The organism is Acinetobacter psychrotolerans (genome assembly GCF_048552595.1).
GTDB lineage: Bacteria > Pseudomonadota > Gammaproteobacteria > Pseudomonadales > Moraxellaceae > Acinetobacter.
The window spans coordinates 1-56,564 of record NZ_JBIMDK010000019.1; the positions used below are offsets into that span (position 1 = coordinate 1).

At 38.3% G+C, this 56,564-nt stretch carries 64 protein-coding genes and 1 pseudogene (1 of these 65 running past the window's edge); 25 read left to right on the plus strand and 40 right to left on the minus strand.

Features of this window, described 5'->3' with window-relative positions; all coding sequences use genetic code 11:
• Window positions 1-103 precede the first annotated feature (103 nt).
• The 21 genes and pseudogenes from ACG94X_RS14040 to ACG94X_RS14135 all read right to left on the minus strand — a co-directional run bounded on the left by ACG94X_RS14040 (window position 104) and on the right by ACG94X_RS14135 (window position 19,673).
• Window positions 104-568 (minus strand): lysozyme, encoded by a 465-nt coding sequence (locus ACG94X_RS14040; RefSeq protein ID WP_419384403.1) that lies wholly within the window; start codon window positions 566-568, stop codon window positions 104-106.
• A gap of 24 nt (window positions 569-592) precedes the next feature.
• Window positions 593-802: pseudogene (locus ACG94X_RS16975) on the minus strand (DUF7940 domain-containing protein); the annotation flags it as partial.
• Window positions 803-1,108: a phage holin family protein gene (locus ACG94X_RS14045; protein WP_419384331.1), complete on the minus strand. Its 306-nt coding sequence runs from the start codon at window positions 1,106-1,108 to the stop codon at window positions 803-805. It abuts the pseudogene before it with no gap.
• A gap of 20 nt (window positions 1,109-1,128) precedes the next feature.
• Complete coding sequence (locus tag ACG94X_RS14050; RefSeq protein ID WP_419384332.1) at window positions 1,129-2,037, minus strand: phage baseplate protein; 909 nt, start codon at window positions 2,035-2,037, stop codon at window positions 1,129-1,131.
• A 34-nt stretch (window positions 2,038-2,071) separates the two neighbouring features.
• The gene (locus ACG94X_RS14055) at window positions 2,072-4,156 is read right to left on the minus strand and encodes a hypothetical protein (RefSeq protein WP_419384333.1); all 2,085 of its coding nucleotides are present in this window, start codon (window positions 4,154-4,156) and stop codon (window positions 2,072-2,074) included.
• Between the two features lies 1 nt (window position 4,157).
• Window positions 4,158-4,859, minus strand: coding sequence for a hypothetical protein (locus ACG94X_RS14060; protein ID WP_419384334.1), 702 nt, complete (start codon window positions 4,857-4,859; stop codon window positions 4,158-4,160).
• A 77-nt stretch (window positions 4,860-4,936) separates the two neighbouring features.
• Complete coding sequence (locus ACG94X_RS14065) at window positions 4,937-5,185, minus strand: hypothetical protein (RefSeq protein WP_419384335.1); 249 nt, start codon at window positions 5,183-5,185, stop codon at window positions 4,937-4,939.
• Between the two features lie 44 nt (window positions 5,186-5,229).
• On the minus strand, window positions 5,230-6,606 hold the full coding sequence (locus tag ACG94X_RS14070; RefSeq protein ID WP_419384336.1) for a hypothetical protein: 1,377 nt from the start codon (window positions 6,604-6,606) through the stop codon (window positions 5,230-5,232).
• 2 nt (window positions 6,607-6,608) lie between these two features.
• The gene (locus tag ACG94X_RS14075; RefSeq protein WP_419384337.1) at window positions 6,609-7,607 is read right to left on the minus strand and encodes a hypothetical protein; all 999 of its coding nucleotides are present in this window, start codon (window positions 7,605-7,607) and stop codon (window positions 6,609-6,611) included.
• A gap of 16 nt (window positions 7,608-7,623) precedes the next feature.
• Complete coding sequence (locus ACG94X_RS14080) at window positions 7,624-8,526, minus strand: hypothetical protein (protein WP_419384338.1); 903 nt, start codon at window positions 8,524-8,526, stop codon at window positions 7,624-7,626.
• Window positions 8,523-9,155 (minus strand): hypothetical protein, encoded by a 633-nt coding sequence (locus ACG94X_RS14085; protein WP_419384339.1) that lies wholly within the window; start codon window positions 9,153-9,155, stop codon window positions 8,523-8,525. Before ACG94X_RS14085 ends, ACG94X_RS14080 begins: the two co-directional genes overlap by 4 nt.
• A complete protein-coding gene (locus ACG94X_RS14090; RefSeq protein WP_419384340.1) occupies window positions 9,152-9,352 on the minus strand; it encodes a hypothetical protein in 201 nt (66 codons plus the stop codon). The genes ACG94X_RS14085 and ACG94X_RS14090 overlap by 4 nt, the downstream gene beginning before the upstream one ends.
• Before the next feature lie 35 nt (window positions 9,353-9,387).
• Window positions 9,388-11,448 (minus strand): packaged DNA stabilization protein, encoded by a 2,061-nt coding sequence (locus tag ACG94X_RS14095; RefSeq protein WP_419384341.1) that lies wholly within the window; start codon window positions 11,446-11,448, stop codon window positions 9,388-9,390.
• Entirely contained in the window at window positions 11,441-12,073 is a 633-nt protein-coding gene (locus ACG94X_RS14100) for a hypothetical protein (protein WP_419384342.1), read from the minus strand. Before ACG94X_RS14100 ends, ACG94X_RS14095 begins: the two co-directional genes overlap by 8 nt.
• 41 nt (window positions 12,074-12,114) lie before the next feature.
• Window positions 12,115-12,939, minus strand: a complete 825-nt coding sequence (locus ACG94X_RS14105; RefSeq protein ID WP_419384343.1) for a DUF4882 family protein — start codon at window positions 12,937-12,939, stop codon at window positions 12,115-12,117.
• Window positions 12,940-13,085: 146 nt separating this feature from the next.
• The gene (locus ACG94X_RS14110; protein ID WP_419384344.1) at window positions 13,086-13,601 is read right to left on the minus strand and encodes a hypothetical protein; all 516 of its coding nucleotides are present in this window, start codon (window positions 13,599-13,601) and stop codon (window positions 13,086-13,088) included.
• Between the two features lie 63 nt (window positions 13,602-13,664).
• On the minus strand, window positions 13,665-14,900 hold the full coding sequence (locus ACG94X_RS14115) for a P22 phage major capsid protein family protein (RefSeq protein WP_419384345.1): 1,236 nt from the start codon (window positions 14,898-14,900) through the stop codon (window positions 13,665-13,667).
• Between the two features lie 12 nt (window positions 14,901-14,912).
• Window positions 14,913-15,719 carry a hypothetical protein gene (locus ACG94X_RS14120; protein ID WP_419384346.1) on the minus strand — a complete coding sequence of 269 codons (807 nt, stop codon included), beginning with the start codon at window positions 15,717-15,719 and terminating at the stop codon, window positions 14,913-14,915.
• A gap of 3 nt (window positions 15,720-15,722) precedes the next feature.
• Window positions 15,723-17,909 carry a portal protein gene (locus ACG94X_RS14125; RefSeq protein WP_419384347.1) on the minus strand — a complete coding sequence of 729 codons (2,187 nt, stop codon included), beginning with the start codon at window positions 17,907-17,909 and terminating at the stop codon, window positions 15,723-15,725.
• The gene (locus ACG94X_RS14130) at window positions 17,906-19,195 is read right to left on the minus strand and encodes a PBSX family phage terminase large subunit (protein WP_419384348.1); all 1,290 of its coding nucleotides are present in this window, start codon (window positions 19,193-19,195) and stop codon (window positions 17,906-17,908) included. Before ACG94X_RS14130 ends, ACG94X_RS14125 begins: the two co-directional genes overlap by 4 nt.
• Window positions 19,170-19,673, minus strand: a complete 504-nt coding sequence (locus tag ACG94X_RS14135; RefSeq protein ID WP_419384349.1) for a hypothetical protein — start codon at window positions 19,671-19,673, stop codon at window positions 19,170-19,172. Before ACG94X_RS14135 ends, ACG94X_RS14130 begins: the two co-directional genes overlap by 26 nt.
• Window positions 19,674-19,984: 311 nt before the next feature.
• Between ACG94X_RS14135 and ACG94X_RS14140 the strand changes: the two genes are divergently transcribed.
• The gene (locus tag ACG94X_RS14140; RefSeq protein WP_419384350.1) at window positions 19,985-20,143 is read left to right on the plus strand and encodes a hypothetical protein; all 159 of its coding nucleotides are present in this window, start codon (window positions 19,985-19,987) and stop codon (window positions 20,141-20,143) included.
• Window positions 20,144-20,331: 188 nt separating this feature from the next.
• Here the strand turns inward: ACG94X_RS14140 and ACG94X_RS14145 are convergent, their stop codons facing one another.
• Entirely contained in the window at window positions 20,332-20,550 is a 219-nt protein-coding gene (locus tag ACG94X_RS14145) for a hypothetical protein (RefSeq protein WP_419384351.1), read from the minus strand.
• A gap of 474 nt (window positions 20,551-21,024) precedes the next feature.
• On the opposite strand from ACG94X_RS14145, the gene xseA reads away from it, so the two are divergent.
• The 3 genes from xseA (at window position 21,025) to ACG94X_RS14160 (ending at window position 23,647) form a co-directional block, all read left to right on the plus strand.
• A complete protein-coding gene (gene xseA, locus ACG94X_RS14150; RefSeq protein ID WP_419384352.1) occupies window positions 21,025-22,287 on the plus strand; it encodes an exodeoxyribonuclease VII large subunit in 1,263 nt (420 codons plus the stop codon).
• Window positions 22,280-22,474 carry an exodeoxyribonuclease VII small subunit gene (gene xseB / locus ACG94X_RS14155; protein WP_009586282.1) on the plus strand — a complete coding sequence of 65 codons (195 nt, stop codon included), beginning with the start codon at window positions 22,280-22,282 and terminating at the stop codon, window positions 22,472-22,474. Before xseA ends, xseB begins: the two co-directional genes overlap by 8 nt.
• Before the next feature lie 84 nt (window positions 22,475-22,558).
• Window positions 22,559-23,647, plus strand: coding sequence for an MrcB family domain-containing protein (locus ACG94X_RS14160; protein WP_419384353.1), 1,089 nt, complete (start codon window positions 22,559-22,561; stop codon window positions 23,645-23,647).
• Window positions 23,648-23,823: 176 nt separating this feature from the next.
• Here the strand turns inward: ACG94X_RS14160 and ACG94X_RS14165 are convergent, their stop codons facing one another.
• The 6 genes from ACG94X_RS14165 to ACG94X_RS14190 all read right to left on the minus strand — a co-directional run bounded on the left by ACG94X_RS14165 (window position 23,824) and on the right by ACG94X_RS14190 (window position 27,090).
• Window positions 23,824-24,477: a hypothetical protein gene (locus ACG94X_RS14165; protein WP_419384354.1), complete on the minus strand. Its 654-nt coding sequence runs from the start codon at window positions 24,475-24,477 to the stop codon at window positions 23,824-23,826.
• A 113-nt stretch (window positions 24,478-24,590) separates the two neighbouring features.
• Window positions 24,591-25,091: a hypothetical protein gene (locus ACG94X_RS14170; RefSeq protein ID WP_419384355.1), complete on the minus strand. Its 501-nt coding sequence runs from the start codon at window positions 25,089-25,091 to the stop codon at window positions 24,591-24,593.
• 2 nt (window positions 25,092-25,093) lie between these two features.
• Window positions 25,094-25,501 (minus strand): putative endonuclease domain-containing protein, encoded by a 408-nt coding sequence (locus ACG94X_RS14175; protein WP_419384356.1) that lies wholly within the window; start codon window positions 25,499-25,501, stop codon window positions 25,094-25,096.
• Window positions 25,498-26,436 (minus strand): helix-turn-helix domain-containing protein, encoded by a 939-nt coding sequence (locus ACG94X_RS14180; RefSeq protein WP_419384357.1) that lies wholly within the window; start codon window positions 26,434-26,436, stop codon window positions 25,498-25,500. The genes ACG94X_RS14175 and ACG94X_RS14180 overlap by 4 nt, the downstream gene beginning before the upstream one ends.
• A gap of 146 nt (window positions 26,437-26,582) precedes the next feature.
• The gene (locus tag ACG94X_RS14185; protein ID WP_419384358.1) at window positions 26,583-26,858 is read right to left on the minus strand and encodes a hypothetical protein; all 276 of its coding nucleotides are present in this window, start codon (window positions 26,856-26,858) and stop codon (window positions 26,583-26,585) included.
• A 13-nt stretch (window positions 26,859-26,871) separates the two neighbouring features.
• Window positions 26,872-27,090, minus strand: a complete 219-nt coding sequence (locus ACG94X_RS14190) for a hypothetical protein (protein ID WP_419384359.1) — start codon at window positions 27,088-27,090, stop codon at window positions 26,872-26,874.
• A gap of 134 nt (window positions 27,091-27,224) precedes the next feature.
• On the opposite strand from ACG94X_RS14190, the gene ACG94X_RS14195 reads away from it, so the two are divergent.
• Genes ACG94X_RS14195 through ACG94X_RS14205 form a run of 3 tightly spaced genes read left to right on the plus strand, consistent with a single transcriptional unit; the run spans window position 27,225 to window position 28,598 of the window.
• Window positions 27,225-27,905 (plus strand): XRE family transcriptional regulator, encoded by a 681-nt coding sequence (locus ACG94X_RS14195; protein WP_419384360.1) that lies wholly within the window; start codon window positions 27,225-27,227, stop codon window positions 27,903-27,905.
• 15 nt (window positions 27,906-27,920) lie between these two features.
• Entirely contained in the window at window positions 27,921-28,223 is a 303-nt protein-coding gene (locus ACG94X_RS14200; protein ID WP_419384361.1) for a hypothetical protein, read from the plus strand.
• A gap of 57 nt (window positions 28,224-28,280) precedes the next feature.
• Window positions 28,281-28,598 (plus strand): hypothetical protein, encoded by a 318-nt coding sequence (locus tag ACG94X_RS14205; protein ID WP_419384362.1) that lies wholly within the window; start codon window positions 28,281-28,283, stop codon window positions 28,596-28,598.
• Here the strand turns inward: ACG94X_RS14205 and ACG94X_RS14210 are convergent.
• Entirely contained in the window at window positions 28,595-28,807 is a 213-nt protein-coding gene (locus ACG94X_RS14210; protein ID WP_419384363.1) for a hypothetical protein, read from the minus strand. The two genes, ACG94X_RS14205 and ACG94X_RS14210, sit on opposite strands and share 4 nt — an antisense overlap.
• 191 nt (window positions 28,808-28,998) lie before the next feature.
• On the opposite strand from ACG94X_RS14210, the gene ACG94X_RS14215 reads away from it, so the two are divergent.
• The 14 genes from ACG94X_RS14215 to ACG94X_RS14280 all read left to right on the plus strand — a co-directional run bounded on the left by ACG94X_RS14215 (window position 28,999) and on the right by ACG94X_RS14280 (window position 37,464).
• On the plus strand, window positions 28,999-29,382 hold the full coding sequence (locus ACG94X_RS14215) for a hypothetical protein (RefSeq protein WP_419384364.1): 384 nt from the start codon (window positions 28,999-29,001) through the stop codon (window positions 29,380-29,382).
• Between the two features lie 20 nt (window positions 29,383-29,402).
• Window positions 29,403-29,684: a hypothetical protein gene (locus ACG94X_RS14220; RefSeq protein ID WP_419384365.1), complete on the plus strand. Its 282-nt coding sequence runs from the start codon at window positions 29,403-29,405 to the stop codon at window positions 29,682-29,684.
• A gap of 17 nt (window positions 29,685-29,701) precedes the next feature.
• Window positions 29,702-30,622, plus strand: a complete 921-nt coding sequence (gene recT / locus ACG94X_RS14225; RefSeq protein WP_419384366.1) for a phage-derived integrase/recombinase RecT — start codon at window positions 29,702-29,704, stop codon at window positions 30,620-30,622.
• Window positions 30,619-31,272: a hypothetical protein gene (locus tag ACG94X_RS14230; protein WP_419384367.1), complete on the plus strand. Its 654-nt coding sequence runs from the start codon at window positions 30,619-30,621 to the stop codon at window positions 31,270-31,272. The genes recT and ACG94X_RS14230 overlap by 4 nt, the downstream gene beginning before the upstream one ends.
• Window positions 31,269-31,427, plus strand: a complete 159-nt coding sequence (locus tag ACG94X_RS14235) for a hypothetical protein (protein ID WP_419384368.1) — start codon at window positions 31,269-31,271, stop codon at window positions 31,425-31,427. Before ACG94X_RS14230 ends, ACG94X_RS14235 begins: the two co-directional genes overlap by 4 nt.
• Window positions 31,424-31,804, plus strand: coding sequence for a hypothetical protein (locus ACG94X_RS14240; protein WP_419384369.1), 381 nt, complete (start codon window positions 31,424-31,426; stop codon window positions 31,802-31,804). Before ACG94X_RS14235 ends, ACG94X_RS14240 begins: the two co-directional genes overlap by 4 nt.
• Entirely contained in the window at window positions 31,805-32,008 is a 204-nt protein-coding gene (locus ACG94X_RS14245) for a helix-turn-helix transcriptional regulator (RefSeq protein ID WP_419384370.1), read from the plus strand. It begins immediately after the preceding gene.
• Between the two features lie 110 nt (window positions 32,009-32,118).
• A complete protein-coding gene (locus ACG94X_RS14250) occupies window positions 32,119-32,703 on the plus strand; it encodes an anthranilate synthase component II (RefSeq protein WP_419384371.1) in 585 nt (194 codons plus the stop codon).
• A gap of 15 nt (window positions 32,704-32,718) precedes the next feature.
• Window positions 32,719-33,765, plus strand: coding sequence for an anthranilate phosphoribosyltransferase (trpD, locus tag ACG94X_RS14255; protein WP_419384372.1), 1,047 nt, complete (start codon window positions 32,719-32,721; stop codon window positions 33,763-33,765).
• Window positions 33,766-33,785: 20 nt separating this feature from the next.
• A complete protein-coding gene (trpC, locus tag ACG94X_RS14260) occupies window positions 33,786-34,592 on the plus strand; it encodes an indole-3-glycerol phosphate synthase TrpC (RefSeq protein WP_419384373.1) in 807 nt (268 codons plus the stop codon).
• Window positions 34,593-34,840: 248 nt separating this feature from the next.
• On the plus strand, window positions 34,841-35,539 hold the full coding sequence (locus ACG94X_RS14265; protein ID WP_419384374.1) for a Smr/MutS family protein: 699 nt from the start codon (window positions 34,841-34,843) through the stop codon (window positions 35,537-35,539).
• Window positions 35,540-35,666: 127 nt separating this feature from the next.
• Window positions 35,667-36,215, plus strand: a complete 549-nt coding sequence (gene folE, locus ACG94X_RS14270) for a GTP cyclohydrolase I FolE (RefSeq protein ID WP_419384404.1) — start codon at window positions 35,667-35,669, stop codon at window positions 36,213-36,215.
• Window positions 36,216-36,280: 65 nt separating this feature from the next.
• Window positions 36,281-36,640 carry a cupin domain-containing protein gene (locus tag ACG94X_RS14275; protein WP_419384375.1) on the plus strand — a complete coding sequence of 120 codons (360 nt, stop codon included), beginning with the start codon at window positions 36,281-36,283 and terminating at the stop codon, window positions 36,638-36,640.
• A 185-nt stretch (window positions 36,641-36,825) separates the two neighbouring features.
• Window positions 36,826-37,464 (plus strand): hypothetical protein, encoded by a 639-nt coding sequence (locus ACG94X_RS14280; protein ID WP_419384376.1) that lies wholly within the window; start codon window positions 36,826-36,828, stop codon window positions 37,462-37,464.
• 523 nt (window positions 37,465-37,987) lie between these two features.
• Here ACG94X_RS14280 and ACG94X_RS14285 read toward each other — a convergent pair.
• The 8 genes from ACG94X_RS14285 to hemE all read right to left on the minus strand — a co-directional run bounded on the left by ACG94X_RS14285 (window position 37,988) and on the right by hemE (window position 49,519).
• The gene (locus tag ACG94X_RS14285; RefSeq protein WP_419384377.1) at window positions 37,988-38,863 is read right to left on the minus strand and encodes a metal-dependent hydrolase; all 876 of its coding nucleotides are present in this window, start codon (window positions 38,861-38,863) and stop codon (window positions 37,988-37,990) included.
• A gap of 137 nt (window positions 38,864-39,000) precedes the next feature.
• A complete protein-coding gene (locus tag ACG94X_RS14290) occupies window positions 39,001-40,182 on the minus strand; it encodes a lipid-transfer protein (protein ID WP_419384378.1) in 1,182 nt (393 codons plus the stop codon).
• A 117-nt stretch (window positions 40,183-40,299) separates the two neighbouring features.
• The gene (locus ACG94X_RS14295) at window positions 40,300-43,326 is read right to left on the minus strand and encodes a peroxisomal multifunctional enzyme type 2 (RefSeq protein WP_419384379.1); all 3,027 of its coding nucleotides are present in this window, start codon (window positions 43,324-43,326) and stop codon (window positions 40,300-40,302) included.
• 121 nt (window positions 43,327-43,447) lie between these two features.
• Window positions 43,448-44,623, minus strand: a complete 1,176-nt coding sequence (locus ACG94X_RS14300; protein WP_419384380.1) for an acyl-CoA dehydrogenase family protein — start codon at window positions 44,621-44,623, stop codon at window positions 43,448-43,450.
• Between the two features lie 389 nt (window positions 44,624-45,012).
• Window positions 45,013-46,929 carry an Lnb N-terminal periplasmic domain-containing protein gene (locus tag ACG94X_RS14305; protein ID WP_419384381.1) on the minus strand — a complete coding sequence of 639 codons (1,917 nt, stop codon included), beginning with the start codon at window positions 46,927-46,929 and terminating at the stop codon, window positions 45,013-45,015.
• A gap of 92 nt (window positions 46,930-47,021) precedes the next feature.
• A complete protein-coding gene (locus ACG94X_RS14310; protein WP_419384382.1) occupies window positions 47,022-47,492 on the minus strand; it encodes a DUF3015 family protein in 471 nt (156 codons plus the stop codon).
• Between the two features lie 132 nt (window positions 47,493-47,624).
• Window positions 47,625-48,431, minus strand: a complete 807-nt coding sequence (locus ACG94X_RS14315) for a DUF817 family protein (RefSeq protein WP_419384383.1) — start codon at window positions 48,429-48,431, stop codon at window positions 47,625-47,627.
• Between the two features lie 14 nt (window positions 48,432-48,445).
• The gene (gene hemE / locus ACG94X_RS14320; RefSeq protein WP_419384384.1) at window positions 48,446-49,519 is read right to left on the minus strand and encodes a uroporphyrinogen decarboxylase; all 1,074 of its coding nucleotides are present in this window, start codon (window positions 49,517-49,519) and stop codon (window positions 48,446-48,448) included.
• A 275-nt stretch (window positions 49,520-49,794) separates the two neighbouring features.
• On the opposite strand from hemE, the gene ACG94X_RS14325 reads away from it, so the two are divergent.
• From ACG94X_RS14325 to ACG94X_RS14335, 3 genes are all read left to right on the plus strand, one after another.
• Window positions 49,795-51,021 (plus strand): L,D-transpeptidase family protein, encoded by a 1,227-nt coding sequence (locus ACG94X_RS14325; RefSeq protein WP_419384385.1) that lies wholly within the window; start codon window positions 49,795-49,797, stop codon window positions 51,019-51,021.
• A 128-nt stretch (window positions 51,022-51,149) separates the two neighbouring features.
• Window positions 51,150-51,980, plus strand: a complete 831-nt coding sequence (locus ACG94X_RS14330; RefSeq protein ID WP_419384386.1) for an SIR2 family NAD-dependent protein deacylase — start codon at window positions 51,150-51,152, stop codon at window positions 51,978-51,980.
• A 176-nt stretch (window positions 51,981-52,156) separates the two neighbouring features.
• Window positions 52,157-52,846 (plus strand): pirin family protein, encoded by a 690-nt coding sequence (locus ACG94X_RS14335; protein ID WP_419384387.1) that lies wholly within the window; start codon window positions 52,157-52,159, stop codon window positions 52,844-52,846.
• Window positions 52,847-52,906: 60 nt separating this feature from the next.
• On the opposite strand, the gene ACG94X_RS14340 is transcribed toward ACG94X_RS14335, so the two are convergent.
• Both ACG94X_RS14340 and ACG94X_RS14345 read right to left on the minus strand, forming a co-directional pair.
• Entirely contained in the window at window positions 52,907-53,659 is a 753-nt protein-coding gene (locus ACG94X_RS14340; protein ID WP_419384388.1) for a class II aldolase/adducin family protein, read from the minus strand.
• Window positions 53,660-53,881: 222 nt separating this feature from the next.
• On the minus strand, window positions 53,882-54,493 hold the full coding sequence (locus ACG94X_RS14345) for a LexA family protein (protein WP_419384389.1): 612 nt from the start codon (window positions 54,491-54,493) through the stop codon (window positions 53,882-53,884).
• A 291-nt stretch (window positions 54,494-54,784) separates the two neighbouring features.
• Between ACG94X_RS14345 and ACG94X_RS14350 the strand changes: the two genes are divergently transcribed.
• Window positions 54,785-55,018, plus strand: coding sequence for a hypothetical protein (locus ACG94X_RS14350; RefSeq protein ID WP_419384390.1), 234 nt, complete (start codon window positions 54,785-54,787; stop codon window positions 55,016-55,018).
• 408 nt (window positions 55,019-55,426) lie between these two features.
• Here ACG94X_RS14350 and ACG94X_RS14355 read toward each other — a convergent pair whose 3' ends face one another.
• Window positions 55,427-56,564, minus strand: partial view of a thiolase family protein gene (locus ACG94X_RS14355; protein ID WP_419384391.1) — the 3' portion only. Its footprint extends 41 nt past the window's final position; only the last 1,138 of its 1,179 coding nucleotides appear in the window; the start codon falls outside the window, past its right edge — the gene reads right to left on this strand; it ends in the stop codon at window positions 55,427-55,429.

A 56,564-nucleotide genomic window follows, 5' to 3' on the forward strand; every position in this document is an offset into this window, starting at 1 on the left:
TGAACAAAGAAAGTTAAATCCTGTGCTTGACTCTTGTGGTTAAAAACAGGACATTTTAAATGGTTTATCGCATAGACATTTTAATTGGTGAATAACAAGCCCCCTAAAGGGCTTTCTCAAACAACTTCCGTTCTTTAGCGCGACGATTCACTAAACCTTGCACAACCTTGCCTTTGACTTTATTCCATACATCAAATTGAGCAGCTGCACCTTTATAATCTTGAGCGTTCAATTTTTTAAGCAATGTTGAGTTAGCAAAGGCATTCACACCAATGTTGTAAGTCAAGGAAACGAGCGCATCATACTGGTTCTGATTAAGGGGTACTTTGACTTTATTCACAGCAGCTTCAAAGCTTTTTAGATCAGATGCCATATATGCTTTGGCTTGCTCAATGGTGCAAATATCGCCTTTTTTGACTTTGACACCGTTACGAATAATTGTGCCATAGCCAATGGTCCAAATATTTGCACTGTCGAGGTATGCTTCGAGTTCTAAGCCCTCATAACTACAGATCGCATCAATCCCTGCCTTACTTGTCACTTGTGGAAGTTTGGCAAAACTTTGAATGTGAAATTCAGGCTGTGCTTTGAGTCGAGCCAAAACCGTTGCAACACCAACAAAACAGCCGACAAACTCCTTCCAATTTTCAGGAATTAAATTCTTGGCATCTTGAGGAATCAAATTCCATACTGTTATAAAGTGCTCGGAGAATAAACTCAGGGCAAAAAAAATGGCGCTTAGAGCGCCAACTTGTACTGTTTTAAGTTTGTATGACTGTTTCCAGTTATCTATTAATTTCATTTAAATTTCACCTGCTTTGTTTTTAACGACTTTACGCAATTGCGCCTCAATAAACTGACTACCCAATGTTCCAAGAAATGCCCCTAGTCCAAGCACACCGAGCATGCTTAAATCTGAAATCCAAATTAAAACGGCTCCTGCGCCAAGTGTTGCGAATCCATTTAAAATGGAACGACCAACAACCACACGCCATGTGAGTTTCTCTGTGCTTACAAGTACCTTAGCCATGGCAATTACAACCCCCATGAAGATTAATTGAAGTGCTACTTTTTCATGCTCTTGCATGTAACCCCCTGTTTTTGGCATTAAAAAAACACCTTTCGGTGCTATGTGATTCTTTTCCATATCGCAAATACCATGCTCGGCTGCACGATATTGTGAGGCTCCCCACCCCCAGTGTTTTCTGACGGGTTTGATCCATTCGCAGCACTAGCCGTACCATTAATTACACCACTGCCAGTTGTATTAGTTGAATATCCAACAGCATGACTATGCGAAGGGATTTCGGGTACAGTTAGAGTATGTTGAAACTCCCCAAATGCACCGCCTAGAATTTTCGTCCAAGATGGATCAGAGGTTATATCTGATAATCCAACGATTGCTTTGCCTTTTGATATTAGCTCCCACACCCCATAACCGAGCCTAGCACTTGGATTCTCAGGGTTCAGCGTTATATAAATATCGCCTATTTTAATTCGTGTAATTGCTACTACTTCAATTAATTGTTGCTCAAAATCTTCCTTTAAAGCTGTTTTTGCAGCATCGACAGCAGCTTTGATTGCTTTGTCTCGCTCGGTTTCAACTTCGTTTTTAACTTGCTCTTGCAGATCAGTAGTATCATCAATAAGGTCATTAATCTGGTCGGTATGTTCATCACGTGCAGACTCTAAATCAGTCACACGTTGCTCAATGCTGTTTGAGCCGCTTGAGTTATTGTCAATCAGGTTTTGAGCAATAGATTCAGCATCGGCAATGCCGTCACCCTCTTCAATCAAATTTCCATCTGCATCAAATATCTGAAAGAAATAATCACCTGATATATAGATCGATGCGCTACCTGTGTCGTCTAGGATCACTGGATAGGTGTTGAAATTATCCATACTCTTGTCGGAGTAGGTATCTTTCTCTGTGGTTGTGCTACCTGCTTCGTACGCATAGACCTGACCACCAATCAATGGTTGTCCATTCTTGTCAAAAGCTCGAAATCGCACAGGTGTTAGTGGGTATGCTGTCATTTTTAACCTGCATTAAAAAACCGCCTTTCGGCGGTTATTGGTTGGATTTGGTTAGATTAGATCCTGTCGTCGTTGAGAGCTTTTGAGCCATCTTGAGAAGGTTTTCCAAACCCTTTGAGTTGGGTGGAAGGTCTTTAGCAGCAAGTAGGATTTTTCGTCCTGTTGCTGTGGTGAGTAATGTTTTTACTAATGTTGCTTGTCCTGCAATTTTCACAGCAACAGGTAAACTTGCTAAAGAAATAGCACCAAATGCAAGGCGGTTACCTGTAGGTGGATTTTCAGCATATTGTCCTGCTCTCTCCACATGACGCATCAACTTAACAAAGCCGTCCATTTCAGCCTTATCAGCACCCTTAAAGACACCTTGATAAGGTGCATGCATTTTTTCAAACTCCCCTGCAAATTTAGCAGGACTGAAAACACCAGTGCTTTCATTGGTAGCCTTATCTAAAGCCCTATTTGCCATCTCATAGCGCAGTGCTGCTTGCCCTTTAGGATCAAGATTCTTGTAAAAATTAGCGGCCTTATCACCCTTACCCATCTGAATAAATGTTTTGAATATTTCATCGGGTGTATTACTGCTCATGGAGTTAGCAAGCGCTTTATCTTGTCCCTCCTTAAGGCTTCTATAAAAAGCATTGGCATGTTTGAATTCACCAATCAGTTTTGGATTACCTGAATTTAATGCAAAATTAGCCATGTCGTCATCTATAGCTGAGCGTATTTGCGTTAATCCAGTGGTTGAGTCTCCTGCTTGACCCCATTTACGTGACAACTCACCAAGTCTAGATCGTGCTGTTTTAAGTTCTCTGTAATTTTGAGGATTATTAGCATGAGACCAGTTACTTCTAATGCTGTTTAATTCAGCGAGTAGTTCTTTGTTTGGAATGGTTTTGGAATCAGCAGCAATAACATCATCAATAGCTTTAAGCATTTGAGTGGCAGGCACTGGTGCATTGCCTGCTTGCTGTTCAACTCTGTTAAACATATTCGATGCTAGTTTGTGGCCACGCCAGTTCTTAATCTCTGCTGCCGCTTGCATAATTTTTCCTGAATCACCGTCTGTTTTATTTACGATCTCCAAAATTCGCTGAGCGTTCTTATCCCCATTGCTTGCCGCAGTTTGAATCTTACCTAGACTTTTATAATTCGCTTCTGACATTTTACCTTGAAGTTTTTCAACCACTTTATTGGCAGCCAACTTTGCTTCTTGTTGCTGCCCCTCTCGGAATGCCGCGGTGCCAAAAAAAGGAACTTGTTCATTTAAAACTTCAGCTTTTTGCAGAATTGGATTTCTACCGATGTCACCAACAGAGGAACGAACTCCATGCTTTTCACCTTCATCGACCAGTTCTTTTACACCTGTACGCATGTTGTTTTTAGCGGCATTTACTCCTCTAACAATAAGGTCACTCGCCTTTTTTCCAACAACACCGCCAACAGCACCCCCAACCGTTCCTGCAACGGTATTTTTAAGCCGGGTATCGCTATCTTTTGCAAAACCTGCGCCACCAATTAAGCCACCTGACAATGCACCACGACCTGCAAAACTAAGCGCACCGCCTCCACCTGTTAGCATTAAAGGTGCTGTTCCTGCAATCGCACCACCTAAACGCCAACCATCAAAGCCTTGATCATTCGCTTCACGACGAAGGTTATGCCATTCCTCAATCTCTTTACGTTGTTTTGTCATGCGATCATAGGATTTGGTATCTAAATTGGTTCCCAAAATTTTATTACTGGTTTGACCAATTTTATCAGCGGCTTTCGAAAATAATTGCTGTACTCCTGCCCCCACTTCAGATCCACCCAGTAAGGCGGATTGCCATGCTTCTGTTTTACCTTCATTTTTCGCATGCTTAAGCATTTCTTCTTTTTGGGATTCTTTCCAGTCGAAAGGTTTAAAGGTAGATTTTTGCGTTTGAAGGTTTAAACCAAATCTTGCTGCAATATCAATATCCGTTGCTCCACCTGATTTAGCTTCTTTAGAAAATGCCGAAAAATTAGGGAGCTTTTGGGAGCTTGCGATTTTTTGGTAGATTTCTTGGTCTGTTGCCCCACCTTGTTTAGCATCTTTAATAAAACCTTGTATTCTTTGCTTTTCGGTTAATTGAGCCATGCTATCCACCTTTTGGGAATAATTGAGTGACTTGCTCAGCACTTAAATATTGTGGTTGATTATTTTGCTTAGGAAACAATCTGGAAACATCGGTGCTATTGAGATATTGAGGTTGTGAAGTGGTTTGCTGTGCCGCTTTGGGAAATAACTTTGAAACTTGATCATTTGATAGATATCTGACTTCTTGGGGTTGCTGTACTTGAGATTGCCCTCCATTTCCAACCTGTCCACCCATCGCTTGATAAAATTTATCTCTATTTACATGACCTGATTTATAGACAGGATCGTCATATCGCCAACGTATATAGTTACGCCCTAAAGCAGCAGCACCCGTCTGATAGTCGACATTAGGATTGTTTAAAAAAGCTTGTGCTGTTTTGTTATAGGTTTTATTGGTTCTCATCTCATTAACAGAAAAACGAGCCATGGCATTGAGTGAGTCTTGAGTCGGTAGAATGCTATTTCCACGAATCAACCCCTGCGATTGTAGAATCCCTTGTAATGCTCGCCCTCTGTCACCTTGCCACGACAACATGCCAAGATTAGTCGCTTTATTTTTAGGGTCAGAGTGAACGCCAAAAATGTTCTTTGGATCAAATGAGCCCTCACGACCTACTTCAGCAGTGATGATTCGAGATTGATTAGATGACAAACCTGCATTCAAGTAGGCTTGATAAACTTGTCGTTGTAATGGGCTTGCCATACTTTTCTCCAGGCATAAAAAAACCCACCGAAGTGGGTGGGGTTTTAATTCACTATGATTATTGGATTAATTGTTAATCATTCATATCTATCCTGAAACATTTGTTCTTTCCAGACATCTTTAACATCTTGAGAGACGGGCGGTATATCCTCATGAAGCCTTTCAATCATACTTTGCGTTAAATGTAATTGCTCTTCGATATATTTCAATGACAAGCTCATTTCATCGTGCATCTTAAACTGCTTCTGCTCAATATCGCATAGCTTGCTCCATACCATCCAAAAAGCAAACCCCAATAATGCCAATAATCCTAGACCAAAAGTCATAAAAATCCCTCATTGTTATAAGGGATTTATAGCATAAAAATTAATCACATTCCATATTTTGAAGCAGCTGAAGTGACTGCTTTCTGACCCGTGTTTGCATATGGAATACCCTGTTGATTTGGTTTTGTTTCTTTGGGGATTCCTTGAATCTCGGCATATTTCTCATTGATGTCTCGAATTGCTTTGATTGCTTCCAGTCTTTGACTTACTGGAATTGGTTCACCTAACCTGCCTGCCATTTCTCGATAAAGTTGTACATCTTTATCCGATTGTGGGCCCTCCATTCTAGGCATCATCATCACCAAAGATCCTTGCAATGCTTTCAGAGCTGCCAAGTTATCCGCTCCATTAGGTGATCTACCAAAGAAACTGGCAGTAGTGTCCATCCGTTCACCAATACCAGAATGGGTAGAATTTGGAATTAAGCCTTCAGCTTGTTTTAAAAGTGATTCCATTTTATCAAGTCTTTCAGACTCTTTACGTATATCTGTAGGAGATTTGGTACCAACACCAATATGCTGCCCACTTTCGTTAATCATAGGCTCATACTTTCCTGTAGCTGGGTAAAATATATAATTTTTCCCATCAGTTCCTGCGGTAACTTGCCCTTTTTCATTTTCAAATCTTAACTTTTGCTCATTAAATGCCTGTGTCGCTTTAAACTGTTTATCTTCCTGCACTAATTTAGCTTCAGCAGTTGCGGCATTAGAATTAGCAACATACTTAGACGCATCGTTATTCATACCAGTAGTTTTAATACTGGTTTCGTTACTCGCAACTGTATTAGCATTGGGTTGCATATATTCAATCGGTTTTTCAGCACCAAGTAAGCCAAAGCTATTACGCATTTTTTCAAAGTCTGCAGTACCATTTGTCGTATCTGTTACATACCCACTCAACATGGTATTGGCACTGTTAATAATTTCAGGTGATAAACCATATTGCTGACCAAATGTTGCCACTTTAGTTAATGCATCTGACGGACTTGTTGAAGTAGCAATAATATTAGCAAGTGAGGTTTGACCTTTTTGCGTATTCTCAAGCCCTTTTCCAACACCTTCTTGTGATAATTTCCCTGTTTCCGCATCGGTCTTAGCAGTATCAGCTTTAAATTTAATCGCATCCTGCTGTGCCTTATATTTCGCAGCATTCTGCTGTTGAATTAAACCTGCCAAAGTGGTGACGGTATTGGCTTGATACGCTTGCTTTGGATCTGTTTGTGCAGAAAGCAACGCACCGCTTAAATCCATCTGACCATCCAAACCTGTATTTTGAGCAAGTAGACGTGAAAGTGTGCCTTGCTGCCCACGTTGTTTCACATTGTCATAGAGGTCTAAGGTATTTCTGGTTAATTGGTTAAAATCAATTTGTGGTGCTTGTGCAGCTAAGGCGACACGAGTATCTAAAGGAATTAATGACATAATTACCCCGCATAACTATTGGTTTTATACACTGGACTTGAAAAATCCTGTGCAGATAGATTTTTATTCTTACCCATGCCCGACATTAAACCTGAACCCATTGGCCCACCAAGTGCCATTGCACCTATGGACGTACCAAGACTGAGTAAACCACTTAACCCTTGACCACGTGCGTTAGCAGCACCGACTTGACCACTTGCATTGGCATTCGCAGCACCAAGTAAACCATTGGCTTGCGCTGTTGCGCTATTAATCCCTGCATTGCTCAAAGCTTCTGCCGATCCCAATACGCCACTTGCATTCGCTTGTGCTGAACCGAGTAAACCTTGTGAAATCAATTGGGAAAGCGAAGTCTGATTACCTGCAACATTCGACGCATTGTTATAGGTCATATTGCTCATATTATTGGCTGCGCTTTGCCCCATGCCTGCTGTGGTTGCTAAGCGATTAAAAGCATTGCTTTGATCATTGCTAAAACGGTTATAGGCATTGCCATATTCCTGACTTGCCAAATCACTGTTATAGCCATTCAGTGCTTTGAGTGTTGCACCTGAAAGTAATCCACCACTTGCCGCAGCACTAGATTGAATCCCATCCATACCTTGCTGTTTACGAAAAGCATAACCAGGATCAGCATTAAAATCGGATGCACCAAAACCACGAGTTAAAGAACCATCTCCCAAGCCTTTAGACAATAGACCCGATGCTTGAGTACCAAGGTCTGCATAGGGTTGTTGAAATCCTAAAGCAGAACTTAAACCATTGTTTAAAGTGGAATTGGCATTTGCATATCCAGTGTTTAAATTGTCATTTGAACCAAGATAACCTTGACTCAAAATACCCGACCCTTTTAATGCTGCATCAGACTGCGTTTGCCCTGCGGTATTGTATGCACCGCTGAGCATATTGCCTGCTTGTTGTGATGCTTTCGCTTGCATTTCCGCTGCACGTTTTGCGGCTTTGGCTGCATCAGAGCCAGTTAAAGAACTTAATAAGCCCATGATTGGCTCCTTTTATTTAAATTAAACCCACAGCAGGATTTATTAACGTTCCCACATGAAAAGGTATAAAGTTATATGACTCACTCGACGGTGTATTTTGAGTACAATAAAAACGCATTGCGTTAATGGCAGGGGCTTGAACAAATCCAAAACTATAAATACTCATTGTTGTACTGTACAAAGCGAAGGTTGAAGTTAAGCCAACGTATGCTGGACCAACCGCTGTTGTAACAAACCAATCTTTGTTTCCTATAGTAAAAATCGGATCATTTGTTGTGATTTGATTTACTATTTGAAAACTACCTTTCATCCACAGCTCACCATTGATATTTGCTATTTTTAATGTTGTGCCAGGCAAATGGACCTTAACGTTAAATATGGCAATGGTTTTTACGTCAATCCAATTGACGGGCTTATTTGCACTAGAATTAGCTTTAATCTGCGCTTGAATCTTTTGCAAAGCGACAATCAAATTATCCGTTGCCAAAATATCAGTCGGTGTGCCAATACCTAACCCTGTCAACACAGTATTCAGTACACGTTGCTCTTTGAAATATAAGTTTTGACTACCTTCAGGCACTTCATCAGTATTTGCACCTGTATTAGCTTGGCTAATGACCCACTTGCTATCCGAGCTATCCCAAATGGCAACCATTCTGTCAAAGCCTGATCCTGAGTCGATATGAGCATAATCACCATCCGTAGCGGTTGGTAACACCTCAGTCAAAGCAACATAACTGGTAAACACCCCTTTAAAATGCTGAATATATTCAGATCGATCTAATTTACCTGAAATACCCAAAGCATCTTGCGTTGCGACAAGGGAGGTTTCGCCTGTTCCGCCATGCTCAATCGGTACAACGTCATTCGGTTCAAACTCACCCAATCCATCAGGTCTGTGTTTTAAAGGTGTCGTCATGTGGTCACCATTTGAATGTCTTGCTGAACACCGTTAGAGAGAAAGAAAGGTAAAAAGTAGTTAGGGGTCAATTCCAAATTTTGCTGAGAACCATCAGATAAAAAAAATGGCAGTGATAATTTCACTGCCACGATTTCCGACCATTCCAAGTCCTTTCGCCCATAGGTTTTCCCATCGATGGGAGCCTCAACAAAACTGGAACGTGCAAGGTTGTTGATTTGATCTTGTAGTCCTTTAAACTTCACACCCGATTCTTTCTGCAAAGCATCAAATGCCTTTTGCAATTTACCAAACGATACCTCTAACTGACTGAAATCATGCTCAGTCTGCTCAATGCGTTTATTGACGCTATTGATATCGTTTGATGTTGCAAAATTCTGCACAGAATCAGTGATCAATGTGTGTAAATCATTGATCTGTTTTTGCTGTGCATCACTGGTCTTTTTCGCTTGTTGTGCAAGTTCTAAAGCACGATCTGCAATTTTTTTTATCTGTGCAATAGATTCTGTATTATTTTGACTCGAGTCAGAATAAACAGAATACAGTCGCTCAAAAAAAATAAGCCAAACCGTAGTGATTTGACCATTTCTATCGACAATCATGTCACGTGCAGGGATACCTTGGCTCATTCTAATAATCCCTCAATGATGACGATCTTGATCGGCTCGGAACAACGAATACGAAACACTCGATCCGCACCTGAACCTAGTCGTCGTGCAATGACTCGTTTACGGTACTCACCTTTTTTACCCAATGGCATTAGGCGAGTATCAGACCATGTATGACCGTTGTCGTCTGACCAATTGAGTTGTAAAAGTGGTTCCATGATTGCTCCTTTTTAATTAAAGACTCGGCCCAGTTCTATAAGCGACCACAACTATGTAACTCAATAAATTCTGCATCGTAATCAATTATTGATGGAATTGGATCGGTCACTAATAGCCCTTTAATAGCTTTCCAGATATCCCAGTACATATCTATATTATAAGGAGCATCATCTGTGGGTATTAACGGATAAAATCTTACAGTGATGGGATCTTTAATACTGTCATCTGAATTGCCTTTAATTTGTAATACTGAATCGCTTGTATTTAGATTGAAATATTCGTCGAAAGAGTAACCGTTATGTGTGAAAGGTTCAGTGAGGTTGCTATACAAAACAGCATTTTCAAAAGACTGGGTAAGGCTAGAAGTAGTTCCTGTACTGCCAAAAACAACAACTTTTTTCTCACTATTATTCACGGTATATGTAATACCATTCGATGAATTTGCCCACCTGTATTCATTTAATTCTGGAATCTCAAACGTTGATGGTTCACAACTAACTATTGATGGTAATAAACACATCACTAATTCTGAATCAACATCAACAAACATGACTGTTGGATTCGTGTTCCACTCACCGATATTTATTGAATTCATACCTTCTGTACCACGAACAAAATTGAGTTTGACTCTTGAGATATCAGGTGAATCAGTAAACACCATCACAGTTCTGTCTTGTCTCCTAAACACAACATTCCCAAACTGTTTAGTTGCATTTTCTTGATCTAATTCTAATAAATCTTCACCTTCTGCAACTAGTACACCGTCTACCCAAATTTCCTTAACTTTATCTAAATCCGATCTACCATTTCCAAAATCAACAGGTAGACCTAATATTGTTGTTCCTGTAGCACCTTCACAACTGATACTTGGTGGTTTAGGATCAATATTCTTGTCTTCAGAAGTATCATTAAACCCAGTCTCACACACAATCTGCAATTGATTAAAACGAGTCAATTTCTTATCAGTAATCACGGCTTGTGCTGTTCGTTCACGTAAAATCAATTCACCATCATCAGTAAACGTATTGTTATCTAACTGATACAGCTTGCCGTTGCGATAATCACCGACAATATGTGCATTGTTAAAATAAGCATGATGTTGTGAACGATGGCGTTCATGTAAGCCTTGAACATTGGTAAATGAACGTTGATGCCAAAGCCCTGTAGATACATCAAAACAAAAAGTCACATTGGCAGATGGGAACGAAATCACATAGAAAACATGCCCTTCTTGTTGATAAGCGTAGGCAGATGCATCCGAAGTCTTGCTGTATGAAGATATTTCCTCTTCTAGTGCATGGGTAGATATCCGCTCAGGTAAACCGCCTGCACTCATCACAATCTGATTACCGCCAAACTCACTGACACCTAACCAAATCACACCAGTCGATAAAGAAATAATACTGTCGGGAGCAACACAACCAAATGCCATTGCACCGCCTGACAATCTTGAAAATGGTGAATTGCTTGAACCTGTACCGTAATAACGTTCTACACTTTGCGCCCCAAACAACCATAACTCACGGTTAAAGGTGATAATTGCGGTGATGTTGTCAGGCGTAGATTCAGCCGTTGCATAAGACAGTGCATTCACCGTCGTACTATACAAATCGGACCAGTAGAACTGACCTGTATTGGCTTTATTCACAACGAAACGACCATCTAAGAATAAGACATGCGTAGAGCGTGGAATTGTTGAGCCTGACAGGCGTTCTAAAGACAAGCTTTTAAGATTGAGTGAATAGGTATAAGTACCATTTACAATAAGCGCAATCTGACCATTATCAGCAATTCGTACTGTACCCAACGCACTAATTGAACCCACCTCTGTTAATTCAAATTTACTGGCTTTGCTGTGATAGAGCTTCTTTCCAATCACTGCAAGCAAAGCACCATTCGATAAAACATATAGGCAACGAGTCGCGGCAACATCACCGCTAAATACTTTTTTTAAACCAGGTGTGGGCATCAATGCAGCAACACGTGAACCGTTTGGATATTCAATCGTTTGTGGATACCAATTAATGCAGTTTTGGCAACTTATGCTTTGAGATTGCATTTTGTATGCAGCACCCACCAAAGGCAGTTTAATCATAACAACCTCGACTAATTCCCATCAATACTGGATCAGGTTTTGCAGGTGTAGGCGTAGATTGTGCGCGATGCATAATCCGCATGGCTTGTTGATACTGCATTTGAATATCAGCAGTAACAGGCAATTGATATTCAGGTGCAAGTTCAATCGCCAAAGCGTACTTAATCGCACGTAAATACTCAGATGGCACTAAAATATCATCGAGCGGTTTCAGTGGAAATTGAGGACTAATCAAAGATTGAATCATCAATAGACCTGATATTCCCTGCGGTATAAACAACGAATAGCCTATTGGTAATTTCTTATAGGTGATGCTGTGAGGTGGTGTGTTTAGCGCAATGTCACGATAGAGCCGAACATCTCGCCCATTTAACTTCGCTTCATCTGAAATTAATTGAGCATCAACTTCATAGACTGATTGCCCTGTTTCGAGTTGAATTTCTACATCATCAGATAGGTAAACATAGTCACGTGAAGCTGACCATTGACCCAACAACATATTTAAAGCAGATACTGCATCGTTCATCTCGGCATCAGTCATATTTTCACCTGACGCTACGATGCCGATAATACGTGCGGAGGCGTGGACAAGTTCACGGACTTTCATTGGATTTTCCTTAGACATAAAAAAACCACTCTTTCGAGTGGTCTTAGTTTTATTAATTTTTAGATCGTATTACCGCAGATATCTTTAGTACCTGTTGGATAAACTTGTGTCATTTTCGAGTAATCAGTTAGCAGCTGTACTGAAACATTTTTGTTGGTAAAAACTGAATTTTGAAATTGTGTTGGATTTATATTTCCAATAAAACCGATATTCTGAAGACTATTTTCAACAACAACACTGGTTAATCCATAATTAACACCATTAATTATATAACCAACTTGTTTGGATGACTGATCGATATAAACACCAACCTTAATTTGACCATTGGTAGGAATATTTATTTTTCTTAAATCCCGCAATAAATCTTTTGGCACTAACTCATTATTTGTGCCTTTTTTCAGTGAATAACCATTTAATATTATGTAATACCCATTATCGTAAGTACTAAAATTATTGGCAGCAGCAAAACTAATATTAAATATTAACTCATTTTTAATAGCTGAAGACCCAAGCATTTGTAGACCGTATTCAAAGCTTTCTTCCCCACTTCCCATATTCAAATTAATGTTTGAAACATCAAAGTTCGCTTCAAATGCTATCTTTCCTGTACTGTTTGCTATCGCTTTATCTAGTACACGATAATTAGAATCACCTATCGAGTGTGTAGTTAAATAATTAAATAATGTATTAGAGGTTGCAGATTTGGTTACCTCTGCTAATGGTTTGTAAGCGTCAATATTTCCAGAGATTTTTTGCTCTACTAAATTAACTACAGGATAAACATTATCTGAAGTCCCTGTAATTTTATCAAAATTATAAGTACAAGCTGCCCAAGAGCTGATAGTCCCTGTCCCCATTACAATAGCCAATAATATTTTTTTCATTTTCTAAGTCCTTTTTTGTTGAAATTTCAATATATGTTTATATTAGAAAACAAACAAAAAAAGCAGATAAGTGGTAGTTTATGTACTTATTTTTAAACTATTTTTAAATTTAAATACAAACCACTTATCAACTATTAAATGCACTTTTATCGCAATAAATCAATCAAAGTATCTTTACTGTCACGTGCTAAATACTTAATGCCTTTTTCATCAAGAATTACTCGGAGTTGCTCAGAGGTCATAGCGTTGTAGTCTGCTGCAACTGGTGGGGTCTGTGTCGTTGGTACAGGCTGATAAGAATCAATGATTTGCTGCAACTGCTGATTAGCTTCACGCTCTTGAATCAATTGAGCCTTTAAATCATCATTTTCAGCTTTGAATTGATCACGCTCAGTTTGAGCTACATTGAGCTGTAATTCTTTCTGCACCAGTTCTTCACTAACAGCATCGAATTGCTCAACAGGGACGAAGGCATTTTTAAAGTCGCTGCTTGATGCACTGCTAATCATGCCGCCTGAAGTTCGTGCTTGTTCACTTTCTAAATCCGCAAAATCAACAAAGCCCAATTCACGTAAATCAACCTCATGATCTTCGTTTTGAGCTGATTTATGCTCATAAGATTGTGTTGTGCCCAAGTAGAGCATCTTTGGAAAGTCGCGCATTGTGTTACTCCAAAAATGACAACGCCCCAATAAAGGGGCATGTGTTGTCATGGGTTTGATTGATTAGCCGATTCGACCAATACGTGCAGCGTGGTTACCACGAACCATGGTAAAACCATAAAGAACGTCGATACGTGTTCCTTCATAGTCACTGACCCAGTTAGCCCCTGTTTGCACACGTAACGCCATGGTTTCAGTGTTAAAGGTATGTCCTTCACAACCTGCAAGCACTTTTAACGGTACGAACGCAGCACTAAACGCATCTTTGGTATAGCAAAGCGCTTGATCAATCACATCATCATCAGCACCAATGAACGTTAAAACCACACCATTTAAAGCAGAGGCAGATACATTGGCGTTTGCTTGTTTGGTTGCACCAATCGCATCAGGTGTAATTTCAGGATAGATTTTTAAAGTTGCTGTTGCACCGCCTGCCGTAACATCTTCAAGCACCACGAACTGCATTGGTTTGCCGTAAGATTTACGTGTCAATGGATGTAACATTTCAACGGCAGCCAAAGTAAACACCTGACCTGCTTTAATCACATCACCATTTGCCAAACCACCTACAGTCAAAGTACCGCCTGTTTGACCTGCACCACTTACGGTAATACCCGATGTTTTACCGTTCTCTTGACGATAAATATGCTCAGACTCTACAAAGTCAAAGCCACGTGCACGACCCACATAGCCTTCTTTATATTGCTTGGCGATTTCAGCATTAGGATTAAACAAAGTACCCGATGTATCGACAATGCCATTGGTAAATTCAGATGACAGTAAAGCGATACGACCTGCTGTAGGTGTTAATGAACGAGCCAACATTTCACGTGCACGACCAAATGGTGCTAAAGGTGAAACTTCATTCAACCCCATCAATGTGCCATTGTTAACCGTTACGATTGCACGCTTTAATAAATCTGCATCAATATCTGTGGCCAAAGATTGAATAGCAGGTTTTAAAAAACGATCTTTGAACTGGGTTAAATTCAAAGCTTGTTCAGCAGCACCGAATTGCAATGACACATGCTTTTGAGTATCCACTTTTAAAATGCGAGAAGATTCTTGTGCATTTAATGCAGCATCTTGCCCTTTATATTCCTTGCCTTCTGTGACAATTGGAATAGGTGGGATCTTAATTCGAACTTCTTCACCCACTTTATAACCTGAATTATCTTTATTAAATTCTTGTTCACGACTACGGTTAATCGATTTAATAAAAACAGATTCTTCAATCAACAATGCCGCAGCCTCTTTAGCTACTTTATTGTGCGTTAAAATTTCATTATTTTGAGACATATTTTAATTACCTTAAGTTATTCCACGGCTGCGTAAAAACTCATCATCAGATCCTTTGTATGGATCTTTTTTTGAGTTTGCCCCACCTTTCGGTGGATTCACTGGCGGTGGAGCATTAGAAATTTTTGGAAGTTTCGGAGCGTTTTTGAGTGATGCACGTACTTCACCAAGCTTCATCATTTGTTGAAGCGGTGACATATTGAGTAAATCGATGAAATCCGCAGGATCTTTGCCAATCTGATACAGCACAGCAGGTGCATCCTCACCAAGATCTAAAACAGCAATGCTGATTTGTTCGGGAAATTGACCACCGCTAAGATTGACCAAACCATCAATAACGTGATGGTAATCCGCATGATCTTTGGTAAAAGCGGCTTCTGCTGTATCAAGTTTTATCACTTGGGCCTGATACATTTGCTCATTGCGCTGTTGCTCAAAGTGGTTTTCCATCCCACGTTCAGCAGCAGTTTTTTGATACTGCACAACCGCTTTAGCAAAATCTTCCACAGATTCATATTCATGCAATTGTGGTTCTTTGAGATTAGCTTGATTCACAGCGCCATATTTTGCTTCTAAAGCTTCTGCTTTGCGAAAAGCTTCATTTCTCTCCCAAGTCAGTTTATTAATACGCTTATCAATAGCATTCTGCCGTTGAGTCGCTTTTTCTGTCTCAGCCTTTTGAGTGGCTTCGGCTTGCTGTTCTGCTGTGAGTTCAACTTCACTGTCACCATCACCTTGCGATTGATCAGCAACTTGCTCTGATTCAATAGCGGTATTGGGTAGTGTGGTGTCTTCTGCAGGTTGCTCAATATTTTCCATACGTTACTCACTTAAGCCTTGAAAACCGTCAAGTTCGGGGTTTTGTTCATTTGCAGTCATGTTTTGCGTATCCATCCCGATCTGACCGTCATCAGGTACGAATTCTTGCTGTTGCTGTGCCTGTTGCTCCAACATTTGCTGTTCAAGCATCTGCTGCTGATTTTCATCAGGCATAAAAAAACCGCCATCTTGTGGCGGTTCTGGTTGAATCTGTGATTGAGGTGGTGGACCATTCTGCGAATTTATATCGAGCCATTCAGCCGGTGGTTGCAAATGTTGCAGAATCATATTAATTGCACCTTTGAGCTCTTCTAATTCAGCCTTAGCCACATTATTGAGTTGAGCCACTTCAAGTGTTGTACTTGCCTTGAGTTGCTCAATCTCAAACTTCGCTTGGCGTTCTGCATTCTTATCTTCAACTTGTGCCATCGCTTGCTGTAACTGCGTTTGAAGCTGCTGCATTTGTTGTTGATATTGCTGCATAACCGCTTGCATTTGTGGATCACCCTCACCATCTTGCGTCAATGCAGGATTTAGTGATTTTTTAATACGCTCCACAATGTCATCAAGCATATTGCCATCATCAAAGGCTTTAAGCAGTAGATCTGGTGCAACCTGACCAATCTGCGGAACAAATTTCAATAACTCAGTAAGAGCCTGTTTATTCTCTTGACGCTGACTGATATAACTTGCTCCTGTGGTCATACGAATATCGTAACGACCAACAGTTAAATTATTCAAAATACCTTCAGCCGTTTGCTTATTGATATCTACACGCTGAGTTTTACCATCTTCACCAGTAATTCGCTTAATCAAAGGTACGGTATAAACCTTTTGATATATTGCCAGTAAAATACGCCCAATCTGACAAGTAGACTTATTCAAATTGTCTGCAATATGAAAATGGCTCACATCAGCACGTTGCTGTAGAAGACTAATCGCTTTACCTGACTGATTATTAACATTCTGACCCATCGCTGCAGGTTGCATATTGAGAATTTCTTCAATACTTTCTTTTGCTCCATTGGCAGCGTTCAAAATACCTGTTAGAGCTGTCATTGCAGGAAGTTGTTGTGGTGGTGCAATTGGTTGAGCAGCATCATCGATATCGTTATAGCGTAATACTTGATAACCATTGGGGTTCGCCCATTCAATCAACTCACGAGATGCGCGCTCAGGAACAAGATATTGCTTACGTTGCCCCTCGGTAATCTGCTGAGCCTCAGATGATTTCCATAAGTTATAAAGCTTCTGCGGATCTTTAGCAAAGTGGATCAATGAGAATAGATAACGATCTTCACCATCCCATGTCACATCCCCATACACAGGTACAATCGGCAACATCGGCACTACAAATTCACGGTTTTCTAATACCTTTGAGCCTGTCAGTTTGTACCACCAACATACTTCTACATAACTTTCACGCTGATCATGAATCTGTGATTTATCAGTAGGCTCATCAAAAGTAGTTGTACCATCAATCAGCAAATACAAAGTCTTAGTTGTTCGTTGAAGCTCAAACAATTCAGCGATACAAAGCGTTTTATCCTCTCGATTAATCCAACTACTTTTATCATCACTTTCAAAATCTACCGCAGCATCTTCACCATACTGCTCAATAACATCCTCTTTTGACACCCAAGTTTTGAGCGCAACAAAACGTGCATCTGATCCGTCTAATTCTTTGCTGTTTGGATCAAAATAAACTGAATCCGCATTGTGAATCGACATGATTTTAGGTTCTTGCTGAAAGCTGTCAGGAGAAACATAATCAACATGAATACGAATTGCACCAAAAGCACTATAAACAACATTCTCTACAGCAGCATCGTAAGCATTTTCAGCACCGCTTGAGATTTCAGTATCTCGCAGCAAACCGTTTAAGATTTTTGCAATCTCAGGATCTGCTACATCATCCACAGGTTCAGCCTTGATTTGCTGACGATTCAAGCGTGTAGTATTTATATATTGCTTACAATAAGTGCGAAGCTTATTAATCGTTAATGTTGGTACGCCTTCACCTTCACGTGCTTTACGATCTTTATCGCTCCATTGTGCTTTATCCAAGGTGACAAACTGACGATCTTCTCTACCGCGTCGAAAATTTTCATCCCAATAATCTGCTGCGTCATCGCACAAACTACGCACACGATCAAGAATATCAGTGTCTTTTTCTTTCTTCTCTGTCATGACAATGTTGTCCTTGCTGCGAGTGGTGGGGGTGGAGATTTCTTACTGGTTGGCATCTGCATCTTATTAATATTCAAAGCACCTTCACCGAATGCATCTGAACCATGTGATGCCCAATCATGTACAGGTGTCGCTTTGAATTGGTCTAACTTGTCATTAAAATCACGACGATAATTCTGTAATGCTCGAATACCGTGCTTACAGCGTTCAGCATCGAACCAACAGTTCTTCAGCATTTGTCTTGTTGCCTCAATACGATCTTCAACATTGAGCCTTGCGCCTTTGGTCATGCGATAGCCAAGTTTCGCCATAGTCTGCTCTCGACTCACCCCACTGGATAAATCACGTGCTGCAATGTCATGTGGTGCAAAATGCTTATCAAATCGATAGCCAAGTTGTTGAGCTTTCTCATCTAAGATTCGAGCATAGTGTGCAAGCGGTTCGTTATTAGCTTCGTAATAATCAATGACTCGAACCTCTTTACCGTAAATCTGGAAGAACCAAATTGCTGTTGGATCTAGAATTCCTAAATCCCATGATGTAAATACAGATAAGTTTGGATCATGTGGAACTCTACAAATACGATTTTCACGTTTGATCTGCTCAAATTCTGCTTTGTAAATTGCACCGTCTGCAATTTCTTTTGGCTTACCTAAATAGATATGCTCATATTCGTCGTAGTCAGCGTCTCTCATTTGTTCCGCCAATTTAATTAAATCAGGTGGGCAATGTTTATTTTCATCATAATTAATTTGAATGGCTATCGTATCGTCACGATCAGGCACAACATAGTCAGCGTATACAGCATCACTGGGTAGCTTTGGATTCATTGACATGATGATCATGCAATTCGGTGTACGGACGACAGTAGGAATCAAAATCTTTAATGAATATGCACTGACTGTTTGAGCTTCCTCAATCCATGTGATTGTTGCACCCTCAAAGGACTTTACAGAATCTACGGTATGATTTTGCAGCCCTGAAAAACTAAACTCTGTACCATTTAAGCCACGTATTTCTGTGTCTAGAATGAGGTAGAACGATTCTAGTTTAAGCGTAACAATACGATCAGATAAAAGCTTATGTACTGATTGCTTGATCGACTTCTGAATCTCACGGCAACAAAGAATACGATGCTTTGCAGTTGCACCAGTAATTAATAGAAAATCGGCAATCTCCCATGACTTACCGCCACCTCGACCACCGTGAAATGCATAAAATAATTTATTATTGGTTAAGTGTGTGTATAGCGGCTTAAACTTACTTGGTACTCGTTTCTCCATCATTTTCGAATACCACCTTGATTCCTAAATTTGCGCCATCTTTTCCAGTGATTTCATGCTGCTGTTTGTCGCGCCATTGATCAGGATTTCTATTCTTTAACCAGAAAATTGCTGAGGTTGTATCAGGTGGTAACTCTTCCTCCACCTCAACAATCTCAATCCGCTCTTCTTCCAATACACGCTTTCCGAACTCATATTCAACACGCTTTAACTTAATGGCTTGTTTCTTCTTGATCTTCGCCCCTCTTGCTCGCTCAAATAGTGAGTTGGCAATCTCCATATCGGCAATTTCCTTACCTCTTTTTATGGACTCCGAAAATTCAGAATGAACTAGCTTCCACTTATTAATAGTTGACTCGACCACACCAAAAAAATCAGCCATTTGTTTATCTGTTGAACCTAGTAAGCATAACTTGTATGCCTGCACACAGTATTCTTGCTTGAATCTTGATGGGCGACCTGCATTAGATTTTTTGGTCATATTTACCCCCATTAGAAAAGAAAAACCCCATCAACATCTAGAATGTGACAGGGCTTTATATGCCGTAATACGTTCGGCAAGGACAAAGGAAACGTAGCGAAAGGTTAGTTATTAGGGATGTCCGATTAACTCATCTAATTACAATCTATTTTTTTTTACCTAAAAATAGGGATTGAGTAGAAACACGTGTTCTAGATACAATATAAAAACATTGATGAAAATAGTGAGTATTTTACCAAAAAGTAAAATAATGCCATTGTTACAAAAGGGGAAATTAATAAAATAAGCAATAATAATAGGAGTTTAAAAAAATGAAAAAATATATATTTCTCATATCTATGATTATTGTTTCAATTACTACAATTTGTGGCGTGACTGCTTATCAGGATAACAAAGAGAAAAGACGTACAGAGATTCAAACAGTTTTGGTTGATGCAGAAAAGCAATTAAACAGTTTTAAGAGTAAATAGTTCAATTAAGTGTAATCTCATCAACTTTAAACCCAGACATTAAAAAAGCCTCACATTTCTGCAAGGCTTCAACCTTTTATCTTTTGCGCTGATTTAGGTTTATTTGTTATAAGTGTTAAATAACACGACACTTTTAGCAATAAATGAGAAGTATCTCAAATTTAAAACATATAATAGTCACTCAATTATTAACCCTTAACCTTTTTCCTTACAAGCTGCTCAGCAACAACCACAGCATCTTGAAACGTCACTGTACTCGAAAACCAAAATCTATAGAGCTGAAGATCTAGAACTACTGACTGTCTAAAATAAATTGGGCTTTTGTCACTCTCTGTATCTACTTTGAATTGGAAAACTTCTTTCTCAATAATCTGACCATTCAGATCACCACCAATACAAATATTCATGTGCTTTCCTATTTATCAACAGGAGTCTAACACTTATTCGTTGATCTCAAATGCAAAAAGCCCACTGAAAAGTGAGCCTTAGTTTAGGTACTAATACTATCTATAGAATACTATGCCTGAATTGAGGCCGCCAAACAGATACATCAATAATGTAAGAATAAGAAATATTGCGAAGAAAAAAACTGCGTTCAAAGAGTAGTAAATGACTTTACAACCTTATTTAATAATTGTTTACATACTATACACGAGAAGCAACATTTAACCTAATTACACATTTTAAAATTATAGCATGCAAAAAAATACCCACTCATTTGGAAGTGGGTATGTAAACTTTAAAAGTGTGTGGATTAAGATAACTTTGTCCACTATAACAGAAATATGCCATATTCCCTGTACAGGGTCAATATCTATTAATTGCCTTTGATTGTGAGGTTATATAGTATTTCATTTAACAATTTCGAAATTTCTCAGTTTATGCCCGACTTTCAGCTTTCATTAAGTGAATACCTCAATACTGTTCAAGAAGTTATACGTGTGGCTTTTGATGAACCTGTATGGATCAAAGCTGAGATTAGAAATCTAAGTATCAAAGGCGGTCACTATTATTTAGAGCTAGCAGAAAAAGAAGAAAATACCGATAAAGTGATTGCAAGCTGTAAAGCGACTATTTGGAAGTTCTCTGCAGCTAAAATGGTTTTAAAGTTTGAACGTGAAAGCGGTATTGAATTATCTAAAGATTTAAATGTTCTTATTAAAGTAAAAGCTCGCTTTGATCCTCAGTATGGCTTCTCAGTCAATGTCGAAGATATTGATTCAAGTTATACCTTAGGTGATATTGCGCGGCGTTATCAACAAATATTAGAACGCTTAACCACCGAAGGCTTAGTCAATAAGAATAAATCACTCCCTATTCCCTTCGATATTCAAAATGTCTTGGTAATAGCCCCTGAAAATGCTGCAGGTTTGGGTGACTTTAAAAAAGATGCTGATGCACTCGATAAAGCAGGTGTTTGTCACTTTGTTTATCACACAGCAACATTCCAAGGAAACACTGCTGCAGTGAGTATTACTGAAGCTTTAGCTAATGCTTTGCGACAATGGGTTAGAAATTTCAATACTGCTCCCGATCTAATTGTGATTATTCGTGGTGGCGGTGCAGTGAATGATTTAGCTTATTTAAATGACTATGATCTGGCAGCCCTGCTCTGCAAACGCTCAGTTCCTATTTGGGTCGGTATTGGCCATGAAAAAGATCGGACGATATTAGATGAAGTGGCCAACCGTTCTTTTGATACACCAAGTAAAGTGATTGGAGGTATTCGTAATTTAATTGTAGAACGCACACAAGAAGTTCTTGAATCACTACAAACCATTAAACTTCTATCTCAACACCAGATAACAGCGTATCAAAGCCAAAATGATCAGTATATTCGAGTAATCAAAACGCTTGCTCATGGTCAGATCAATGAATCTAATAAAAGCTTAGATTTGATGAAAGGCACTCTTCAATATTTAGCACAGCAACAGGTTAAATTAGCATCGAATCAAGTTGAATCATTGATGCGTGAAACTTTATTGCAGAATCCCCGAAACGTGATGGCCAAGGGTTACGGTATTATTCGAAATAACGGTAAAGCCATCCGTTCAATTAAACAAATTTCAGGTGATAGCATCCAAGTTGAATTACAGGATGGGACTATCGAAGCCAATGTAACTAAGGTGATCAGCAATGACTAAAAAAGAATTAACGTTTAAAGAAGGCTATGAAGTTCTTAAGAAGAATGCTGAGCTGCTTGAATCGCAAGAAGAGCCTGATATCGATAATTTGATGAAAATCGTTGAAGAGTCTATGTCTGCTTACAAAGCGTGCAAATCACGGGTAGATGCTGTGCAACAAGCTTTGAATGAGACTTTTAAGGAGTAGGAAAATTATTTAATATCTCCCACAATCCTTTAGTTTCGTTCTATATAATAACTCTGAATTTTCAAAAACTTGATCTATTTTTCTATGAAACAAAATCTATTAAATATACTTGATCATTATTTATATGCAAAACAGCAACCTTTTAGCACAAATAAACAGCAAAATCACTATGTTTCATTATCCTCTGTAATTATATCTACTCTTCAAACATGGATTATTAAATATTCAGACCCCAAATTAACCTATGAATTAAGCTGGTCTCATGGCCAAGGTAATTGGGCTGAAATACCCTGGATACTCTGTACAAATAAAGCAATAACGTCATCTGCGCAGCGTGGGTACTATATAGGTATTTTATTTTCTGCTGATATGAGCTCATGCTCTATGGGAATTTTACAAGGTGTAACAGATGCTAAACCAGAAGATCTTATTAGTTTTTCTTCTCTCGCTATTGAATATATTGGGGGAAATTCAGAGTTTAAAAACTTAAAACTTGGCTGTATTGATTTAAAAGCGACCTCAAATTTAGGTAAAAAATACCAAAAATTTGCTATTAAGAGTTTTGAATACCCAAAAACATTACTTGGAACTATCGACGATGAGTTTATAGAAAAACAATTTAAAATATTACTTCGTGATTATGAAACTCTTTATCATAATGCACAAAATGACCTTTCTGATTTGGCCCCAATTTCTAATCAATCATACCAAGCCATTATACAAAATAACGATGATAATAGTGAAAACTTAGAAGTTGTAGAACGGGAAGAAGAAATACCAGAAACTCTAGCTACAGAAAATTCCAGATATAAACGTTCAAAAGATAAAAGCCGTAAGGCGCTAAAGTTAGCAAATTTTCAATGTGAAATAGATTCCTCACATACAACATTTCTAACAAAGAGAAACCAGTTTTATGCTGAAGGCCATCATCTAATTCCAATGAGTCAGCAATCTAATTTTAAAGTATCACTAGACGTCACTTCTAATATTATTTGCCTATGTCCAAACTGCCACACTGCACTTCATTATGGAAATAATGAGATCGTTAAAGAAAAATTAAACAAACTATTTCAATTACGAAATGAAAGGCTCAAAAATCAAGGTATCGACCTGCCTTTTAAAGAAATACAAAATATGTATATTAAAGTTGGGTTAGATCAAAAATATGATTAATTAAATAGCATAATTTTAGAATTATTCAAGAAAACTTACTATTGCTAAAATTGAAAGTTTGTGAGGTTAAAAAGCGCCCTTAGGCGCTTTCTTCCAGAATTCTTAAAACTCTTGGTTTCCTTGAAATATCCATTCTAACCAAATTTTCAAGAAAACGATTTTACTTAGCTCATAATCTATACAGCAGCATCTTCTTCATTATTCGTTTCTATTTCAGGTAATTTGAAGGCATCTTTTTTGAAACCATTAAGGAAGATGCCACAGGTCGCATATTTCTCTACATACCTCAAGCACAGAAATCCAAGCAATAAAAATATAGTTGGAATGGTGACTAGCAAAAGAATCGTTAATGGCATCCCTTTTTCATAAGAACTTACCATCCACGCAATATATTTGTTCATAATTACAAATGGAATTAACCCAATAAATGCGCAGAAAGCATATCCAAGCAAAAACAATAAAGCATTGATCCAATGAGATTTACGTTTAAACCCAGTAATTACCCCAGTCTCATCCCGCTCTCGTGTGAGCATACCTCTAATCTCAGCATACTGTACTACCCAGTAATCAGCATTTTCATATTGCGAGAAAAACTTCGCCTCGTTATAGGTTAGTGAATCATTATTAAAAAGAGACTTAGCTAATCTATCTTTATACAAGGCTGACCGCATTTTTAAATCTTGAGCCTCGAATTCTACTGCCAGTTTCAAAGCCTCTACTTTGCTTTCTTGATTGTGCTTTAAGTGCGCTAATTTATTGTTCAAGAATGCCAATACAATTGGCACAACCAGAACAGCTAAAACCCCACCAATTTTTATAAAAGTTTCCATTAACTTATTTTTTATAAAGTAAAAGTCTGATTTAGGACAAATTATAACTTTTGTCAACCAACATTTAGGACTGAAACTTAAATTTGTCAACCAAACCAACTATAAAACGGCTTTTAGTTATATTTTATAAACCCATACCGACTATGCAATGCAGCCAACCCACACTTTACATCCATCCGAGCATCCAGCTGACTGCGCTCATCTGTCACCATTTCAGACCACGAATTGCTATAAAAGTAACGATTAATAATTGCATCCATCCAATCATCTAAAACTTCTGATTGTCCTTGAATGTCTAAAATCAATCGCTGTACTGCTCGCGCCTCATTGTCATTAATCTGACAAGTAATCTTTGTCCTTGATGTCTTAGGTGGTTCAAAATCACCAGTTAAATAATCTGCGATGATTTGTTGTTGTTTCTCCTTGGTCATCTTTTTATATTTTTGAGCCTTTACTGCAGTATCCATGGCAACAGCAATAGGGTTAATACTTTTTCCACATGTACCTGATGCGCTATTCATCCAAGCACCAAATTGATATAACCACCCTTCTAAATCAAACCGTGACCAATCTACTAACTGTAAGATATGTTGTTTTGCCACTGCAGTACTCATCGTTATAAATCCCCTACCATCATCTCAATCTGTTGAACTGCTAAACCTGACTTCACTTGCTCAGTGCTATACCGATACACTGAATAACCCAAAGCTGTAGCTGAGTTATATTTCTCCATATCCCCGATATACCCCTTCCCCCTTGTGTGTCGTCCTCCTGACCAGATTCCACCTTCCACTTCAACCAATATCTGTTTTCCAACAATGTGAAAATCAGCTCTCCATTTACGTTTTGGATGGAATTTAAATTCTTGCTCAAATTCGATTTTCAGCGCTTTAAGCTGTGTTGCTAGCAATGACTCACCAATACTCTCAACTTTCTCACCATGGGGCTGACGTTTTGATTTAGCTCTGGTCTTACACCCCTTGCCAAACTGTTTGTGATATTCAGCGAGTGAGATACTAGTCATGCCCCCTTACCCTTCGCCTTAAATCCAACCTCATCAAGCCATGACTTCCAGTTTTGAAGTTCATTCGGATCTGAAAGTTTTGCAGCAATGCGACTTGTTAATTTTTCATAAGATTCACCGGGTGAACTAAATTTGCTAATGACCTCAGGGAGGTGGGCAAGTTTGTTAGCGAATACGTAAATTTGTTGCGGTGATGAAAAAACAAGAAATTCAGAATTTCCGTTAAATTTCCCATTTTGAGCCTTGTCGTATTTGTGACGGTTTTTCAGAAGTGTGTCAGCGAAGTGGTAAATCAAAAGATCATCACAAAGATTCTTGTCAGCATTGAAAAGTTCGAATGCTTTTTTCTCTCGTTCAAACCAACTTGCTTCGATTAAATTTTTGGGTACCACGGTAGGATCGGCTTGATCTAATTCCAAACGAAGTTTTTTAAAACAAAGCCAATCTTTTTTATTTATAGATTCAATGGGAGATTCTATTGGGAGATTCTGTGTCCCAATAACGGCACTGTTAGGCATCCCGCTATTGGGACTGTTAGGGGTACCATTAACGGAACTGTTCCGCTTTTGGAACTGTTCCATTAATGGGATTGTTTCAGGTAGATTTTGACCTTTTAACTGTCCCGTTGTTGGGATTGTTTCACGCCCATTTATCCCTATTAATTTATAAACTTTGACCTGTTTCGTAATACCTTTTCGCTCTCCTGTATCAAGAATCAGTCCATCTTTGATAAGTTCAGCGATAACTTTTAGAACAGTTTTACGCTCAATCTCTGTGTCTTTTTCAAGGCGTTTCATACTTGGGTAACAACAATGATCCTCACCCGCACGATCGGCAAGTGACAATAAAACAAGTCGCTTAAGAGGCTTTCGACAACCGCCTTTTTCCTCATTAAGTTCTACACGCCAAGCCCAATTTGTAGCATCTAAGCTCATACATCACCAACCTTAGGCTTTGCATACTCACCAAATGAAATAATTTTTTTGGCTTTAATGCATTTGCCTGAATCTTGTTCTTGTGCTAAATTTGATTTCATATTCATTCCTGATATGCGTGAATATATGAAGCCTGATTTCGACGATCAGGCTTTTTCTTTGTCTGAATTAATGTGAATCCCTTCCAATCCCTCTGAATCCCACACCTCAGTACTCAAATCCCTGATTAACCCTGTTAATCCCAAGCGCTCAAAAGATTTAGCTTGTAAATTAAGAACATGCCACTCACCTACGATTTCTTTTTCAAGAAGATATGCGAGGTACTGAGCTAATTCTTTACCCTTAATGTTTGCAAGCGTCTTGGCTCGCTCATGGATTTCAGGAGATAAACGAACATGCGTAGATTTTTTATCAAGACTCATAGAAACCTCATTTTTATGCTGTAAGCATCTGGAACTCTTTTAATGAAGGGCAAAGATCAACTGCTTTGAATTTTCCTTCAGTCGCTTTTTCTGCACGAATGGCAACTTTTTCTGACATATTCCAACGTCCAGAAACATAGCCACTAATGTTGGATTGGCTAACTTTTAGAGCATCTGCGGCAAGATCTTGACTGCCGAAATGCTCTACCAATTCTAGATATAAGGTTTGCATTAGCATTCTCTTATTAAAATATAAGTAACACTTAGAATAATATTAGCATTCTAATAAATAATCAATAAGTATTCTTATTTGATTTAATATTAGCTGACTAATATTATTAAGGAAGATTCATGAGGTTGTGCGTTATGCTTAAAGACAGACTTAAAGAGGCAAGAAAGAACGCCCGAAAATCACAATTAGATGTCGCTGATGCTATTGGTATTACTCAATCGGCATATAGCCAACTAGAAACAGGTCGTGTTGATTCTTCCTCACACCTACCTGCAATTGCTAAACATTTAAATGTTGATGCTTATTGGTTGCAAACTGGTATTGAAAGCAATAACTTAACAACGATAGAAACATGGGATGAAAACACACCATTAAATGATGATGAGGTGGAAATTCCGTACTTTAAGGACTTTAGTTTTGCATGTGGATCTGGCGCAACTGGTGAAGCATTAGCATCTGAAACACGCAAATTGCGGATGTCTAAAGCAACTTTAAGAAACCTAACAATTGATAAAAAGAATGCAGTAGCCACTAGAGCTTCTGGCAATTCAATGAACCCCACCATTAAAGATGGCGATACAATTCATATTGATTTGGGTCGAAAAACTATTAAAGATGGGAAGATATTTGCCATTTGTCATGGTGATTTATTTTTTGCAAAACGCTTATACAACCTACCTTTAGGTGGTGTGCGCATAGTTTCAGATAATGCAGCCGAGTTTCCAGAAGTACAACTTAATGCACAAGAAATAATAGATCAAAAGTTTGAAATTGTTGGATGGATTTGGCAGATTTCTTCAATTGAATCATGGTAATAAAAAGAGAACATAATGATTGCAACACTTAATAAATCTAAAACTGCACTAACAATTAATCGTCAAGAATTTAAATTGGCATTGGGTAAAATTGGTGCAGGAATTGATAAGCAAATAGCATCTCTTAAAAAAGCCAAGCAAAGCTATGACGCTGCGGAAATGGCACGTGAGGTCGTTAGTGAGGCAAATATCTTTGAAGCCATTATTGAAGGCTTTAACGAAGCAGAAGAAACCAGTCTAAAGCTGACTGACATAACTAATCTTGAGTTGGCTCAAGGATGGATAGAAGATTTTTTAGAGAAGTATAAAGATATATAAGATTAAAAAACTGCGAACCCGACGCAGTCCTTTAGAACAGATCGGGTGGAGAAAATAATGAGTATTGAATATGAATTAGTAAAAAAGGCAATTCTTGAAAAGAAACAGATTTTTGCTATATATCAAGGATATGAACGCGAAATGTGCCCTCATGTTATAGGAAGAAAAAATAGAAAAGAACAAGCTCTATTTTATCAGTTTGGAGGTGAAAGCAGTACTGGTACTATTGTTAAAGGTTCAACTAGTAATTGGCGTTGCATAAGAGTTAATGAACTTGATAACGTTCGAATAGTAGATGGCCCATGGCATACTGCTGACAACCACTCAAGGAAACAAACTTGTGTAGATGTTATTGATGCTGAAGTAGAAATTTAATCAATAACTGCTTGGCAGCTGATCCAGTTTTCTAGTATGGCTTGATCATTCCAATCTTTGAGCATCTGTAAAATATCTTCTTGGGGTAATGTATCGCCCCAAGAGCCCACACAAGCCATTAATCCGCTATTTGCACCAAGCAAGTCAAATGATCTTTGAATTTCTGCAATAATTTCAAGTTGAACTTTTGATAATTTTTCAATATTCATATTAGTAAACTCCAACCCACCCTGCGTGGGTTTTCTTTTGCCTATTAAAACATAAAAATTAAATATCTAATAAATATATTAGAATACTTATTGACTACTAATATTAGTATGCTAATATTTATCTCACCAACCAATAAAAAATCCCCATCACTTGCAGGCGTCGGGGATTTTACTCAAAGAGTGAGATGAGTATGAACGCAAAATTAAACGTGATCAAGTCAAACATGTTAGTAGGCACAGGGGCTATCGCCCTATTAGTCTCAGCTTTTGTTTTAGATCCAACTCAAGAACCACAACAACAAATCGTAACTGCACCATTCATCATTGATGAAATTTCCTCTGATTCAGCTACGGTTTACACGGAAGATGATCGCTTCACTTTAAAGGTCGAATTTGATTCTCGTACTTTTGGTGATGGTAATAGCTACCAGTCTTGGAACGATGTAGAGCTTAACCAAATCAAAGACATTAAAGTTTATGGCGATCATGGTGAAGTGGCTGATTATTATTTAGATCAAGTTGATGTAAGCATTCTCGCAAACCAATTAGAAAAAGAATTACGTGACCGCCTTTAAGCGGTCATAGGGAGTTGCTTATGAACATTCAAGTTAATACGGATTTAATTGAAATTGCTCGCCTTGAATCGCTTGTGAATCAAGTTGCTAATGAATTGGTTGAGCTTTCAGACCCAAATGACACTATCACTGAAATACAAGGTAATTCGATACAGATGATTTATGCAGGGCGAGGCTCAGAACAAATCGAACTATTTTTATCAGACAAATATAGAAACAAAACACGTATTGCATATCAATCCGATGTTTTAAGTCGTTTAACAGAAATCAAAAATTACATTTTGGAAGGTTTAGCGGCTTAGGTCGCTTGGAGAAGAAGATGAATGCACCAGTGAATACAGAGAATCAAGTTGCTGAACACGATCCAAAGTCAATTAAAGCTTACGTTTCCGACTCTAAAATTCGTCAAAAATTTGAAGAAGTTTTAGGCAAGAAAACTCAAGGTTTTTTAGCCTCAGTCATGCAAGTTGCTAATCAACCACAGTTAAAAAATGCAATTCCTGCAACTGTAATTAATGCGGCAATGATGGCGGCAACGCTTGATTTACCGATCAATAATAATCTTGGTTTTGCTTACATTGTGCCCTACAAACGCAAGTTTAAAGACGATCAAGGTCGTTGGCAGGAAAGCAGTGAAGCTCAATTTCAAATGGGTTACAAAGGGTTTATTCAACTTGCACAACGCTCAGGACAATTTAGCCGTATTGCTGCAACACCAGTTTACGAAGGTCAATTGATTTCAGCGAATCCCCTACTCGGTTATGTGTTTGATTGGACAATTGAAAATAAAGGTGAAGCAATTGGTTATGTAGCTTTTTTTAAATTGCTAAATGGCTTTACTGCTGAGCTTTACATGAGCAAAGCAGATGTGAATAAACATGCAGGACGTTACAGTCAGTCATTCAAATATGGCGGTGTTTGGAAAGATAACTTTGAGGCTATGGCACTCAAAACCGTTACTAAGCTTTTGTTATCCAAGCAAGCACCCCTTTCAATTGAAATGCAAACTGCCCAATTAGCGGATCAAGCCATTGTTCGTGATGTTGAATCAAATGACTTTGAATACATTGATCATAATGAATCGGTTAGTGTGATTGAAGCTCCAAAGCTAACTGTAGGCGATGAGGATTTCAGTAATCTTTTGGATCAGTTAAATGCAAATGCTATCGACAAGGCTTATATCTCAGAAAGCTATGATTTGACTGACTCTCAGCGCATTGCAGTGGAGGCTCAGGGATGAAAGTATTCCGTGCATCAAGCCTTTACAAGCTAATAGGCGAATCTAAAAAGAAAAGTGAATCACTTTCTGATACAGCGAAAACCGAAATTCGCTCTACTGTTAAAGAAGATTTATTCACTTTCAAATCTTTCATAGGCAATCAATACACAGCTAAAGGTAACTTGCTAGAAGAAATGGCAATCGAGTTATCAGGAAAGATGCGTTTTAAAAAGCTATTCAAGCACACAGGTCGGGTCAGCAATGACTTGATTACTGGTGAGTGTGATGTGTTGGAAGGTCGCACTATCTACGACACTAAATGCACTTGGGATATTGGCACTCACCCTTTCTTTGCAGATGAAGCAATAGATAAAGTTAAAAAAGCAGGCTATGACGTTCAAATGCAAGCTTATATGTGGCTTTACGATTGTGATGTAGCTCATGTTGATTTTTGGCTATTCCCTTGCCCTATCGAGCTTACAAAGGATTGGGATGATCGTGAGCAACTAATTGATCTGGTTGATCGCATTGATATTCGAGAGCGATTGACTACTGTCACAATTAATCGTGATGAATCAGTAATTCAGAAAATTAAAGAAAAAATTCCGCACTGCCAAGCTTATTACGAAAAACTTTATGCAGAACGTAGTAAAGGGAGTATTGCTGCATGAAATTCCACTACTCCACTATCACCCGAACGCTCAATGTGTTCGGGAATAAAATGACCCATATTTTTGACAATGTAAATCCAAGCGAAGTGGATAACTTAATTGTTGATGCAAAATTTAAAGAAGCGAATTGGAGAAGCACAGGAGCAAAGCCATGATTGAAAAAATTAACCAATTGATGCCTGTTGAAATAGTTCGCGACAAAAACGGAATCTGGGCTCATCCAGAATATCAAAACTACTGGAATATTAATTTTGGTGAAGGCGTGGATTTTTGTACTGATTCACAATGGGAAAAGCTCGAAATTGAATTAGGCATTAATACAAGTGTGGTGGAACTACCCTATCTTAATGGGGATGATGACTATGATATGTCGCTTATTTCCGATCAAGTCATTAATGCATTAAAGCCCGATGGTAAAGATTGGTTCATATTCTCAATTCATGAATGCAATGATGGTCCAGTTGCTTTATGGGCCAAACCTAAAAATGATTTATCTGAATCGGTGAAGCAAAGCTTGAATGAGGTGTCTTAAGTGAGTATTGATAAGCGTGTCCGAGCATCCGAATTTATGAATTTACTTTCGGTTGGTCGCACCAAGTTTTACAGAATGCTGAAACGCGGTGATCTACCAATGCCTGTGCGGCTCAACGAGAAAGATGTTTATTGGCATGAGTCTCAAGTCAAAAAAGAAGTCGAAAAACATAAACAAGAATCTGATAATATAGCCTGCACTTAGCAGGCTTTTATTTTGTGCCTAGGTAAGATTATTTCAAAACGGGTAACACCACGGGTAACAAAAACCGAAAAACAAAATAAATGTATATATTTCTAATGGATAGACTCAATATGCTTCTCATGATCGACAACTATGACTCATTTACTTATAACATCGTCCAGTATTTTGGCGAGTTAAATCAGGAAGTAAAAGTAGTCCGTAACGATGCCGTGACGATAGAGGATATTGAGCGATGGCAACCAAAGTATTTAGTGATTGGCCCTGGTCCTTGCTCACCATCTGAAGCAGGAATTTCTATTCCTGCCATTCAGCATTTTGCAGGGAAAATCCCGTTACTTGGTGTGTGTTTAGGACATCAAGCTATAGGACAGGCTTTCGGTGGCAACATTGTACGTGCCAAAACGGTGATGCATGGTCGTTTATCTGACATGTACCACAGCGATACTGGCATTTTCAGCGACTTACCTTCTCCATTTTCAGCAACCCGCTATCATTCACTGGTGATTGATCAAGCAACTGTTCCTGAATGTTTGGAAGTAACCTGCTGGACCAATGAAGCTGATGGCTCTATGGAAGAAATCATGGGCGTGAAACATAAGACATTGCCGATCGAAGGTGTGCAGTTTCATCCTGAATCCATTTTGAGTCAGCATGGTCACCAGATCTTTAAAAACTTTTTAGATATTTATGCATAATGAGCGTTAAAGAAAATGAATATTCAACAAGCTTTAAATAACATCACCAAAAATATTGAGCTGACTCAGCCACAAATGGAACAAGTGATGCGTACCATCATGAGTGGCGAAGCAACAGATGCACAAATTGGTGCATTGATGATGGGACTACGCTTAAAAGGCGAAAGTATTGACGAAATTACTGCTGCCGCACGTATTATGCGTGAATTTGCCATTAAAATTGATGTCAGCGATATTCCTCATTTGGTAGATATTGTCGGTACAGGTGGTGATGGTCAGAACTTATTTAATGTCTCTACTGCATCATCATTTGTGATCGCAGCAGCAGGTGCAACCATTGCTAAACACGGTAATCGTGGTGTTTCTTCAAAATCAGGTTCTTCCGATCTACTTGAACAAGCAGGAATTAACCTCGATTTGAATATGCAGCAGACTGAACGCTGTATTCGTGAAATGGGCGTAGGTTTCTTATTTGCACCAAATCATCATAAAGCTATGAAATATGCAGTCGGCCCACGTAAAGAGTTGGGATTCCGCAGTATTTTTAACTTACTCGGCCCGCTTACGAATCCGGCTGGGGTACGTCGTTTTGTGATTGGTGTTTTTTCCAATGAACTTTGTCTGCCTATCGCAGAAGTGATGAAGCAGTTAGGTGCTGAACACGTAATGGTGGTGCATTCCAGAGATGGACTGGATGAAATTAGCCTTGCATCATCCACTTATGTGGCCGAATTGAAAGATGGTGAAATCACGGAATGGACGATTCAACCTGAAGATGTCGATATTGAATCTCAGACATTAACAAGCTTATCTGTAGATAGTGCGTCGGAAAGTCTTGAACTTATTAAAGATGCTTTAGGCAAGAAAAAATCTGCTCGTGGTGAAAAAGCAGCCAATATGATTGCTTTAAATGCAGGCGCAGGTATCTATGTTTCGGGCTTAACCAAGTCCTATAAACAAGGTGTAGCTTGGGCGCATGACATTATTTACGGTGGTCAGGCTTTAGAAAAGATGGGCATTTTGTCTGAATTTACCAAAACGCTCAAAGAATACGAAGCATAAGAATTAGAGGAATCATTGTCATGATGGATATTGCCAATACCATTTTAGGTAAAATTGTAGATCGTAAACACGAAGAATTTACTGCTCGTTTAAAGCAACATAGCTTAAAAGATGTAGAAGAACTGGCAAAAGCTGCGACACCTGTTCGTGGTTTTGCCCAGTCGTTGTTAAGTAAACGTCCAGGGGTGATTGCCGAAATTAAAAAAGCATCGCCATCTAAAGGGATTATTCGTGAAAACTTTAATCCTGCGGAAATTGCAGCGCAATATGAAGATGCAGGTGCAGCTTGTTTATCTGTACTGACTGATATCGATTTCTTTCAAGGTGCTGATGAAAACATTCAAATTGCCCGTAGCCATTGCAGTTTACCTGCGCTACGTAAAGACTTTTTGATTGATCCTTATGGTGTCATTGAAGCACGTGCTTTACATGCAGACTGTATTCTACTGATCGTGGCGTGTTTATCGGATCAACAATTGGAAGAAATGTCGAAAACTGCATTCGAGCAGAATTTAGATGTATTGGTTGAAGTACATGATGAATATGAACTTGAACGTGCATTGAAACTTTCAGATCGTTGCCTGTTGGGTGTGAATAATCGTAATTTAAAAACTTTTGATGTCGATTTAGATACATCATTCCGTTTAAAGAAATTACTAGACCCTTCTCGTTTACTCATTACAGAAAGTGGGATTGCAACACCTGAAGATGTACGTAACATGCAAGAGCATGATATTCATGCATTCTTAGTCGGTGAAAGCTTTATGAAGCAACCTCGTCCTGATCATGCATTTACCGCACTATTTGGAACGCCTGAAAAAGTTTAAGCATGATATTTTAGGATAACTTTTCTCATTCTGATTTAACTAAAAAGCCTGATCTATCATGATTGGGCTTTTTTATAAAATAGCTGTTTCTGTCACAAATACAAAAAAACGTTAATAGACTTATTTCCACAAAATTTCATTTTTACATCAAAACCCCAAAACGCTTAGTGAACGCAATTCAGTTCAAATTTTACGTGATTCAGATTATACTTAAGGTCAAATACTGCCTTTTACTGTTTTTTGCAAATATGAGTAACTCAGATTCCGCATTCTCTAAATCACAACTTGATTTATTAAAGCAATTTAAAAAGCAAATCACGCATCCACACTCTTCAAAAGTTGCAGCACAACCTGAACCGAAAAAAGTACAGGAAGTGATTGAAGAGCCGAATGATACTGATTTGTTTAAAAAAGCCTTACTCGGTGTCAAAGCAATTGATAATGGTAATATTGCCAAAATCGAGCGCAGTGATTTGCGTAAAAAACCTGATGCAAAAACTTTGGCTAAACGTGCTGCTGCTGAAGGTGCATTTGAAATAGACAATGCTGAATTATCAGATACTCAAGCGATTTTGAATCCTGTAGCCAGTCAAGCGACTTTAAGCTACCGCATTGCAACGCTACAACATAAAGTTTTTGAAGATTTAAAAGCAGGAAATTTGCGTTGGTTTGAAGCTGTGGATTTGCATGGTTGTACTGTGGAAGAAGCACGTGCTGCGGTATTACAAATTATTCAAATCGCTAAACAGGAAAACCAAAACGTACTTAAAATTGTGCATGGCAAAGGCCCAGATGCTATTCTCAAGACCTATGTCAACGGTTGGCTTCGCCAGCATCGTGATGTTTTAGCTTTTTCAAGTGCGCCTGAAAAACAAGGTGGAACTGGTGCAGTTTTGGTATTACTCAAACGCGCTGAAAAGAATCCCAAATTTAATGAAACTCAATGACTGTTTATTTTAAAATGGTCAAAACCCTCCTAAGTGACGGTTTATCTTGTAATTGAAAAATATTATTCATTTTTCTGCTACAATGCCGTCCTTGTTCAATCCGTATAAGTGAACACGTTTTATGTCTATGCAGCAATCCTACGCAAATATTTTAACTGCCGTTGGCGAGGACTTAGACCGTCCTGGTCTGAAAGATACGCCTATGCGTGCGGCTAAAGCTTTTTCGTACTTGACGTCTGGCTATAGCAAAACGCTTGAAGAAGTGACCAATAATGCGGTCTTCCCTTCAGAAAATGATGAAATGGTTTTGGTCAAGAATATTGAATTTTATTCTTTGTGCGAACATCATTTATTGCCATTTCATGGTCGTGTACATATTGCCTATCTTCCATCTGGCAATGTTTTAGGTTTATCTAAATTTGCACGTATTACAGAAATGTTTGCACGTCGACTACAAATTCAAGAACAATTGACTAAACAAATCGCAGATGCTGTGGCTGAGGTTACTCACGCTCGTGGCGTTGCAGTGGTCATTGATTCTGCTCATATGTGTATGATGATGCGTGGTGTAAGTAAGCAAGAATCTACGACTCGGACTGTATCTTTTGTCGGTGAATTTAAAACAGATAAAGAAGTACGTCGTGAGTTCTTATTGGCTGTGCCTGAAGCGCATTAATTTTTGTTAATATCGTTTAAAGCCTCAACTTCATTTGGGGCTTTTCTTTGAATAGGGCTTTTACAATGTCTTCAATTTGGTTAGCGGGTCATGGTTTAACACAAAGAGAAATCACTATTGACCACCCACGTTCAGATCGTCTAGTGAAAGGTAATCCACAGCGCAAAACACAAAGTTTGTATGAACATCCCAATATGAATTGTGGTATTTGGCAATGTGATATCGGTGCATGGAATATTCAATTTGCAGACAATAAGCAAGAATTTTTCCAAATTATTGAAGGTGTTGTGCGTTTACACAATGTAGATAATCAATCATTTGTTGAAATTAAAGCAGGTGAAGCAGGTATCATTCCACCTTCATTTATGGGTACATTTGAAGTCATTGAAGCCGTTAAAAAATATTTCGTTGTTGTCGAAATATAATCAAGCATTCTACAAACATAGCAGTACAGTAATCAATTGATAGCATCGGTAAAATCGGCTATTAGTACCACACAAGATAATGAAATTTAATCAATACCTCACACTAAACTCGTTGATAAATCGATGCTGAAAAGTTATTTTGGAATTTCATTCACTTAATTTTTCAATATTTAAAAAGCCAAATAATGATGAAAAAACTCATTCTAAGTACCCTACTCTTATTCAGTAATTATACTTTTGCAGATGGCTTGAGTGCGTCTGAGCAAAAGGAAGTTCAATATATCATTAATTTATTTAAAAAAAATGATAGCAATGCAATTTCCAATACGATTCGTTATCCACTTAATCGTGAAGAACCTATCCCAAGTATTGATAATAAAGCTCAGATGAAACAACGCTTTCAACAAGTTTTTGACCATAAACTGGTACAAAATATTGCAACGTCTAAACTAACGCAGTGGGAAAGTATGGGCTGGCGTGGAATCATGCTTGATCAGGGTACCGTTTGGATCAGTAACAAACAGATCACGGCGGTAAATTACAGCAGTGATGCAGAGCAACAATATAGAAACCAACTGATTTTAAAACAGAAAAATAAAATTCATTCATCACTTAAAAATTTCAAAGCACCTGAACTGCAATTTAAAACTGCCAAATTTCAGGTTCGTATAGATAAAATGAAAAATGGGCAATATCGTTATGCTTCATGGGGAAAAATGCAATCTCAAAGCCAAAAAACTGATCTTATCTTGAATAATGGCATTGTCGTTATGGATGGCTCAGGTGGTAATCATCATTTTGTTTTTAAAAATGGGACTTTTTAATATGTGGTCTACCGAAATATATTGGGAACCAATGAAACTCCAGATGTTACATTGGAAGTGAATAAAAAAGGAAAAATGATACTTTCACAAGCTGGAAAATTATTTCAATAAACTCTAAATACTATCAAACCTTATTGTAAGACTAAACCATATTATCCCAATACTTAGGCTTTTGGTTGCAGCGATGTAATCTTGTCAATGATTTACTCAAATGGATGTCCACAACGAGTCATTCACGCTTCGCTACGAACATTTTGAGTACCATGATTTTTAAAAATTGTTGTGGTTATTGTTATGTTGCTTTTCTCAGCACATGTTCTATTCAATTTCATTCAAAAGTTCCAGCTATGTTATTTAAAATAATAGTTGATGGCTTTCAATGAATACAATTAAGACATTCTTTGTAGATTTCTTGCATAAACCTTTTAATTACTCGCCCTAGAAAAAAGTATTCAAGTTATAACTGTTATGCAAGAAATCGGATATTTCAAAATACTTGAGAGCAAAATCTGATGGTTAAAGATCAGGCTTTGGTTTGTTCACCCAATTCGTAAATCAATTGGTGCATACGTTCCATATATTCACGGTTATCATGATCCCAAGGATGGAAGTTTGGACGAAAATAATCAATATAATTCCCTAACTGCTTTCTCAATACGCCAATTCCACCAAACGTATATTGATAGGTCTTTTTCCAACTGGATAGATCACTTAGTTTTCCCTCACCTTTAACAATGGTCAGGAATACAGGAATCACCAAGCCCCAGAAAACAATCGTTGCAACCACTAATCCAAAACTACGAATCGCATAAGCATATAAACCTTGACCCATTGCTGTATTCCAGACATCAAAAGCCACGGCTTTATGTTCTGTTTCTTCAAAAGCATGCCAACGCCAAATATTGGCATAATGCTCTTCTGCACCCTCAAATAATTCTGGTGTCCGTAACACAGAATCTGCCAATAAAGCAGTAAAGTGCTCTAATGCTATTGTTCCACTAAGCCAGAAATATGCAGGTAAATGTTGTTTAAGCAGACCAAAAATACTTAAAACTAATGCTTCAAATTTGGGTGCAATCGGTGAACGTGCAAATAAAGCTTCATTATATTCTTCATGTTCACGGCCATGCATGGCTTCCTGACCAATGAATGCTGTCACGGCTTTTTGTAATTCTGGATCTGTCACTAAATCACGATGCGCACGTACTGCATCTATAAAGAAACGCTCGCCAATGGGTAATACGATTGAAAATGTATTCAGCAATGCTGTAAATGTTGGCCCCGCCCTATCATGCCAGTCGGCAATACGATCTGCAGGCAACTTAAAACGGATATCACGGCGAATGGGCAAAGGCTCATGATAGCGAGTCGATTTGGTCAATAATTTTAGAATTCCCATGATAGATCCTTCCTGTTTGTACACAACGCTGTACGCATGGTTATTTTAATTAGTGTGATGTTCTTAATAAAATTGTACGCTTTTGCATACAATTCTATAGGTCATTTCGACTCATTTATCGATTAAAAAATACAGATTTAGTCCCGTCTATACATAGTGATGACACATGCACCGCCTAAGCCCAAATTATGCTGTAAAGCAATACGTGCATTTACCACCTGACGCTGATCTGCTGTACCACGTAATTGCCAGACCAGTTCGGTACATTGTGCCAAACCTGTCGCCCCTAAAGGATGTCCTTTAGACAATAAGCCACCCGATGGATTGGTCACATATTTACCGCCATAGGTATTATCAGCATCCCAAATGAATTTTTCTGCTTCACCTTCAGGGCATAAACCCAATGCTTCGTATGTTAATAATTCATTTGCGGTAAAGCAGTCATGTAACTCAATCACATCAACATCTTCTGCACCAATGCCTGCTGCTTCATAGACTTGTTGAGCAGCTTGCTTCGTCATGTCATAACCAACCATTTTAATCATGCTCTGCTCATCAAAACTTGATGCATAGTCTGTGGTCATAGACTGTGCTGCAATATAAACAGGATTAGAAATACCATGCTTTTTAGCAAACTCATCTGAACAGAGAATAACTGCACCTGCGCCACATGTCGGTGGGCAACATTGGAAACGGGTTAATGGATCGAAGACATTATCTGAAGCCATAATTTCTTCTAAGGACAAAACCTGACCGAACAAAGCATATGGATTATGACTGGCATGCTTACGTGCTTTAACTGCAATTTGTCCAAAAGTTTCTCTTTTTGTGCCATGCAACCAACGATATTCACGCCCTGCACCACCAAACATTTGTGCCGCAGGTGGCGATGCATTAAAACCTTGTACATCTAGCATCACCTGAGCATGTTTTCCCATAGGTGGTTCGCGGTCATTGAACTTTGCACCCAATGCACCTTTTTCCATCTTTTCAAAGCCCAATGCCAATACACATTCAGCAAGACCACCTTCAATGGCTTGACGTGCAAGGAACAATGCACTTGAACCTGTCGAACAGTTATTATTTACATTGACGATAGGAATGCCTGTTAGCCCCAACTCATAGGCAGCCCGCTGACCACAGGTCGAATCACCATAAACATAACCAGCAAAAACCTGTTCGATTTCATCATATTGAATATTGGCATCCTGCAAGGCTTTTTGCCCTGCTTCTTTCGCCATTTCATAATATTCTACACTTGCACCCGGCTTGGCGAATTTAGTCATACCAACACCAATTACATTGACACGTCTTTTCATTTTATTATCTCAATTTTATTTATCTAAAGTTGATGCGTTTTATAACTGCTTTGATCACCTTCATATCCATTAGATGGAATAGCGAATCAAAGCAGTTTTTTCCAATTTTTATCTCAATTAAGACAAGTTTTGTAAAAAATGCAGTTGATGTGCTAACTGAATATCACCATCAACCTTTAAATCACCATGTTGATAAAGATCACGTACCGAACGCTGTCCTGTAGCCAATTCTGATAAATGTTCATCACTTAAGCTTAAAGCAATATTTGCCTGATCATGTTGACCTTGCTGAACTGTGCCCGTACTCAAATTTACCACCCAATGTTCATCAGGTTTACTGACATTAAACTGGAAGATATGTGCCGCATGACTTTCACCCTGTAATTTTTGCTGTATAGCATTGAAAATTTCAGGTGCTTTGGCTGGACGTTTACTTGTAGATACAGCAGTCTGCATTGTAGTATTGCCTGCAGCGATACGTGCGTCACGTGCCTGATCAATCAGTTTCTTATCCATATCCTGCAATACAATCAGCTTATTGGATGCCATCACATTACCTGCAATCTTCAATTGACCACCAAAGAATAACTTTTGAACATCTGCCAATGTGCCATTAAACACAGTTGGAACGTGTTCTTCGTCCAGTTCGAGAGTCACATCAGGGTTTTCAATTCCACCCTCGCCCGCACTGCCTTGTCCATTTTTCAGGTCAATAAACCATGTCGATTCAGGATTTTTAAGCTTAAATAAAAAAGTGGTTTTGGTTTTTTCCACCACACCAACTTTGCTTTGAATATGTTGATTGACTGCGCTAAATACATCAGCCAGTGTCACTTGCTGATTTTCCGTAGACTGATTTTGCACAGCTTGTGGTTGTTCAGTTCGTGTTGTTGAAGTAGAAGCACCATTATTGGCAATACGCTGATTTTTCGCGTCTGCAAATAGTTTAGAATCAATATCCTGTAACACAATTAGCTTATTGGAAGCCATAACATTGCCACCAATTTTCAATTGACCGCCAAAGAACAGTTTCTGCACATCTGCCAGTGAACTTGTCACAACAGTTTCCAAATGTTCTTCATCCATTTCCAGTGACACATCAGCTTTGTCTATTTCACCTTGCTGACATGAACCTACACCATTTTTCAAATCCAATGTCCATACAGATTCAGGATTTTTCAGCTTAAATAAGAATGAGGTCTTGGTTTTATCCACCAGTTCAGGGTGTTGTGCGACATATTCACGAATGACTTTAAAGACATCCGCTGCAATTAGACGATCCGGTTCAGCAGATACCACAACAACAGTCTGAGCATTTTCTTGTACTTTGGGTTTCGCTTTCGCTGTTGGAATTTCACCATACAATTCAATCGCTGCATTTTTAATGACGACTTCGTTACGCTCTTTAACCGAGGTTTCAAAAATGATTTTATTGTCAGACTCTTTCCACATTTTTGTGACAAGAGTATCACCTGGGTAAACACTCTTGGCAAAACGGACTTTAATGCTCTTGAAATAACGTCCATCATTATTACAAAATGCTTTAATCACATGACGTCCGCTATAACCAAAAGTACATAAGCCATGCAAAATTGGACGATCAAATCCAAAAGCTTTGGCAAATGCAGGATCTGCATGCAGTGGATTCCAATCACCCGAAAGGCGATATAAAAGTGTCTGATTCACATCGGTTTTTTCTTCAATAGTTGCATCAGGTTCACGGTCAGGTGTGGGATTTAGTTCGACTGAATCACCACGCTCGCCACCCCAACCACCTGCACCACGTACGAAGGCTGTCATTTCATTATAAATCAGCTCTTCACCATGCTCATCTTTTGACGAAATTGCATAGGTCACCACTGCATTCGGATCTTTATCCAAGGCATTTTTAAGTGTTAATGTATGGAATAATTTTGCCTGTGGCGGTAGCGGACGTTTGATTTCGGTATATTGCTCACCATGTAGAATACGGTCGAAGCCATAATTCATACCGGGTAAAGTTACACCTTGTTTTGCCATTTGCAGCATGGCATTCATCTGTGGCATAACACCATAGGTTGGGAATGCCTGAAATTCGCTACCCAATTCATAAACATACGCCAATTCTGAACTGTCCATCGGATCTCGCGCTGCGCCAATCCCCAATGCATAAAGTGATAGATCACGCTCATCATAAGAAGATTCAGATTCCATCTTGGATTTATAAGCAAGATCGAGGTCTATAAATTCATTCCCACCGAGATTCGGATGATTCACGCCATCCAAAATTGGAGTAAAAGATTCTGTAACAGAATTTGGATGAGTTGCATCAGTAAAATCAGTGATTTTGTCCCAATGACGGGCAACATCATCAACATTAAATTCACGCTTATTCGGGAACATATAACCTTCGGTACGTTCCCAACGCAGTTTTGCAATGAATCCAGCACCCACTTCGAACAAGCCTTTACTTTCTTTACAATCCTCATGTGCAAGCCAAGCCACTAGAGGACTGACCGCTTCTGGCTTTAACATTGCCAACATTTCAGGCGGCATCACAGTTTCAGTCAATCGTGAAGCGGCGACTGGTGCAATGGTATTAACTAAAATGTTTTTACTACGACCTTCTTCTGCCAAACAGTTGGCTAAACCGAGAATACCAAGCTTGGCAGCACAGTAATTGGCTTGACCAAAGTTACCGTAAATTCCTGCAGCAGATGTAGTCATAATAATGCGACCATAGCCTTTTTCACGCATGATTGGCCAAGCGGCATGTGAGACGCTTTTAGTGCCATTCAAATGCACACGCATGATTAAGTCCCAATCATGCTCAGTCATTTTGGCAAAACTGACATCACGTAAAATACCCGCATTATTGATAACGATATCTACTGTCCCAAAATGATCGAGTGCAGTCTGTACAATGGCATCACCATGCTCAACTGAATCATAATTGGCAACTGCGTCACCGCCTGCGGCACGGATTTCCTCAACAACTTTATCTGCAGCAGAGGAAGATTGACCTGAGCCATGTGCACCACCGCCTAGATCATTCACCACGACTTTACAGCCACGTGCAGCAAGCGTTAGTGCATGTTGACGACCCAAGCCACCACCTGCACCCGTGACTATTGCGACACGCCCATCAAAACGTAATTCAGACATTTTTTATTCCTGTTTTTATTTCAATCTAGTTGCTTGTTGCAACCCAGTTTTTATTTAAATATGAACTGTGAATAAAGCTCAGGCTTCTTGCATCATCTGCATAGAAGCCTGTATGAGGTGATTAAATGGTACGGGAAATCAGTTCTTTCATAATTTCATTGGTTCCACCATAAATACGGTTTGGACGCATGTCCAGATATGCACGGGCAATTGGATATTCCATCATGTAACCATAACCACCGTGTAATTGCAGACACTCATCGACAATTTTACAAGCAAGGTCTGAGACCCAATATTTTGCTGTACACGCAGCTTCAATCGATAATTCATTTTTCAAAACAAGTTGCATACATTGGTCAACATAGACACGAGCGATCTGCGCTTCTGAACGCATTTCCGCCAGTTTAAAACGGGTATTTTGGAATGCTGCAACGGGTTTACCAAATGCTTTACGTTGCTTGACGTATTCGACTGTAGTTGCCAAAGCATATTCTGCACCAGCTGCACAGATAATGCCGATCATCATACGTTCCCAAGCCAGTTCTTTCATGAGCATGATAAAGCCCATACCCTCCATACCTAAAAGATTGCTCTTTGGAATACGTACATTATCAAAAAATAATTCGCAGGTATCCTGACCATGTAAACCAATTTTTTTAAGAGGCTTACCCTTACTAAACCCTTCACGTGAAGCTTCAATCACCACAAGCGATACATTCTGCGCTTCACTTTCACCTTTACCTGTTTTGACAGCAACCACAGCCATATCGCATAAATAACCATTGGTAATAAAAATTTTAGAACCATTAATAATGTAATCATCACCGTCTTCAATAGCAGTGGTACGCAATGCCTGTAAATCTGAACCCGTGCCAGGCTCCGTCATGGCAATTGCACCGACCACTTCACCCGTCGCCATTTTTGGCAACCAGTCTTGTTTTTGCTGATCATTACCAAAATTATTAATATAGTTTGCAACAATATCCGAATGTAGTGAAAAACCTGATGCAGAGTCACCAACACGGGCCTGCTCCTCCATAAGAATCATAGAATACAAACGGTCTACGCCTGAACCACCGTATTCTTCAGGCATGGTGCAACACAGTAAGCCTAACTCTCCTGCCCTGTTCCATAAATTACGGTCTAAATGCTGTTGTTCAGCCCATTTCTCATTGTGCGGCGCAATTTCAGTTTCAAAAAAGCGTCTTGCGGTTTGACGGAATTGTTCATGTTCAGCACTGAATAATGTACGAGGCATCATTGGCGCAACAAGTTGTGGAATGTGTAAAGCTGACATGTCAGTTCCTTTTGAATTTGAATAGCTTTTGTTTTTATGTCTTGCATTCACCGTAGATTTTTAATTGACAATACGGTCGTACAATATCTTTATATTTATAGTCTGATGGCTAAACCGTCAATTGTATTAAAAACACATTTTTGAGTGGCTAATGATGCTTCTTGCCACAGGCTAAAATGACTAAATCCACTGTCATCTCGGCAAATTTATAACCCTTGATTTTAAATCAGACTGTGAAAATATATTTAAGAAAGAGAATTGGTGCGGATGAATATAGATAAAAAAGTGAAATGTGCTGAAACAAGATTAAAAGTGAAAATGAATCAAAGCCAACAAAAAAATTATCGGCTTTGATGAATGAAATTCTGAATCTCTAAAATCCAAACAGTTTAAAAATAATGTGCGAATCCAAAACTACCCTTCATCCAATCTTTACTGTCTTGTTGTTGATATTCCCAACCCACTCTTAAAGAGTTCTGTGAAGATAATGAATATTGCAAATAACTATTTACTCTTAAATTCCATTGATGTGAATCTTCCCAGTACGGCAATTCAACTTGGACAATACTATTCAGTTTATCTGTCCACAAATTTTGGCAACCTACTGTTGGGCCTACACCAACACGCCAACCATCATCCAATGATTTTCCTGCTTGTAACTGTGTTTGTAATTCAGCATAACACAAATTTTTTCGATCATCATCCGCTATGGTATAACCCGATTGAGCTTTTGTAGAAAACACACCATGTTGTTTATCTTCACTAAATTGACCATGATCAAGCGCTTCTTGCTGCCAACCCATGCTAAAACCCCAAGTAATCGGTGTTTTAAATGGTGTAATTGGGTTATAAGAATTTACCGTTAATAGGTCAATATGTTCAATCTTAAGCGCATTATTTCGCCACTGTGCTGCACCATCTAAGAATAAAAGTTGAGTCCCTGTACGGAACCCACCTTGTGGATCTTTTAACTCATGATATGCCTGACGATGACCAATTTGAACAAATTGATCGCCCTGTACTTCCCCCATGTCGACAGACCAATTTCTGGAGTCATGTCCATTCACAGGATTAATTTTCGGCTTTTCTGGTTCTTGGCGTTGCTTTTCAATTTGGATTTGACTGCGTAAACCCAATAATTGTCTAAATCTGACTTGTGCATATTTTTCTTCAATTTGACGAGAGGTGAATTGCAAGTACAAATCGTCATACGCCATTTCTAAAATTTTCGCACGATCATGTTCAGAATAATGTTCTAAAGCACTTTGCATCTGTTGTGGTGCTAATGCTGCAATGTTATGCGCTATTTTCGCTAAACTATGACCATGTTGTTTGGCTTGCGCGTTTAACTGCGTTTCCAATGCAGGACGATAAACGGTGTCTTTAATCATCCCTTGTTGATCAACTGCTTTAATTGTTTCTATTGGAATTGCCGCATAGGTAAATTTTTGACGTAAATTGGAACTAGGTCTAACTAAATCAATTAAGCCCAATAAGCGATAAGCGCAGTTATCACTCACAAAATAATAAGGGAAACTGACTTTTTGCATTTCCCACATGTGCTTGACTAAAAAATCAGTTTCATCCGGAGTTAAATTAAGTTCATATTCCCATAAATCACGGCTTTCAAAATCGCCATATTCTTTTACTTTGCGATAATACGGCATTAAAGAATATTCACCGGGATAATCGCCCACTAACCCCTTCCAAGCGTATGACCAGTTGTCTTGCCCATTGACAGTCGCTGCATAATTCACTGCATATGAAACCAGATTTAATTGCTTCTGATCTTTGGGGTCTAGACGTAATAAAGTATGCCCAAACATCGAACTGGGATTGCCCATAAAATCTGTTGCGTAAATCAAGGTCGCTTTATAAGGTTTAATTTGTCCATACCACTGCTCAAATTCAGGACAAGCGACTTGGGGAAGCTGTTGAGCTGATATTTTCAGTTGTTGCATCAACCATTGGCTGCGTGCAGGAAATTTACACCGAAAAGATTGATTCGGTTCAGCTTGTTGGAATAATGCCGCAATATCAGCAACCAATTCATTTTTAATATTGCGTCGACCATCAGAAGCAAGAAAATAACCTGCATAACTGACTTCACTTTGGTTTGAATTTTGAGCTGCTGAACCTCTAGTTGTAGCATCCTCAGCATACAGTAAGCGTTTCCATGTGATGTTTTGTTCTAATTTTTTTTGTTCTGATAATTTGACATAATCTTGAATGGATAATAATTCAGCAGATGTATTCAAAGAAATAAATGTACCGAGTAAACCTAAACTATAAGCTAAATATTTCATTCACAATTTCAATATAAGAAGGATCAAACGGTTTTGAGCGTAAATATACCCGCCAAAAAATAAAACCCTGTCAAAGACAGGGTTCTTGGGAATTATACGTATGCTTTTAATACTGTATCTTTTGCCATCACTTCTTGAAGTGATGCCAAAACTTGTAGAGAATTTTGGTTATTTGTTGAATAAATATGTGAGAAGTTAGATTTAGCTACAGCAAAGAAATGGGCTTTATCTGCATCTTTAACATTCAATAGCGAAGCTAAAACATTTAAGCTTTCGCCTTGCCCCACAGCCATATCACGTGCAAGTGACTCTGTATTTTCATTGGTAAATGTTACGACTTGTGCAGTCACTTTACCATTACCGCTACAGCCTAAAGTACCAAAGGTAATACCGAGCAATTGATTTGTGAAAATACCATTCGTCGTAGCAGCTAAGATTTTTGGAATTTTACCAGATTGACCTGCCCAAACTTGTGAACCCACACCACAACCTACATCTGGATCTGCCATTGCAACACTAGAACCAGCAGCCAATACAGCAGCTAAAACGATTTTTTTTAACATATAATTCTCCAAAAATTTTGCATATATAATATATGTAAATTGTTATATTCCATTTTGTGTACATTTTATTGCACACATACAGATTTATCACAGAAAAAAGAATAAGCAAATCAAAATATGACAATTTGAAGTCTATTTATTGTACGGTTTTAGTGACCAGTTTCCGCTTGAGTTTCTATTTCCAAGAATTTTTAACACCAAGACTAAACTTAATAATAGCAATAAATACCAAGAGCCTAATTTTCCCCAGCCCACCATGTGCCAAGCATCGACCTGACTTGGGTATTGCCAAATTTTATAGAAGGTACTGATATTCTCTGCAATCCAGATAATGAATGCCAAAATAAGGAGGATTGGAAGCATTGGAAGTTGAAAATGATGTTGTTGAAGTTCAAAACGAATTTTTGTTTTCCAAAAAAGAATAACGCTCCAAACAAACAGTAGATTACGAAAATCTGGAATAAAAAATTTACTCATAAAATTGATATAAGACAATACTGCCAAACACAACATATGCGTAAATTGAGGCAATTTTAGAAATGAAACTTGATAAAGCCGCAACGATCTTGCAAAAAAACTCCCTACTGCCGAATACATAAATCCAGCGAATAATGGTACTGCCATTATTTTCAATATTGCAGGTTGTGGATATTGCCAAGATGCAATTTGAGGATGGGTTAAGAAAACTTCCATGCCCATTGCCATGATATGAAATAAAGCAATGACTTTGGCTTCAGCCCATGATTCTAACTTTAAATACAACAAGCAGATTTGAATGATTAAGGCAAAAAAAAGTAAATAGTCATAACGGAAAAAACCGTAAAATTCATGGCTCCCCATAGGTGCCGTAACGACAAATGCAATGAGTAATAGAATACCAAATAAGGCAGCTGACGCTGCCTTAAACATAAATTCAAAAAATGATTTTATATAGATCATAGGAGAATCAAAACTTAACCTAAATACTTAGCACTATATTCATGAACAGTATCAATAAAGGCTTTAGGGTTGGCTGGATCTACCCACTGGGTAATGCCATGACCTAAATTCGCCACATAACCTGTTTTCTCACCATTAGCATATGCATCATCCAGCATCGCTTTTGTTGCTTTTTCAATCGTTGCAGATGAACCATATAACGTTGCTGGGTCTAAATTCCCTTGTATAGCTGCACGACCATTGATTGTCTGACGAGCGACATTAAGCGGAGTCGTCCAATCTAATCCAAATGCATCTGCACCTGTTGTCACCATAGGTTCAAGCCATTGACCGCCACCTTTAGTGAATAAAATCACTGGAACTTTACGTCCCTCATTTTCACGTTTTAAGCCTGCAACAATTTTTTGCATGTATTTTAATGAAAATTCTAAATACTCACGGTGTGCGAGTGCCCCACCCCAACTATCAAAAATTTGAACAGCTTGAGCACCCGCATCAATTTGCGCATTCAAATAATCAATCACAGCATCTGCAAGTCGGTCTAATAAAGCATGTAAAACTTCAGGTTGTGCATACATCATCTGTTTGGTAAAGCGGAAATCTTTGCTTGATCCCCCTTCAATCATGTAGGTTGCCAATGTCCAAGGACTACCTGAAAAGCCGATTAAAGGAACTTGCCCACCTAATGCTGAACGAATGGTCGTCACAGCATTCATGACATAAGCGAGATCAGATTTTGCATCGAATTTTGGCAGATTAGCCACATCTTGTTCTGTACGAATTGTTTTATGAAATTTAGGACCTTCACCTACTTCGAAATAAAGCCCTAAACCTAAAGCATCTGGAACCGTTAAAATATCTGAGAATAAAATTGCAGCATCAAGGTCATAGCGGCGTAAAGGCTGTAAAGTTACTTCACAAGCGAAATCGTTATTTTTACAAAGAGAAAGAAAGTCACCCGCTTTAGCACGAGTTTCACGATATTCTGGTAAATAGCGCCCTGCTTGACGCATCATCCATACAGGCGTGGTATCTACAGGTTCGCGCAATAAGGCACGTAGAAAACGATCATTTTTTAAGGTCGTCATTTACTTTCCCAATCCAAAAATTAATTTGCCCCATCATAGCAAAAAGGCTTCAAATTTAATAATTTCTGAATAAAAAATTCTATCTTTGTATGACAGTTCACAAGTATTTTCTGCATATTCAAAAATACGAAAATAAAACAAATCTAGCTTTTAAAAAATTTATCAATAGGAAAAAATGATTAACACAAAACAAGTACTGCATCCCTATGTAATTTCTGCAATACTTGTAACTATATTTTAGTAATCAAAATGAATAATTTTTAAGGTTGAATTACATGTTCGTTCGCTCAATTCTTGCTTTGAGTTTAAGTTGTATATTAGCAGGTACAGCATTTGCTGCCGCTACAGCTGAGCAGCCTCTAAAGCCTAAAAAAGTTGTTTCTGGCCCTGTTGAAGATCCGATTGATCCTCTTGCCATCGACACTTCGGCATCTTCTGTCGAAACTCAAATTTCTCAACAAGAGCAACAAGAGTTAAATAAAGCAGCCGATACGCTGCAAAATTTAGAAAAAGCAGAAGCTAAAAACTCTGATACTGCAATTTCTCCAAATTCAGCAACACCTGCTAAAACTGCCAGTAATCCCAATGCACCAAAAGCATCATGGACATTAGACGGCATTAACAATGCTCAATGGTATGAGAATATCGGTAAAGGTCAATTCCCAGTTTATGCACGTGCGCATGTTATGTTGAATAATTCACATGCTTCACCTGGTGCAATTGATGGCTCAAGTGGTATGAATACCCTAAAAGCCATTGCTTCATTCCAACAAATCAATGGTTTAAAACCAACAGGTGAATTAACCAAAGAAACTTGGGATGCTTTAATTACACAACAAGGAAATAAACCTGCTTTTATTGAATATGTAATAACCGAAGCAGATTTAAAAGGTCCATATGCTGAATCTATTCCACGGGATTATGCATTACAAGCCAAAATGAAAGGTTTGTATTACACACGTGTTACCGAAATGCTTGGTGAAAAATTTCACATGGATGAAGATTTTTTAAAGAAATTGAATCCTAAAGCGACATTTAAAAAAGCTGGTGAAAAAATTGTTGTGACCAATATTCGCAATGAACTTCCTGAGAATATTAACCTCATCGTTGCGCATAAAGGTGCTAAACAATTGTATTTGTTTAATGCACAAAACCAAATGGTCGGCTCGTTCCCTGCAACGATTGGTAGCTCAGATACACCATCACCAACAGGAACATATAAAGTCACTGGCGTAGCGAAAAATCCTTGGTATAGCTATTCTCCAAGTAACTTCCTACAAGGTAATAACCGTAAACCATTGTCATTACCACCAGGTCCAAATGCACCTGTCGGTAATATTTGGATTGGTTTAAGCAAAAAATCATTTGGTATTCATGGTACACCAAACCCATCGGCAATTTCTAAAACTGCTTCGCATGGCTGTATCCGTTTGACCAACTGGGATGCCAATGATTTAGGTAAAAAAGTAAAATCTGGTGTCACTGTTAAATTCTTAGAATAATTTGAATTTATTATTCACCATTTTAAAAAACCAGTGTTTATGCACTGGTTTTTTATTTGCACAACATTCGATTAAGAGCTTGTATGCAGAATGATCTGCTGGTTAATAACACTCTCAGGCGCATAAAAATGCTCAATTCACAGCAGATTTCTAAAATAAAAAAAATGTTTAAAAATACAGATGGTCTGCTGATTAGCGCAGGTGCAGGTATGGGGGTTGATTCAGGATTACCCGATTTTCGTGGTAATCAAGGTATGTGGCAAGCTTATCCTGAACTTGGTAAACAGCGTATCGAATTTAGCTCTATAGCCAATCCAAATGCTTTTCATGATGCACCCACTTTAGCTTGGGGGTTTTATGGTCATCGTCTCAAACTATATCGACAAACCACGCCACATCAAGGCTTTCACTTGCTCAAAAAATTAAGTGAAATGTTAGATCTCCCCTACTTTATTTTCACATCGAATGTTGATGGTCAATTTCAAAAAGCAGGTTTTGATGAACATTTGATTTACGAATGTCACGGTTCAATTCACCATTTACAATGTTTAGCTGTCTGTGAAAATCAAATTTGGTCAGCAGAAAAAATCCAACTACGTATTGATCAAAATCGTTGTGAATGGTTAGGCGAATTACCTAAATGTCCGCATTGTCATGGTTTATCTCGTCCCAATATTCTCATGTTTGATGATTATGATTGGATAAATTCGAGATCAAATATTCAAGCTCAATATTTAAAGCAATGGTTAAAACAGCGCCATCAACCGATTGTTATTGAGCTCGGTGCAGGAACTGCAATTCCTACAGTCCGCAATTTTGGGGAAAAATTCGCACCTAATTTAATTCGTATCAATCCTAGAGAGCACGATCTTCACCCCAACCAAGGGATGTCGATAGCAACTGGTGCATTGACTGGCATTCAAGAAATAATTAATGCGCTCGAAATTCAAGCATTTTAATTTCTAATTGCTCGTCTTATTTTCAACAATGGCTCAGATTAATTTAATGAACGTTTGCGTAAAATAATGATGGGCGTTCCAAAAACACAACAATACGTTGCTTATATATTGTTTTCATGCCATCACATAAATATTAAAATTATTTCAAGTTAAAAATAAAGATTTGGAGATTTGAAATGAATACATTTTTACACTTAAGTGAAGATCGTGGTCATGTAAAAGCAGGATGGTTAGAAAGCAAACATAGCTTTTCATTTGGTAGTTGGTATAACCCGAAATACATGGGCGTTGGTTCATTACGTGTTATTAACGATGATATTATTGCCGCACATAATGGCTTTGGTACTCATGCTCATGACAATATGGAAATTTTGACCTGTGTATTAAAAGGGACTATTTCTCATAAAGACAGCATGGGGAATGAACGCCACATCCATGCAGGTGAATGGCAATTGATGAGTGCAGGAACTGGTGTTCAACACAGTGAAATGAACCAAGGTGATGAAGCTGTTCATATGTTACAAATTTGGGTCATTCCAAATGAAAAAGATGCGACTCCTGATTATCAACAAATTGAGCGTGACCCAAAAAAATCACCCAATGAATGGCAATTGATTGTTGGACCCAATGATGATGCGCCGATGCATATCCGTCAAAATGCTGAAATCAAAGCTGCATATTTGGAAAAGGGTCGTACATTAGCAGTTAAAGCAACGCAAAAATTTAACTACGTACATGTGATTGAAGGTGAAATTGATATTGCAGGGCAAATCGTTAAAGCTGGTGATGCTTACCTTTTTGATGAAGATGCTACAATTACTGCCAACCAAAACAGTCAATTCATTTGGTTTGATTTAACTAATTAATCATTTGTGAATAATAAGCCTCTAAATTTAGAGGCTTATTACTTGAGTAAACAAAAATAATTAACAACAGTAATCTTTCTTTTGATCTTTAATTAATGATAATGCAGCGTTCCAAGCTGCCTGAATAATCGGTTCAGCAGCATCACTTTCAAATTGCTTCACCGTATGTTCACAAACTTCTTTACTTGGAAAGTGTAGCTTCGGACTGGTCATGGCTTTAATCTGGACTTGACATGCACGCTCTAGAAAATAAATTTCATGAAATGCTCGGGCAATCGAATTTCCTGTTGCCAATAAACCATGATTTCTCAATATCATACAACGAAACTGCCCTAAATCATTCACTAAACGCTCACGCTCTTCGGTTGAAAATGCGATGCCTTCATATTCATGATAAGCAATATTGTTATAAAATTTGAGCGCATGTTGCGACAAAGGCAATAAGCCTTTTTCTTGTGCGGAGACTGCTATTCCGTCAGCAGTATGAGTGTGAATTACACAATCAATATCATCTTTAGCATGATGCAAAGCAGAATGAATCACAAAGCCTGCGACATTGACCATTTTACCTTGATCATATTCTGCAACAATCTTACCATCGTGATCAATTTTGACTAAATCAGTCGCTTTCATCTGATCAAAAGTCACACCATAACGGTTAATGAGAAAATGATCAGGCTCGTCTGGAACACGTAAACTAATATGTGTATCAATCAGATCTGTCATCTTAAAATGAGCAATTAAACGATACAAAGCAGCAAGTTGGCAACGTGCCTCCCATTCAACTTTATCAATATACTTCGGACGTTTCATTATTAAATCCTTTTATTCTCTATGACTTACATATCGATACGTCTAATCGCTATGATTATTTTCATCTGCATCACTACTTTTAACCAGTGTTTAGAGAATTAACAAGTTTTTTAATAAAATGAATACTAAAGCCTAAAAACCCACAACGAGTATAATTCTCGAAGTAGGTCAAAAATGAAGACTGTTTTATAAAATTTATTTTTAGAATCTGCTTTCAAAAAATTAGCGCATTCGTTTGAGGTTATAAGTTACAACACCCCAAATCTCAAACTCTTGACCTTCTTCAATATAAATATTTTGGAATTCAGGATTTTCCGCTTTCAGCCAAATTTTTGCAGGATTAAATTGTTTATCCACCATCAAACGCTTAACTGTAAAATCATTATCAATTCGCGCAATGACAATATCACCTGATTTTGCAGTAATACTTCGATCAACAATCAACGGATCATCTATGTCGATGCCGACATCCAACATGGACAAAGAATTGGCTTTGACAATAAATGTTGAACTTTCATTACGAATCAAATATTCATTCATATCCAAAGACTGATCAATGGTATCTTCTACAGAAAATGGTACACCTGCTGCGACACGCTCTGTAGCCATCGGAATCTGATAAATTTTATCGTTATTTGCCTGAACATTTTGAATGTTAATATTTGACGTTAAATCTGATAATTTGCCATTACTGAAATTTTTAAGTAACCAATTTTTGATAAAATCGACTTGTGATTCAGGTACCCGGATTACCTTAGTCTGTTCACTAAATTGAGCTTTCCGCCCTGCATTGGGTCTCGCACCGCCATGTTCAAATTCCACTTTTTTTGTCATGATCTATCCTCCATGCTGTATAAAAGCCATTCAAATCAATATACTTTGAAAAAGTTACAATTTCAAGTTGACGTGTGATTTTTTTTAGATAACAATAGCCATATCGATCAGTTTTTGATACATCTATTTGATCAAGGATGAACAAGTAAATCAAAATACTTTTCATAAAATCAATAATTTAGAATGAAAATAAAACCCATTATTTCGCTAAAATATTGATCTAACTGAATTAACTTACTGGTCTAGTTTTAACACAGTTTTTTGATTGATTTTCTATGTGGAGACATAAAAATGGCGACTCAACGTGATGCAATTCTAGGTTATGCAGATGAACAACATGCTTACTATATTCGCTTAATCGAAGACAATACAGTACTCGGCAGCCAGTATGGTATATTCTGCGAAAATACCAATAGTGATACGGCAGAAAGTATTATGACCACATTATTTTTAAAAAAATCGTTTTGGCTGAATGGTTCTGAATTTAGCGATATTGTGAAAGGTCTACAACCTTTAGCTCTTTAAAATTTCTGAATGTTTCAAAATTGCATAAATTCTGATGAGTGTTTTTAAATATTAAAGTTGATCTTGAATTTACATGACCTATAAAAAGTTATTGCACTACATTCTGTGCAATAACTAAAGTTTGATCATCACATTATATTGAAGAAATCCACTGTCTTTCGGATGATTAATCTATCTCGATTTTCATTTCGAGAGCTTTTTCTGGCAATCGTCGGAGTGTGCTACAACTTAAGTGTAACTACTTTATTCTAGAATTAACGCTATCTCTTTTCTGAGAGAATATTCAGGTTTTGAAGTTTATGAATATTCAAATGATAAAAGTAAGTCATAAAAAATCCCTCATCGAATAAGGGCTTTTTATGTTGATTTAAGAATAAATGAAAAGTTCACTCATTCATAAACTATAAATTATGCTTTTACTTCAATTGCAATTGCGGTCGCTTCACCACCACCGATACACAATGCAGCGACACCTTTGCTCTTACCTAAACGTTTTAAAGCATGGATGAGTGTCACAATAATTCGTGAACCCGATGAACCTAGTGGATGCCCTAATGCGCATGCACCACCATTCACATTGACTTTTTCTGGATCAAGTTTAAAAGCATCAATTGCCGCCATTGTTACCATTGCAAAAGCTTCGTTAATTTCCCATAGATCAACATCTTCGGCAGACCAACCGACATTTTTAAGTAATTTTTCAATCGCACCGACTGGAGCAATTGTAAATTCTTCTGGCAGCTGAGAATTGGTTGTATACCCTTTAATCTCGGCCAATACAGCTAAATTACGCTTATTCGCTTCCGACTCAGAAGTAATGAGTAAAGCAGATGCACCATCACTAATTGAACTCGAATTTGCAGCAGTAATCGTTCCATCTTTTGCAAATGCGGCTCTTAATGTTGAAATTTTATCAATCTTGGCATTTGCAGGGTTTTCATCCACATCTACCGTCACTTCACCTTTTCGTGTAGTCACTTTTACTGCAGTAATTTCATTTTTAAAATATCCTTCAGCAATGGCTTTTTGTGCTCGTGTTAGAGAACGAATTGCAAATTCATCCATTTGTTCACGGCTATAGCCTTTTTTATCTGCCATGTCCTGCGCAAAACTACCCATTGCACGACCAGTACCCGCATCTTCCAAACCATCCATGAACATATGATCAATCACTTGACCATGTCCCATGCGATAACCCGAACGTGCTTTTGGCAATAAATACGGTGCATTAGTCATAGATTCCATACCACCAATGACAATAATTTTTGCACTGCCTGCTTTAATTGCATCACTGGCTTGCATCGCAGCTTTCATGCCAGAACCGCACACTTTATTAATCGTGGTCGCACCGACATGATCTGGTAAACCTGCTTGACGCATAGCTTGACGTGCTGGCCCTTGTTTTACACCCGCAGGTAATACACAGCCCATAATTACTTCGTCAATATCATCAACAGGTATATTGGCTTGTTCAACAACATTTTGAATAACCACAGCACCTAAATCAGGTGCAGATAAAGTCGAAAAACTTCCTTGAAAGCTTCCC

Coding starts and splice junctions, on each gene's coding strand:
- trpC (WP_419384373.1), top strand. CDS start 33,786: ATGATGGATATTGCCAATACCATTTTAGGTAAAATTGTAGATCGTAAA.
- ACG94X_RS14330 (WP_419384386.1), top strand. CDS start 51,150: ATGCTCAATTCACAGCAGATTTCTAAAATAAAAAAAATGTTTAAAAAT.
- ACG94X_RS14205 (WP_419384362.1), top strand. CDS start 28,281: ATGAGTATTGAATATGAATTAGTAAAAAAGGCAATTCTTGAAAAGAAA.
- ACG94X_RS14070 (WP_419384336.1), bottom strand. CDS start 6,606: ATGTCATTAATTCCTTTAGATACTCGTGTCGCCTTAGCTGCACAAGCA.
- xseB (WP_009586282.1), top strand. CDS start 22,280: ATGACTAAAAAAGAATTAACGTTTAAAGAAGGCTATGAAGTTCTTAAG.
- ACG94X_RS14115 (WP_419384345.1), bottom strand. CDS start 14,900: ATGTCTCAAAATAATGAAATTTTAACGCACAATAAAGTAGCTAAAGAG.
- ACG94X_RS14285 (WP_419384377.1), bottom strand. CDS start 38,863: ATGGGAATTCTAAAATTATTGACCAAATCGACTCGCTATCATGAGCCT.
- ACG94X_RS14190 (WP_419384359.1), bottom strand. CDS start 27,090: ATGCAAACCTTATATCTAGAATTGGTAGAGCATTTCGGCAGTCAAGAT.
- ACG94X_RS14275 (WP_419384375.1), top strand. CDS start 36,281: ATGTCTTCAATTTGGTTAGCGGGTCATGGTTTAACACAAAGAGAAATC.
- ACG94X_RS14080 (WP_419384338.1), bottom strand. CDS start 8,526: ATGACGACACCTTTAAAACACAGACCTGATGGATTGGGTGAGTTTGAA.
- ACG94X_RS14240 (WP_419384369.1), top strand. CDS start 31,424: ATGATTGAAAAAATTAACCAATTGATGCCTGTTGAAATAGTTCGCGAC.
- ACG94X_RS14280 (WP_419384376.1), top strand. CDS start 36,826: ATGATGAAAAAACTCATTCTAAGTACCCTACTCTTATTCAGTAATTAT.
- ACG94X_RS14160 (WP_419384353.1), top strand. CDS start 22,559: ATGAAACAAAATCTATTAAATATACTTGATCATTATTTATATGCAAAA.
- ACG94X_RS14185 (WP_419384358.1), bottom strand. CDS start 26,858: ATGAGTCTTGATAAAAAATCTACGCATGTTCGTTTATCTCCTGAAATC.
- ACG94X_RS14140 (WP_419384350.1), top strand. CDS start 19,985: ATGAAAAAATATATATTTCTCATATCTATGATTATTGTTTCAATTACT.
- ACG94X_RS14220 (WP_419384365.1), top strand. CDS start 29,403: ATGAACATTCAAGTTAATACGGATTTAATTGAAATTGCTCGCCTTGAA.
- ACG94X_RS14100 (WP_419384342.1), bottom strand. CDS start 12,073: ATGTCTAAGGAAAATCCAATGAAAGTCCGTGAACTTGTCCACGCCTCC.
- ACG94X_RS14310 (WP_419384382.1), bottom strand. CDS start 47,492: ATGTTAAAAAAAATCGTTTTAGCTGCTGTATTGGCTGCTGGTTCTAGT.
- ACG94X_RS14075 (WP_419384337.1), bottom strand. CDS start 7,607: ATGGGCTTATTAAGTTCTTTAACTGGCTCTGATGCAGCCAAAGCCGCA.
- ACG94X_RS14055 (WP_419384333.1), bottom strand. CDS start 4,156: ATGGCTCAATTAACCGAAAAGCAAAGAATACAAGGTTTTATTAAAGAT.
- ACG94X_RS14230 (WP_419384367.1), top strand. CDS start 30,619: ATGAAAGTATTCCGTGCATCAAGCCTTTACAAGCTAATAGGCGAATCT.
- ACG94X_RS14085 (WP_419384339.1), bottom strand. CDS start 9,155: ATGAGCCAAGGTATCCCTGCACGTGACATGATTGTCGATAGAAATGGT.
- hemE (WP_419384384.1), bottom strand. CDS start 49,519: ATGACGACCTTAAAAAATGATCGTTTTCTACGTGCCTTATTGCGCGAA.
- folE (WP_419384404.1), top strand. CDS start 35,667: ATGCAGCAATCCTACGCAAATATTTTAACTGCCGTTGGCGAGGACTTA.
- recT (WP_419384366.1), top strand. CDS start 29,702: ATGAATGCACCAGTGAATACAGAGAATCAAGTTGCTGAACACGATCCA.
- ACG94X_RS14200 (WP_419384361.1), top strand. CDS start 27,921: ATGATTGCAACACTTAATAAATCTAAAACTGCACTAACAATTAATCGT.
- ACG94X_RS14050 (WP_419384332.1), bottom strand. CDS start 2,037: ATGACAGCATACCCACTAACACCTGTGCGATTTCGAGCTTTTGACAAG.
- xseA (WP_419384352.1), top strand. CDS start 21,025: ATGCCCGACTTTCAGCTTTCATTAAGTGAATACCTCAATACTGTTCAA.
- ACG94X_RS14210 (WP_419384363.1), bottom strand. CDS start 28,807: ATGAATATTGAAAAATTATCAAAAGTTCAACTTGAAATTATTGCAGAA.
- ACG94X_RS14340 (WP_419384388.1), bottom strand. CDS start 53,659: ATGAAACGTCCGAAGTATATTGATAAAGTTGAATGGGAGGCACGTTGC.
- ACG94X_RS14105 (WP_419384343.1), bottom strand. CDS start 12,939: ATGAAAAAAATATTATTGGCTATTGTAATGGGGACAGGGACTATCAGC.
- ACG94X_RS14195 (WP_419384360.1), top strand. CDS start 27,225: ATGCTTAAAGACAGACTTAAAGAGGCAAGAAAGAACGCCCGAAAATCA.
- ACG94X_RS14235 (WP_419384368.1), top strand. CDS start 31,269: ATGAAATTCCACTACTCCACTATCACCCGAACGCTCAATGTGTTCGGG.
- ACG94X_RS14175 (WP_419384356.1), bottom strand. CDS start 25,501: ATGACTAGTATCTCACTCGCTGAATATCACAAACAGTTTGGCAAGGGG.
- ACG94X_RS14110 (WP_419384344.1), bottom strand. CDS start 13,601: ATGCGCGACTTTCCAAAGATGCTCTACTTGGGCACAACACAATCTTAT.
- ACG94X_RS14170 (WP_419384355.1), bottom strand. CDS start 25,091: ATGAGTACTGCAGTGGCAAAACAACATATCTTACAGTTAGTAGATTGG.
- ACG94X_RS14065 (WP_419384335.1), bottom strand. CDS start 5,185: ATGACTTTTGGTCTAGGATTATTGGCATTATTGGGGTTTGCTTTTTGG.
- ACG94X_RS14090 (WP_419384340.1), bottom strand. CDS start 9,352: ATGGAACCACTTTTACAACTCAATTGGTCAGACGACAACGGTCATACA.
- ACG94X_RS14250 (WP_419384371.1), top strand. CDS start 32,119: ATGCTTCTCATGATCGACAACTATGACTCATTTACTTATAACATCGTC.
- ACG94X_RS14300 (WP_419384380.1), bottom strand. CDS start 44,623: ATGTCAGCTTTACACATTCCACAACTTGTTGCGCCAATGATGCCTCGT.
- ACG94X_RS14305 (WP_419384381.1), bottom strand. CDS start 46,929: ATGAAATATTTAGCTTATAGTTTAGGTTTACTCGGTACATTTATTTCT.
- ACG94X_RS14295 (WP_419384379.1), bottom strand. CDS start 43,326: ATGTCTGAATTACGTTTTGATGGGCGTGTCGCAATAGTCACGGGTGCA.
- ACG94X_RS14350 (WP_419384390.1), top strand. CDS start 54,785: ATGGCGACTCAACGTGATGCAATTCTAGGTTATGCAGATGAACAACAT.
- ACG94X_RS14215 (WP_419384364.1), top strand. CDS start 28,999: ATGAACGCAAAATTAAACGTGATCAAGTCAAACATGTTAGTAGGCACA.
- ACG94X_RS14125 (WP_419384347.1), bottom strand. CDS start 17,909: ATGACAGAGAAGAAAGAAAAAGACACTGATATTCTTGATCGTGTGCGT.
- ACG94X_RS14345 (WP_419384389.1), bottom strand. CDS start 54,493: ATGACAAAAAAAGTGGAATTTGAACATGGCGGTGCGAGACCCAATGCA.
- ACG94X_RS14180 (WP_419384357.1), bottom strand. CDS start 26,436: ATGAGCTTAGATGCTACAAATTGGGCTTGGCGTGTAGAACTTAATGAG.
- ACG94X_RS14265 (WP_419384374.1), top strand. CDS start 34,841: ATGAGTAACTCAGATTCCGCATTCTCTAAATCACAACTTGATTTATTA.
- ACG94X_RS14120 (WP_419384346.1), bottom strand. CDS start 15,719: ATGGAAAATATTGAGCAACCTGCAGAAGACACCACACTACCCAATACC.
- trpD (WP_419384372.1), top strand. CDS start 32,719: ATGAATATTCAACAAGCTTTAAATAACATCACCAAAAATATTGAGCTG.
- ACG94X_RS14335 (WP_419384387.1), top strand. CDS start 52,157: ATGAATACATTTTTACACTTAAGTGAAGATCGTGGTCATGTAAAAGCA.
- ACG94X_RS14130 (WP_419384348.1), bottom strand. CDS start 19,195: ATGATGGAGAAACGAGTACCAAGTAAGTTTAAGCCGCTATACACACAC.
- ACG94X_RS14145 (WP_419384351.1), bottom strand. CDS start 20,550: ATGAATATTTGTATTGGTGGTGATCTGAATGGTCAGATTATTGAGAAA.
- ACG94X_RS14315 (WP_419384383.1), bottom strand. CDS start 48,431: ATGATCTATATAAAATCATTTTTTGAATTTATGTTTAAGGCAGCGTCA.
- ACG94X_RS14095 (WP_419384341.1), bottom strand. CDS start 11,448: ATGATTAAACTGCCTTTGGTGGGTGCTGCATACAAAATGCAATCTCAA.
- ACG94X_RS14165 (WP_419384354.1), bottom strand. CDS start 24,477: ATGGAAACTTTTATAAAAATTGGTGGGGTTTTAGCTGTTCTGGTTGTG.
- ACG94X_RS14325 (WP_419384385.1), top strand. CDS start 49,795: ATGTTCGTTCGCTCAATTCTTGCTTTGAGTTTAAGTTGTATATTAGCA.
- ACG94X_RS14045 (WP_419384331.1), bottom strand. CDS start 1,108: ATGCCAAAAACAGGGGGTTACATGCAAGAGCATGAAAAAGTAGCACTT.
- ACG94X_RS14135 (WP_419384349.1), bottom strand. CDS start 19,673: ATGACCAAAAAATCTAATGCAGGTCGCCCATCAAGATTCAAGCAAGAA.
- ACG94X_RS14290 (WP_419384378.1), bottom strand. CDS start 40,182: ATGAAAAGACGTGTCAATGTAATTGGTGTTGGTATGACTAAATTCGCC.
- ACG94X_RS14060 (WP_419384334.1), bottom strand. CDS start 4,859: ATGGCAAGCCCATTACAACGACAAGTTTATCAAGCCTACTTGAATGCA.